The 54,677-nt window shown below is 64.7% G+C and carries 57 protein-coding genes (1 of these 57 running past the window's edge); 29 read left to right on the forward strand and 28 right to left on the reverse strand.

Annotated features, from left to right (window positions below; genetic code table 11):
* Positions 1-91: 91 nt before the first annotated feature.
* Positions 92-592: a hypothetical protein gene (locus PQU96_RS12760; protein ID WP_272772775.1), complete on the forward strand. Its 501-nt coding sequence runs from the start codon at positions 92-94 to the stop codon at positions 590-592.
* Positions 549-1,244, forward strand: a complete 696-nt coding sequence (locus PQU96_RS12765) for a VWA domain-containing protein (protein ID WP_272772776.1) — start codon at positions 549-551, stop codon at positions 1,242-1,244. The genes PQU96_RS12760 and PQU96_RS12765 overlap by 44 nt, the downstream gene beginning before the upstream one ends.
* Here the strand turns inward: PQU96_RS12765 and PQU96_RS12770 are convergent.
* Entirely contained in the window at positions 1,237-1,581 is a 345-nt protein-coding gene (locus PQU96_RS12770) for a hypothetical protein (protein WP_272772777.1), read from the reverse strand. The two genes, PQU96_RS12765 and PQU96_RS12770, sit on opposite strands and share 8 nt — an antisense overlap.
* Before the next feature lie 168 nt (positions 1,582-1,749).
* Between PQU96_RS12770 and PQU96_RS12775 the strand changes: the two genes are divergently transcribed.
* Positions 1,750-2,580 (forward strand): substrate-binding periplasmic protein, encoded by an 831-nt coding sequence (locus PQU96_RS12775; RefSeq protein WP_272772778.1) that lies wholly within the window; start codon positions 1,750-1,752, stop codon positions 2,578-2,580.
* 147 nt (positions 2,581-2,727) lie between these two features.
* Here the strand turns inward: PQU96_RS12775 and acnB are convergent, their stop codons facing one another.
* On the reverse strand, positions 2,728-5,319 hold the full coding sequence (acnB, locus tag PQU96_RS12780; protein ID WP_272772779.1) for a bifunctional aconitate hydratase 2/2-methylisocitrate dehydratase: 2,592 nt from the start codon (positions 5,317-5,319) through the stop codon (positions 2,728-2,730).
* A 184-nt stretch (positions 5,320-5,503) separates the two neighbouring features.
* On the opposite strand from acnB, the gene gcvA reads away from it, so the two are divergent.
* A complete protein-coding gene (gene gcvA, locus PQU96_RS12785) occupies positions 5,504-6,391 on the forward strand; it encodes a transcriptional regulator GcvA (protein WP_272772780.1) in 888 nt (295 codons plus the stop codon).
* Between the two features lie 75 nt (positions 6,392-6,466).
* A complete protein-coding gene (locus tag PQU96_RS12790) occupies positions 6,467-7,267 on the forward strand; it encodes a response regulator (RefSeq protein ID WP_272772781.1) in 801 nt (266 codons plus the stop codon).
* Positions 7,268-7,316: 49 nt separating this feature from the next.
* On the opposite strand, the gene PQU96_RS12795 is transcribed toward PQU96_RS12790, so the two are convergent.
* Positions 7,317-8,075, reverse strand: a complete 759-nt coding sequence (locus PQU96_RS12795; RefSeq protein WP_272772782.1) for a hypothetical protein — start codon at positions 8,073-8,075, stop codon at positions 7,317-7,319.
* Positions 8,076-8,315: 240 nt separating this feature from the next.
* Between PQU96_RS12795 and PQU96_RS12800 the strand changes: the two genes are divergently transcribed.
* The 3 genes from PQU96_RS12800 to PQU96_RS12810 all read left to right on the forward strand — a co-directional run bounded on the left by PQU96_RS12800 (position 8,316) and on the right by PQU96_RS12810 (position 11,600).
* Positions 8,316-9,197 (forward strand): NAD(P)-dependent oxidoreductase, encoded by an 882-nt coding sequence (locus tag PQU96_RS12800; RefSeq protein ID WP_272772783.1) that lies wholly within the window; start codon positions 8,316-8,318, stop codon positions 9,195-9,197.
* 1 nt (position 9,198) lies between these two features.
* The gene (locus PQU96_RS12805) at positions 9,199-9,975 is read left to right on the forward strand and encodes a hydroxypyruvate isomerase family protein (protein WP_272772784.1); all 777 of its coding nucleotides are present in this window, start codon (positions 9,199-9,201) and stop codon (positions 9,973-9,975) included.
* Positions 9,976-10,274: 299 nt separating this feature from the next.
* On the forward strand, positions 10,275-11,600 hold the full coding sequence (locus PQU96_RS12810; protein ID WP_272764819.1) for a DEAD/DEAH box helicase: 1,326 nt from the start codon (positions 10,275-10,277) through the stop codon (positions 11,598-11,600).
* Between the two features lie 86 nt (positions 11,601-11,686).
* On the opposite strand, the gene PQU96_RS12815 is transcribed toward PQU96_RS12810, so the two are convergent.
* The 7 genes from PQU96_RS12815 to PQU96_RS12845 all read right to left on the reverse strand — a co-directional run bounded on the left by PQU96_RS12815 (position 11,687) and on the right by PQU96_RS12845 (position 17,746).
* Positions 11,687-13,375 (reverse strand): sensor domain-containing protein, encoded by a 1,689-nt coding sequence (locus PQU96_RS12815; protein ID WP_272772785.1) that lies wholly within the window; start codon positions 13,373-13,375, stop codon positions 11,687-11,689.
* A gap of 61 nt (positions 13,376-13,436) precedes the next feature.
* Positions 13,437-13,928, reverse strand: coding sequence for a phosphatidylglycerophosphatase A family protein (locus PQU96_RS12820; RefSeq protein ID WP_272772786.1), 492 nt, complete (start codon positions 13,926-13,928; stop codon positions 13,437-13,439).
* Positions 13,912-14,853 (reverse strand): thiamine-phosphate kinase, encoded by a 942-nt coding sequence (gene thiL / locus PQU96_RS12825; protein WP_272772787.1) that lies wholly within the window; start codon positions 14,851-14,853, stop codon positions 13,912-13,914. Before thiL ends, PQU96_RS12820 begins: the two co-directional genes overlap by 17 nt.
* Before the next feature lie 56 nt (positions 14,854-14,909).
* The gene (gene nusB, locus PQU96_RS12830) at positions 14,910-15,359 is read right to left on the reverse strand and encodes a transcription antitermination factor NusB (RefSeq protein WP_272772788.1); all 450 of its coding nucleotides are present in this window, start codon (positions 15,357-15,359) and stop codon (positions 14,910-14,912) included.
* 34 nt (positions 15,360-15,393) lie between these two features.
* Positions 15,394-15,861 (reverse strand): 6,7-dimethyl-8-ribityllumazine synthase, encoded by a 468-nt coding sequence (ribH, locus tag PQU96_RS12835; RefSeq protein WP_272772789.1) that lies wholly within the window; start codon positions 15,859-15,861, stop codon positions 15,394-15,396.
* A 45-nt stretch (positions 15,862-15,906) separates the two neighbouring features.
* On the reverse strand, positions 15,907-17,067 hold the full coding sequence (gene ribBA, locus PQU96_RS12840) for a bifunctional 3,4-dihydroxy-2-butanone-4-phosphate synthase/GTP cyclohydrolase II (protein ID WP_272772790.1): 1,161 nt from the start codon (positions 17,065-17,067) through the stop codon (positions 15,907-15,909).
* A gap of 70 nt (positions 17,068-17,137) precedes the next feature.
* Positions 17,138-17,746, reverse strand: a complete 609-nt coding sequence (locus PQU96_RS12845; protein WP_272772791.1) for a riboflavin synthase subunit alpha — start codon at positions 17,744-17,746, stop codon at positions 17,138-17,140.
* A gap of 170 nt (positions 17,747-17,916) precedes the next feature.
* Between PQU96_RS12845 and PQU96_RS12850 the strand changes: the two genes are divergently transcribed.
* Genes PQU96_RS12850 through PQU96_RS12860 form a run of 3 tightly spaced genes read left to right on the forward strand, consistent with a single transcriptional unit; the run spans position 17,917 to position 21,055 of the window.
* The gene (locus PQU96_RS12850; protein WP_272772793.1) at positions 17,917-19,527 is read left to right on the forward strand and encodes a peptide chain release factor 3; all 1,611 of its coding nucleotides are present in this window, start codon (positions 17,917-17,919) and stop codon (positions 19,525-19,527) included.
* 17 nt (positions 19,528-19,544) lie between these two features.
* Entirely contained in the window at positions 19,545-20,405 is an 861-nt protein-coding gene (locus tag PQU96_RS12855) for a mechanosensitive ion channel family protein (protein WP_272772794.1), read from the forward strand.
* Between the two features lie 2 nt (positions 20,406-20,407).
* Positions 20,408-21,055 (forward strand): TetR/AcrR family transcriptional regulator, encoded by a 648-nt coding sequence (locus PQU96_RS12860; RefSeq protein ID WP_272772795.1) that lies wholly within the window; start codon positions 20,408-20,410, stop codon positions 21,053-21,055.
* Positions 21,056-21,138: 83 nt separating this feature from the next.
* Here the strand turns inward: PQU96_RS12860 and PQU96_RS12865 are convergent, their stop codons facing one another.
* Positions 21,139-22,119, reverse strand: coding sequence for a LacI family DNA-binding transcriptional regulator (locus PQU96_RS12865; RefSeq protein WP_272772796.1), 981 nt, complete (start codon positions 22,117-22,119; stop codon positions 21,139-21,141).
* A 159-nt stretch (positions 22,120-22,278) separates the two neighbouring features.
* Between PQU96_RS12865 and ptsP the strand changes: the two genes are divergently transcribed.
* The 6 genes from ptsP (at position 22,279) to PQU96_RS12895 (ending at position 29,293) form a co-directional block, all read left to right on the forward strand.
* A complete protein-coding gene (gene ptsP, locus PQU96_RS12870) occupies positions 22,279-24,783 on the forward strand; it encodes a phosphoenolpyruvate--protein phosphotransferase (RefSeq protein ID WP_272772798.1) in 2,505 nt (834 codons plus the stop codon).
* Positions 24,780-25,739 carry a 1-phosphofructokinase gene (gene pfkB, locus PQU96_RS12875; RefSeq protein WP_272772799.1) on the forward strand — a complete coding sequence of 320 codons (960 nt, stop codon included), beginning with the start codon at positions 24,780-24,782 and terminating at the stop codon, positions 25,737-25,739. The genes ptsP and pfkB overlap by 4 nt, the downstream gene beginning before the upstream one ends.
* 53 nt (positions 25,740-25,792) lie before the next feature.
* Entirely contained in the window at positions 25,793-27,493 is a 1,701-nt protein-coding gene (locus tag PQU96_RS12880; RefSeq protein WP_272772801.1) for a fructose-specific PTS transporter subunit EIIC, read from the forward strand.
* Between the two features lie 310 nt (positions 27,494-27,803).
* Positions 27,804-28,526 (forward strand): GTP cyclohydrolase I, encoded by a 723-nt coding sequence (gene folE, locus PQU96_RS12885; protein ID WP_272772802.1) that lies wholly within the window; start codon positions 27,804-27,806, stop codon positions 28,524-28,526.
* A 10-nt stretch (positions 28,527-28,536) separates the two neighbouring features.
* Positions 28,537-28,965, forward strand: coding sequence for a BLUF domain-containing protein (locus tag PQU96_RS12890; RefSeq protein ID WP_272772803.1), 429 nt, complete (start codon positions 28,537-28,539; stop codon positions 28,963-28,965).
* Between the two features lie 157 nt (positions 28,966-29,122).
* Entirely contained in the window at positions 29,123-29,293 is a 171-nt protein-coding gene (locus tag PQU96_RS12895) for a hypothetical protein (RefSeq protein WP_272772804.1), read from the forward strand.
* A gap of 60 nt (positions 29,294-29,353) precedes the next feature.
* Here PQU96_RS12895 and PQU96_RS12900 read toward each other — a convergent pair whose 3' ends face one another.
* The 3 genes from PQU96_RS12900 to pmbA form a co-directional block, all read right to left on the reverse strand.
* Positions 29,354-29,848, reverse strand: coding sequence for a disulfide bond formation protein B (locus PQU96_RS12900; RefSeq protein WP_272772805.1), 495 nt, complete (start codon positions 29,846-29,848; stop codon positions 29,354-29,356).
* Between the two features lie 57 nt (positions 29,849-29,905).
* Positions 29,906-31,036 (reverse strand): patatin-like phospholipase family protein, encoded by a 1,131-nt coding sequence (locus PQU96_RS12905; RefSeq protein WP_272772806.1) that lies wholly within the window; start codon positions 31,034-31,036, stop codon positions 29,906-29,908.
* A gap of 95 nt (positions 31,037-31,131) precedes the next feature.
* On the reverse strand, positions 31,132-32,484 hold the full coding sequence (pmbA, locus tag PQU96_RS12910; protein WP_272772807.1) for a metalloprotease PmbA: 1,353 nt from the start codon (positions 32,482-32,484) through the stop codon (positions 31,132-31,134).
* 110 nt (positions 32,485-32,594) lie between these two features.
* Here pmbA and yjgA point away from each other — a divergent pair, with 110 nt between their 5' ends.
* Genes yjgA through trpC form a run of 4 tightly spaced genes read left to right on the forward strand, consistent with a single transcriptional unit; the run spans position 32,595 to position 35,499 of the window.
* A complete protein-coding gene (gene yjgA, locus PQU96_RS12915; RefSeq protein WP_272772809.1) occupies positions 32,595-33,152 on the forward strand; it encodes a ribosome biogenesis factor YjgA in 558 nt (185 codons plus the stop codon).
* A 2-nt stretch (positions 33,153-33,154) separates the two neighbouring features.
* The gene (mog, locus tag PQU96_RS12920) at positions 33,155-33,733 is read left to right on the forward strand and encodes a molybdopterin adenylyltransferase (RefSeq protein ID WP_120809903.1); all 579 of its coding nucleotides are present in this window, start codon (positions 33,155-33,157) and stop codon (positions 33,731-33,733) included.
* Positions 33,730-34,695, forward strand: a complete 966-nt coding sequence (locus PQU96_RS12925; protein WP_272772810.1) for a YheT family hydrolase — start codon at positions 33,730-33,732, stop codon at positions 34,693-34,695. The genes mog and PQU96_RS12925 overlap by 4 nt, the downstream gene beginning before the upstream one ends.
* Before the next feature lie 12 nt (positions 34,696-34,707).
* Entirely contained in the window at positions 34,708-35,499 is a 792-nt protein-coding gene (trpC, locus tag PQU96_RS12930; protein WP_272772811.1) for an indole-3-glycerol phosphate synthase TrpC, read from the forward strand.
* Between the two features lie 179 nt (positions 35,500-35,678).
* On the opposite strand, the gene PQU96_RS12935 is transcribed toward trpC, so the two are convergent.
* Both PQU96_RS12935 and PQU96_RS12940 read right to left on the reverse strand, forming a co-directional pair.
* A complete protein-coding gene (locus PQU96_RS12935; protein ID WP_272772812.1) occupies positions 35,679-36,683 on the reverse strand; it encodes a DNA-binding protein in 1,005 nt (334 codons plus the stop codon).
* A gap of 28 nt (positions 36,684-36,711) precedes the next feature.
* Positions 36,712-37,071, reverse strand: a complete 360-nt coding sequence (locus tag PQU96_RS12940) for a hypothetical protein (RefSeq protein ID WP_272772814.1) — start codon at positions 37,069-37,071, stop codon at positions 36,712-36,714.
* Between PQU96_RS12940 and PQU96_RS12945 the strand changes: the two genes are divergently transcribed.
* The gene (locus PQU96_RS12945) at positions 37,070-38,035 is read left to right on the forward strand and encodes a site-specific integrase (RefSeq protein ID WP_272772815.1); all 966 of its coding nucleotides are present in this window, start codon (positions 37,070-37,072) and stop codon (positions 38,033-38,035) included. The two genes, PQU96_RS12940 and PQU96_RS12945, sit on opposite strands and share 2 nt — an antisense overlap.
* A gap of 67 nt (positions 38,036-38,102) precedes the next feature.
* Here the strand turns inward: PQU96_RS12945 and PQU96_RS12950 are convergent, their stop codons facing one another.
* The 7 genes from PQU96_RS12950 to orn all read right to left on the reverse strand — a co-directional run bounded on the left by PQU96_RS12950 (position 38,103) and on the right by orn (position 45,763).
* Positions 38,103-39,050 carry an ABC transporter permease gene (locus PQU96_RS12950; RefSeq protein ID WP_272772816.1) on the reverse strand — a complete coding sequence of 316 codons (948 nt, stop codon included), beginning with the start codon at positions 39,048-39,050 and terminating at the stop codon, positions 38,103-38,105.
* A 12-nt stretch (positions 39,051-39,062) separates the two neighbouring features.
* Positions 39,063-40,160: an ABC transporter permease gene (locus PQU96_RS12955; RefSeq protein ID WP_272772817.1), complete on the reverse strand. Its 1,098-nt coding sequence runs from the start codon at positions 40,158-40,160 to the stop codon at positions 39,063-39,065.
* Entirely contained in the window at positions 40,157-41,680 is a 1,524-nt protein-coding gene (locus PQU96_RS12960) for an ABC transporter ATP-binding protein (RefSeq protein ID WP_272772818.1), read from the reverse strand. The genes PQU96_RS12955 and PQU96_RS12960 overlap by 4 nt, the downstream gene beginning before the upstream one ends.
* Before the next feature lie 131 nt (positions 41,681-41,811).
* Complete coding sequence (locus PQU96_RS12965; RefSeq protein WP_272772820.1) at positions 41,812-42,810, reverse strand: BMP family lipoprotein; 999 nt, start codon at positions 42,808-42,810, stop codon at positions 41,812-41,814.
* Between the two features lie 245 nt (positions 42,811-43,055).
* Positions 43,056-43,541: a CinA family protein gene (locus tag PQU96_RS12970; protein WP_272772821.1), complete on the reverse strand. Its 486-nt coding sequence runs from the start codon at positions 43,539-43,541 to the stop codon at positions 43,056-43,058.
* On the reverse strand, positions 43,534-45,183 hold the full coding sequence (pgi, locus tag PQU96_RS12975; protein ID WP_272772915.1) for a glucose-6-phosphate isomerase: 1,650 nt from the start codon (positions 45,181-45,183) through the stop codon (positions 43,534-43,536). Before pgi ends, PQU96_RS12970 begins: the two co-directional genes overlap by 8 nt.
* 34 nt (positions 45,184-45,217) lie before the next feature.
* Positions 45,218-45,763 (reverse strand): oligoribonuclease, encoded by a 546-nt coding sequence (gene orn, locus PQU96_RS12980; RefSeq protein ID WP_189373527.1) that lies wholly within the window; start codon positions 45,761-45,763, stop codon positions 45,218-45,220.
* A 68-nt stretch (positions 45,764-45,831) separates the two neighbouring features.
* On the opposite strand from orn, the gene PQU96_RS12985 reads away from it, so the two are divergent.
* From PQU96_RS12985 to msrC, 5 genes are all read left to right on the forward strand, one after another.
* Complete coding sequence (locus tag PQU96_RS12985) at positions 45,832-47,076, forward strand: M48 family metallopeptidase (protein WP_272772822.1); 1,245 nt, start codon at positions 45,832-45,834, stop codon at positions 47,074-47,076.
* On the forward strand, positions 47,073-47,399 hold the full coding sequence (locus PQU96_RS12990) for a 4a-hydroxytetrahydrobiopterin dehydratase (RefSeq protein ID WP_272772823.1): 327 nt from the start codon (positions 47,073-47,075) through the stop codon (positions 47,397-47,399). Before PQU96_RS12985 ends, PQU96_RS12990 begins: the two co-directional genes overlap by 4 nt.
* Positions 47,396-48,262 carry a ribosome small subunit-dependent GTPase A gene (gene rsgA / locus PQU96_RS12995; protein ID WP_272772825.1) on the forward strand — a complete coding sequence of 289 codons (867 nt, stop codon included), beginning with the start codon at positions 47,396-47,398 and terminating at the stop codon, positions 48,260-48,262. The genes PQU96_RS12990 and rsgA overlap by 4 nt, the downstream gene beginning before the upstream one ends.
* A 126-nt stretch (positions 48,263-48,388) precedes the next feature.
* Positions 48,389-49,126, forward strand: a complete 738-nt coding sequence (locus tag PQU96_RS13000) for a beta-ketoacyl-ACP reductase (protein WP_272772826.1) — start codon at positions 48,389-48,391, stop codon at positions 49,124-49,126.
* Positions 49,127-49,226: 100 nt separating this feature from the next.
* Positions 49,227-49,727, forward strand: coding sequence for a free L-methionine (R)-S-oxide reductase MsrC (msrC, locus tag PQU96_RS13005; protein WP_272772827.1), 501 nt, complete (start codon positions 49,227-49,229; stop codon positions 49,725-49,727).
* Here msrC and PQU96_RS13010 read toward each other — a convergent pair.
* On the reverse strand, positions 49,705-50,754 hold the full coding sequence (locus PQU96_RS13010; protein ID WP_272772828.1) for a DNA-binding protein: 1,050 nt from the start codon (positions 50,752-50,754) through the stop codon (positions 49,705-49,707). The genes msrC and PQU96_RS13010 overlap by 23 nt on opposite strands.
* Before the next feature lie 282 nt (positions 50,755-51,036).
* Between PQU96_RS13010 and moaA the strand changes: the two genes are divergently transcribed.
* Together moaA and PQU96_RS13020 are read left to right on the forward strand one after the other, a co-directional pair.
* Entirely contained in the window at positions 51,037-52,011 is a 975-nt protein-coding gene (gene moaA, locus PQU96_RS13015) for a GTP 3',8-cyclase MoaA (RefSeq protein ID WP_272772829.1), read from the forward strand.
* Between the two features lies 1 nt (position 52,012).
* Entirely contained in the window at positions 52,013-52,657 is a 645-nt protein-coding gene (locus PQU96_RS13020) for a carbonic anhydrase (RefSeq protein ID WP_272772830.1), read from the forward strand.
* Between the two features lie 279 nt (positions 52,658-52,936).
* On the opposite strand, the gene mobA is transcribed toward PQU96_RS13020, so the two are convergent.
* The 4 genes in view from mobA to mobB are tightly spaced (at most 1 nt apart) and all read right to left on the reverse strand, a layout consistent with a single transcriptional unit that may run on beyond the window.
* Complete coding sequence (gene mobA, locus PQU96_RS13025) at positions 52,937-53,524, reverse strand: molybdenum cofactor guanylyltransferase MobA (protein WP_272772832.1); 588 nt, start codon at positions 53,522-53,524, stop codon at positions 52,937-52,939.
* Positions 53,517-53,978 (reverse strand): molybdenum cofactor biosynthesis protein MoaE, encoded by a 462-nt coding sequence (locus PQU96_RS13030; protein ID WP_272772833.1) that lies wholly within the window; start codon positions 53,976-53,978, stop codon positions 53,517-53,519. The genes mobA and PQU96_RS13030 overlap by 8 nt, the downstream gene beginning before the upstream one ends.
* Before the next feature lies 1 nt (position 53,979).
* Positions 53,980-54,231 (reverse strand): MoaD/ThiS family protein, encoded by a 252-nt coding sequence (locus PQU96_RS13035; RefSeq protein ID WP_272772835.1) that lies wholly within the window; start codon positions 54,229-54,231, stop codon positions 53,980-53,982.
* A protein-coding gene (gene mobB, locus PQU96_RS13040) for a molybdopterin-guanine dinucleotide biosynthesis protein B (protein WP_272772836.1) crosses the window boundary here: on the reverse strand, positions 54,228-54,677 show its 3' portion. 45 nt of this gene lie beyond the right edge of the window; 450 of the gene's 495 nt are visible here — the last part of the coding sequence; its start codon lies beyond the right edge, outside the window; its stop codon occupies positions 54,228-54,230. Before mobB ends, PQU96_RS13035 begins: the two co-directional genes overlap by 4 nt.

Genomic DNA, 54,677 nt, shown 5'->3' on the forward strand with positions numbered 1-54,677 from the left:
GCTTCGCGCAGGAAACCGATGATCTGTTCTTCGGTGAAACGCTTCTTCATGTCCAATCTCCGTGTCATGGTGAATTGGACTCTAAAGTCACGTGCTACTCAATACCGGGGGGACGTCGCACCTTACCCTGCTGGAGGCGCTGTCGCGGCAATTGGCGTTTGGCAGTGTCGACGAGTTCTACTATCTGGCGCGCACCATCCTGATCAAGGACGAAAAGTATTACGACCGTTTCGACCCGGTGTTCGGCCACTGCTTCAATGGTCTGTCGCTGGAGCTGGAAGATCTGCAGACCGCGATCCCGGAGGACTGGCTACGCAAGCAGGTGGAAAAATTCCTTTCCGATGAAGAAAAGCGGCAGCTACAGGCACTGGGCTGGGACAAGCTGATGCAGACGCTGCGTGAACGCCTTGCTGAACAGAAGGAGCGGCATCAGGGCGGTAACAAGTGGATCGGTACCGGCGGTACCAGTCCGTTTGGCGCCTATGGCTACCATCCGGTAGGGTATCCGCATCGGGCAGCAGGAATCGCGCCACCGGCGTGCGGTCAAGGTGTGGGATCAGCGCGAGTTCCGCAATCTCGACGACCAGATTGAACTGGGTACGCGCAACATCAAGGTCGCCTTGCGTCGGCTGCGCCAGTTCGCGCGCGAAGGCGCCGCCGAGGTGCTGGATCTGGATGCCACCATCGCCGCGACCGCGCGCAAGGCCGGTTTCCTCGATCTGCAAATGGTGCCGGAGCTGCACAATACGGTGAAGCTGCTGGTGCTGTTCGATGTTGGCGGCTCGATGGACGACCACATCCGTGCCTGCGAGGAGCTGTTCTCGGCGGTGCGCAGCGAATTCAAGCATCTGGAGTATTACTACTTCCACAATTGCGTCTACGAAGGGGTGTGGAGAGACAATGCCCGCCGCCACGGCCAGAAATTGTCGACGCTGGAGCTGATCCACACCTTTGGCAGCGACTACAAGCTGATCCTCGTCGGCGATGCCAGCATGAGCCCGTACGAGATCGTCTACCCTGGCGGCAGTGTCGAGCACATGAACGAGGAGTCCGGCGAGGTGTGGCTGCGCCGCCTGCTGGCACAGTTCAGTCGCGCGGTGTGGCTGAATCCGGTGCCACAGGATCACTGGTGCTACACACAGTCCATCGGCCTGATCCGGCAGCTGCTGCAAGAGCGCATGTATCCGTTGACGCTGGAAGGCATCGACAGCGCGATGCGCCAGTTACGCCACGGCGTCAGCTAGCATCGCCGCTTGCGGCCAACGTTTTCTCGATGCGCCGCGCAAACACCGCCATTTCCTTCGCGGCCTGCTTGTCGCCGCGCTGCTCGGCCACCGCGATGCCGTCGCGGTAAGCCTGTAGCGCTTGTTGCGGCTCGCCACCGGCCTGCAAGGCCTTGCCCAGCAATTTCCACGCCGCGGAATAGTCGTGCTGGAAGGCCAGTGCCGCCCTCGCCTCGCGAATCGCCTGTGGCCACTGCTCCAGCCGGGCGTACTCATTGGCCAGGCCAAAGCGCAACAGTGCGCCGTCACGTGGGCCGTCAATCAGTTTTTGCAAGCGTTGCAGGGCTTCGTCATTCATGTGGGGGGACTCCGAATACGTTCCGCCGGCTATCGCGGCGGCTAGGGTTTCATGTTATAAACTGGCGCCATCGTTGATTGTCGACATTTGCAACATAGACCTATTGCTATGTGCCGGCGCCTGTCGCTAGACTGACTAAAAGTCATATTATTGAAAGGAAAGCCATTCATGTTGCGTAATTTCCTTTCGTCATGCCAGTCGCGGCGCTGGCCGGTTCTGTTGCTGGGGGCGCTGCTGGGCTTGCCAACGGCGGTCGATGCGGCGTGCACCCGGTTAGTAGCCTCCGGCAATCCCGAGTATCCTCCCTTTTTGTGGCAAGACCCGAACAACGACAGCAAGCTGATCGGTACCAATGCCGAACTGATGCAAATGGTGTCACGCGAGATCGGTATCCCGATTGAAGTGCGCTATGTCGGGCCGTGGGGCCGGGTGCAGGAAAGTGCACGTAACGGTCGTATCGATCTGATTGCCGGTGCCTTCCTGACGCAGCCGCGGCTGGCCTACCTGCGCTATCTGCAACCGGTGATCCGTGATACGCAGACCCTGATCTGGACCCGTCAGCAACACCCGTTGCAATACCAGCGCTGGGAAGACCTGCAGGGGAAGGAAGGCATCACGGTGGTCAACAACAGTTTTGGCCAGGCTTTCGACCAGTTTGCTGCGGCCAACCTCAAGTTGCAGCAGGTTGGCAGCGTCAAGAATGCACTGCAGATGCTGAGCCTGGGGCGTGCCGACTACCTGATCTACGAGGATGCGCCGGGTCTGGCCTATGCCTCCAGTCTCAACGTCAAGGGTTTGCGTGCGTCCACGGTGCCGGTCAGCCGCGAAAAGCTGTACCTGACGATGGCGCTGGCCTCCGCCTGCAATAACGAGCAGCTGGCGGAACGCCTGTCGCGGGCGATGAAAAAACTCAGCGAGGAGCGGGTGATGGACGCGCTGGTGGAGAAATACCTGCGCGTGTGGCAAGCGCAAAACAGTGCCGCACGCCGGCCTGGCTGAGAGACGCCGGTAAACGGCAGGCGTCAGTGTCGAATTGGCGCCGTTGCGGCCAACCTTTGCGCTCACGTCTCACCCGCTCAAAAAAGAAGCCCCGCTCATGAGCGGGGCTTCTTGCTTTCGGGCAAAGCGGCGGGAGCCGCTTGAGCCTTAGGCTTTTACGGTGTCAGCCACATCCTGATAATCTTGGATCTGGTTGAAGTTGAGGTACTGGTACACCTCGGCGCCACTTTCGTTGATGATGCCGATGTTGGCCTTGTATTCCTCGACGGTCGGGATCTTGCCCAGCTTGGAGCAGATCGCGGCCAGTTCGGCCGAGCCGAGATACACGTTGGTGTTCTTGCCCAGACGGTTCGGGAAGTTACGGGTCGAGGTCGACATCACGGTCGCGCCTTCACGTACCTGTGCTTGGTTACCCATGCACAGAGAGCAGCCCGGCATTTCGGTGCGGGCACCGGCCATGCCGAACACGCCGTAGTGGCCTTCCTTGGTCAGCTGTTGCGCGTCCATCTTGGTCGGCGGGGCAACCCACAGCTTGACCGGCAGGTCGCGCTTGCCTTCCAGCAGCTTGGAGGCGGCACGGAAGTGACCGATGTTGGTCATGCAGGAGCCGATGAACACTTCGTCGATCGGGGTGCCGGCAACTTCGGACATGAACTTCACGTCGTCCGGATCGTTCGGGCAGGCTACGATCGGCTCTTTCACGTCGGCCAGATCGATCTCGATCACGGCGGCGTATTCGGCGTCGGCGTCGGCCTTCAGCAGTTCACCGTTGGCGATCCACTCTTCCATCTTCTTGATGCGACGCTCAAGGGTGTGGGCGTCCTGATAGCCTTCGGCGATCATGTACTTCATCAGGGTGATGTTGGACTGCATGTACTCAACGATCGGTGCCTTGTTCAGGTGCACGGTGCAGCCGGCGGCGGAGCGTTCGGCGGAGGCGTCGGACAACTCGAAAGCCTGTTCCACTTTCAGGTCAGGCAGACCTTCGATTTCCAGTACCTTGCCGGAGAAGATGTTCTTCTTGCCGGCCTTGGCTACGGTCAGCAGGCCTTGCTTGATCGCGTACAGCGGAATGGCATTCACCAGATCGCGCAGGGTCACGCCCGGCTGCAGTTCGCCCTTGAAGCGCACCAGTACCGATTCCGGCATGTCCAGCGGCATCACGCCGGTGGCAGCGGCAAAGGCTACCAGGCCGGAACCTGCCGGGAAGGAAATGCCGATCGGGAAGCGGGTGTGCGAGTCGCCACCGGTACCGACGGTATCCGGCAGCAGTAGGCGGTTCAGCCAGCTGTGGATCACGCCGTCGCCCGGGCGCAGTGCCACGCCGCCACGGGTGGAGATGAAGGCCGGCAGCTCTTTGTGCATCTTCACGTCCACCGGCTTAGGATAAGCGGCGGTGTGGCAGAAGGACTGCATTACCAGATCGGCGGAGAAGCCCAGACAAGCCAGGTCTTTCAGCTCGTCGCGGGTCATCGGGCCGGTGGTGTCCTGCGAGCCAACGGTGGTCATCTTCGGTTCGCAGTAGGTGCCTGGGCGCACGCCCTGGCCCTCCGGCAGGCCACAGGCGCGGCCAACCATTTTCTGTGCCAGCGAGAAGCCCTTGCCGGAGTTGGCCGGGTCTTTCGGCAGGCGGAATTCGGTGGACGCAGGCAGGCCCAGCGCTTCGCGTGCCTTGGCGGTCAGGCCGCGGCCAATGATCAGGTTGATACGGCCGCCGGCGCGCACTTCGTCCAGCAGCACGTCGGATTTCAGGCTGAATTTTTCAACCAGCTGGCCGTCTTTCTCGATCTTGCCTTCGTACGGGTAGATGTCGATCACGTCGCCCATTTCCAGTTTGGAAACGTCAACCTCGATCGGCAGCGAGCCGGAGTCTTCCTGGGTGTTGAAGAAGATCGGGGCGATCTTGCCACCCAGGGTCACGCCGCCGAAACGCTTGTTCGGTACGAACGGGATGTCCTGGCCGGTAGCCCATACCACGGAGTTGGTAGCGGATTTACGGGAAGAACCGGTACCCACTACGTCACCCACGTAGGCCACCAGGTTGCCTTTTTTCTTCAGGTCTTCGATGAACTGCATCGGGCCGCGCTTGCCGTCTTCTTCCGGCTTGAACGCCGCGTCCGGACGGGTGTTTTTCAGCATCGCCAGGTAGTGCATCGGGATGTCGGGGCGGGACCAGGCGTCCGGTGCTGGCGACAGGTCGTCGGTGTTGGTTTCACCTGGTACCTTGAACACGGTCACGGTGATTTTCTGCGCTACTTCCGGACGGCTGGTGAACCACTCGGCGTCGGCCCAGCTTTGCAGCACGGCCTTGGCATTGGCGTTACCGCCTTCGGCCAGCACTTGCACGTCGTGGAAAAAATCAAATACCAGCAGGGTTTTCTTCAGGCCTTCGGCGGCGATGGCACCAACCTGGGCGTCGCCCAGCAGGTCGATCATCGGCTTGACGTTGTAACCGCCCAGCATGGTGCCCAGCAGTTGAGTGGCGGTTTCGCGCGAAACCAGCGGCGACTTCACGCTGCCTTCGGCGACGGCAGCCAGGAACGAAGCTTTCACCTTGGCGGCGTCGTCGACACCCGGTGGTACGCGGTGAGTGATCAGCTCGACCAGGGCCTCTTCTTCGCCTGCCGGCGGGTTTTTCAGCAGTTCAACCAGTTCTTCAACCTGTTTGGCGGTCAGCGGCAGTGGTGGAATGCCCAGTGCGGCGCGTTCTGCGACATGTTGGCGGTAAGCTTCTAGCATGGCTTGGGACCTTTTTGCTGGGGTTATGTGCAAGTTAGTCTGTCGACAGCGGGTGAATGTCTGCCGGCAACCACCCGGCCGCATCGTGACGATGGCAGCCGGTCGGGATGGTGAAAGATTACGCCGTTCCGCAGGTGAGCACAAACGAGTAATCGCAACATTGCCTGTGAGATATAATCACACCATGAATGCCTACCCTCCCCTTAACGGATTGCGTATTTTCGAGACGGCAGCAAGGCTGGAAAGCTTTTCTGCCGCGGCCAACGAGCTGCATGTGACCCACGGTGCTGTGAGCAAGCAGATCAAGCAGCTGGAAGACTGGCTGGGCGTGCAGCTGTTCGAGCGCACCGGCGGCCGCGTCAAGCTGACCGACACCGGCTGGCGCTATCTGGTGCAGGTGCAGGACGGTCTGGACCTGATTGCCAACGCCACCTCGCAGCTGCTGCAGCCGGACCGCCAGCGCCGCCTGTCGATCAACTCGACACCGACCTTCGCCATGTACTGGCTGCTGCCGCGGCTGGCCGATTTCCGTGCCCGCCATCCGGATATCGACCTGCACATCGTCACCTCCGATCGCGACATCAGCCGGCTGGATACGCCGTTCGACATCGCGATCCGCCGTGGCCCCGGCGACTGGCCCGGCCACCTTGCCAAGCCCTTCCTGGAAGAGTGGGAGCTGCCGCTGTGCCATCCCGCGCTGCTGAAAAAGACACCGCTCACCAGCCCGGCCGACCTCGCGCAGCACACCCTGCTGTACGCCGACACGCGGCCAACGGCGTGGCAGCGCTGGCTGACGCTGGCGGCGGTGCCGGAGCTGAAGCCGGCCAGTCGCCTGCACTTCGACCGCTTTTCGCTGGCGCTGCAGGCGGCGCTGGACGGGCTGGGCGTGGTGCTGGGGCCGCTGCCGATGGCGCAGCGCGAGATCGACGCCGGCCGGCTGGTGGCGCCGCTGTCGCTGCCGATTGTGCCGGTGCGGGATTACTGCTGGATTGCGCCGCGCGCCGCGATCGACGATACCGCCATCAATGCCTTCTGCCAGTGGCTGGAGCAGCAGGCTGTCATGCATCAATAAATGTGCGGATTACCGATTGACAGCCACCGGCGGCGGTCGTCTATGCTGGGGCACACTGTGTAACGGGTACCGACTATGCTTTTCGACATGTGTCACCTGACGGTCTGCCTGGTGGAGCCTTCGCGGGCGCAAGGACAGATCATCCAGCATCACCTGCAGGAACTGGGTATCGAACGAATCGATCGCGTCGAGAGCGGCGCCGAGGCGCTGGCACGCATCCACCTGGCGCCCATGCCGGACATCGTGATCAGCGCGATGTACTTGCCGGACATGACCGGCGCCGAGCTGGTGATGGCGATGCGCGGCGACGAGCGGGTGCGCGAGATGCCGTTCGTGCTGGTTTCCAGCGAAACGCGGCCGCAGCAGCTGGATGCGATCCGCCAGGCCGGCGCGATGGCGATCCTGCCCAAGCCGTTTACCCCGGCGCAGCTGGACAAGGCGATCAGCAGTTCGCTCGATTATCTCAATGTCGAAGATACCCGCAGCGAACTGGAGTCGCTGGACCTGTACGCGAAGAAGCTCCTGCTGGTCGACGACAGCACCGTGTCGCGCAGCTTCATGCGCAGCGTGCTGGAGCGCTTCGGCTTTTGCGAGATCACCGAGGCCGACAACGGCCGCAGCGCAGTCGGCCTGCTGGCGGCCGGCAATTATTTCGATCTGATCATTACCGACTACAACATGCCGGAGATGGACGGCCGCGAGCTGATCGAGCACATCCGCACCAGCAGCCAGCTGGTTTCGGTGCCCATCCTGATGGTGTCCGGCGAGCAGGACGAGCAAAGGTTGGCCGCAGTCGAAGAAGCTGGCGTGTCCGCCATTTGTGACAAGCCGTTCGACATCGGCACCCTGAAAAGCCTGATCAGCCAGTTCCTGTAACGGAGACGGCTCACCCGCGCTACCAGCATGCCGGCAGAGGGTGCCGAGCTCAGCGTGGCGGCACCCACACCAGACGTTCAGCGCCGCCGGCTGCCTGGCGGCGCCAGTATCCTTCCTTGCCGTACGCTGCGGACTGTACCAGTTCGCCATCCCATGACAACAGGCGCGCCGGCAGCTCGCCACGGCGCAAGGCGTCGGCCTGCTCCGCCGGGCTGATGGCAGCGGCCAGCTGGCAACGCGGCTGCGTCAGTAGCGCCAGATGGTTGAACAGACTCAGCAGGGCCGCGCGCCACGGCTGCACCGCCGGGATGTCCGGCAATTGCAGGCTGTCACCGCCGCGCAGAGTCAGTGCCAGCACCTCGGCGTTCTGCTGCCACCAAGCGCTGTTTCCCTGTGCAAAGCCGGCGGCCAGCACCAGCACCTGCCAGGCGCCCTCCTCGTCTGTCCGCACATATGCGCCGCAACCATCCGGCAGCGGTATGAAGCACGCCGCCAGCGGCAGGGTCGGCGCTGGTGGCAGCGCCTTGGGCGGGTGCGTTGCCGCCAGTGCGGTGCCCAGTGCCGCATCGCACTGCAGCAACTGGCGGGCGTGGCGCACGAAGTGGCCATAGGCCTGGGCCAGCAGCCCTTCGGCCTCCTGGCGGGCCACATCCTGCCCTGCACCGCCGGGCGCCGCCTGCAAGGTGCGGAGCAGCAAGGCGTCGCAGTCGGCGACGGCAGTCTTGCCGCCATGTTCAAACAGATGCGCCACCCGCTTGGCCCATGGCCGGCTGGCAGCATAACGAACAGGATGGAACGGAACAGTCACGGGGTGGCTCCGGAAAAAGGCGCGATTGTAGCGGAAAGCCGCGCCGCCACGAACCCGCATTGTGATGTCATCTGAAAGCGGGTAAGCTCATCGTTGCGCTGAAAGTTGCTTGCAATGCTAGGCGCGGACGCCTGCGCACTGGCTGTGCAGGTATCCTTCCCTTGTTTTACCAAGTGCTTTGTGGCCGGCCTCGCGCCGGCTTTTTTTCGCGTGGCGGATGCCGGATTCAGGGAGCAAGCGATGACGACTCTGGGCTTTGTCGGACTGGGGCTAATGGGGGTGCCGATGTGCCGGCGCCTGCTGGCGGCCGGGCATCCGCTGACGGTATGGAATCGTTCTGCCGCCAAGGCTGACAGCCTGCGCACCGCGGGTGCCCGCGTTGCGGCCAACCTTGGCGAGCTGGCGCGCGGCAGCGACATCGTCATGCTGTGCCTGGCCAATGACGAGGCGGTGCAGGCGGTGTGGCAGGCGGAAGACGGCATCCGCGCGCAGCTGCGCCCCGGCCAGCTGCTGGTCGATTTCTCCAGTACGTCGCCAGCGCTGACCCGGCAACTCGCACAGCAGGCGGCCGAGCGCGGCGCCGCCTGGGTCGATGCACCGGTGTCCGGTGGCGTGCGCGGCGCGGAAAACGGCACGCTGGTGATCATGGCTGGCGGCGAAGCGCAGGATGTCGCTCGCCTGCAGCCCGTTGCCGCCTGCCTGTCGCAGCGGCTGAGCCATATCGGTGGCCACGGTGCCGGACAAGTCGCCAAGGTCTGCAACCAGCTGATCGTGGCCAGTAACGCGATGCTGATCGCCGAAACGGTGCAGCTGGCGGAGACGGCCGGTATCGACGCCAGCCTGTTGCCGGCGGCGCTGGCCGGCGGCTTCGCCGATTCGCTGCCCTTCCAGATCCTGGCGCCGCGCATGGCGCAACGCCAGTTCCAGCCGCTGCAGTGGAAGGTGGCAACCTTGCTCAAGGACCTTGGCAATGCCCGCCAGCTGGCGGCCGAGCACGGCGCTGCCCTGCCCCTGGCCAGCCTCGCAGCCGGTTTGATGGCGGCCCATGCCGATGCCGGCTACGCCGAGCAGGACCTGAGCACGGTGATTGCCTGCTATCTGCCCGATGGTGAGAATCGCTGAGATGCCGCGTTTTGCCGCCAACCTGTCGCTGCTGTTTACCGAGCTGCCGCTGCCGGCGCGTTTTGCCGCCGCCGCTGCCGCCGGTTTTGACGCGGTCGAAATCCAGTTTCCCTACGACTATCCGGCGCCGCTGCTGCGTGATGCTGCCGACGCGGCCGCGGTCGACATCATCCTGATCAATCTGCCAGCCGGTGACCTGATGACCGGCGGTTACGGCCTGGCCAGTCACCCGGCGCGTACCGAGTCATTCCGTGACGCGCTGGCCGAGGGCGAACACTACGCGCAGGTGCTGGGTGTGCAGATGGTCAATGTGCTGGCCGGGCGTTTCGATCCGCAGCAAGACGCGATGCTGACGCGACAGACCCTTGCGGCCAACCTTGCGCTGGCGGGCGAGCGGCTGGCGGTGCACGGCATTCGCGTCACCTGCGAAGCGATCAACGCCCTGGACATGCCCGGCTTTGTGACAAGCACGCCGGCCGAGTTGGCCGCAGTGCTGGCCGAGGCGGCGCACCCCAATGTCGGCATGCAGCTGGATCTTTACCACTTGGCGCGAATGCGGCTGGATCTTGCCGCCACGCTGACGCACTACCTGCCACAGACCGGACACATCCAGTTTGCCGACTGCCCGGGTCGCCACGAGCCTGGCACCGGCGAGCTGCCGCTGGCGCAAATCTTTGCCTTGCTGGACGAGCTTGGCTATACCGGATGGTGCGCCGCCGAGTACAAACCGGCTACCAGCACGCCGGATAGCCTGAGTTGGCTGGCTTCCTGGCGCTGATTTTTTCGGTTGCTGCAGTGCACCACAATTAAAAATCAGCTACTTGCCGCTGCTCTTCGCAGAAAACGCTTGCCAAGCGTAATTAATTTCCATAGAATGCGCCCTTTCCTGATTTGCTGAGCGGAAACACCCGCGCCGCCAGCTTCCACGATTTCATCGTATCTGACCGTTTTTGGCTTCGTTTCTCGCCTCGTCCTTTCCGTTCGGACTGCAGTTCGCCGCTTTGTCAGGTTGGTTCGATGACCTGTAACCCTTAGCGGGCTAACGCACCGGCCATAAGCCGGACTGAAAGGATCACCATGCATTTCTCCGATCTCGGACTCCCAGAACCTATCGTTCAAGCACTGACCAAATCCGGCTACGAAAGCCCGACCGACGTCCAGGCTGAAGCCATTCCTGCCGCCCTGCTGGGTAAGGATCTGCTGGTATCGGCACAAACCGGTAGCGGCAAGACCGCGGCCTTCCTGCTGCCTGCCCTGACCAAGATGGGCGAGCGCTCCAAAGGCTCCGGCAATGGCCCGCGCGTTCTGGTGCTGACCCCGACCCGCGAACTGGCCTCCCAGGTAGAAAAGAACGCCCAGGTTTACGGCGAACACCTGCGCTGGTTGCGTACCGTGACGCTGGTCGGCGGCGCCTCCTTCGGCTTCCAGACCCGCGCGCTGTCGCGTCCGGTCGACATCATCGTCGCCACCCCGGGCCGCCTGATGGATCACATGCGCTCCGGCCGTGTTGACTTCTCCCGCCTGGAAATGCTGATTCTGGACGAAGCCGACCGCATGCTGGACATGGGCTTCATCGAAGACATCGAAACCATCGTTGCCGCCACCCCGGCCGAGCGCCAGACCCTGCTGTTCTCCGCCACGCTGGACGGTACCGTTGGCCGCATGGCAGAGAAGATGACCCGCTCGCCACAGCGCATCGAGATTGCCCGCAAGGAAGACGGCGGCAGCATCGAAGAACACCTGCTCTACGCCGACGACAATGCCCACAAGGCCCGTCTGCTGGACGCCATCCTGAAAGAATCCGACTTCGAACAGGCGGTTGTATTCAGCGCCACCAAGATCGGTTCCGAAGAAATCGCCGACAAGCTGTCTGACATGGGCTACTCCGCCGCCTGCCTGCATGGCGACATGCCGCAGAACTGGCGTAACCGTACCCTGAACGACCTGCGTCGCGGTCGCATCAAGATCCTTGTTGCCACCGATGTGGCCGCCCGCGGTATCGACGTGCCGGCCATCGGCCTGGTGGTGAACTACGACCTGCCAAAACAGGCGGAAGACTACGTGCACCGTATCGGTCGTACCGGTCGTGCCGGCCGTAGCGGCGTGGCGATCACCATCGCCGAATCGCGCGAATTCCACCGCGTGCGCCGTATCGAGCAGTACATCAAGCGCTCGCTGACCGAAGCCGTGATCCCTGGCCTGGAACCGACCCGTCGTCCGCCAAAAGGCCGTCCGGCTGGTGCCCGCAACAACGGCCCGCGTCGCGGCAATGGCGGCGGCTACGGCGATCGCAAGCCGGGTAGCGGTGGCGGTTACGCCGGTCGCAGCAGCAGCGGCCCACGCCGCAGCGGCAGTGGCGGCGGCAGCAGCTACAGCGGTAGCCGTGCTCCGCGTGCCGAATAAGGCAATATGAAAAAACCCCGATGCCTGCATCGGGGTTTTTTTCATTTGCGGCCAACCTTGGTTACCGCTGGGCTAGCGGTATGGCCTCAGTGGCGCGCAACGACCGACTTGTCGGAGTACATCTTGCGGTCGGCCACGCGCAGCAGCAGCTCCGGCTCGTCGCCATCGTCCGGGTACAGTGCCACTCCGATGCTGGCGGAGACGCGATACAGTGCACCCTCGTCGCGCACCGGCCGGTCGATGGCCATCTCTACCTTGCGCGCCAGCATCGCCAATGCCTGATCGTCGCTGACCTGCGGAATCAGCAGCACGAACTCGTCGCCACCGACCCGCGCCACGGTGTCGGAACGACGCAAGAGCGCCATCAGCCGGTCGGCCACGGTCTGCAACACCTTGTCGCCGGCGGCGTGGCCGTAGCGGTCATTGACCTGCTTGAAGCGGTCCAGATCGACGAACATCACCGCAAAACGCTGACGCAGTCGTTCGGCGCGGCGGATCTCCTGCCCCAGTCGGTCGAACAGCAGGGTACGGTTGATACAGCCGGTCAGCGCATCGTGCGAGGCCTGGTACTGGATCAGCTGCTGCGATTCCTTGGCTTCGGTGACATCCATCAGCACGCCGAACAGCAGCGGCTCGCCGTCGCGCTCCACCACCTGTGCGCGCAGCGCCAGCCAGCCGTAGCCGTGTTCGCCGTGGCGCAGGCGCACCTCCAGCGCCAGCGGCGTGCGATGCTGCATGCTGTGCTGCAAGGCGTCGCGCCAGTGCTGGCGATCCGGTACCAGCATCCGTCGCTCGACCTCCACCAGTGGCAACAGCGGGCTCGGCTCGACATCCAGCAAACGACAGGCCTCTTGCGACAGGCTGACCTGGCCGTCCTGCGGCATGTAACTCCAGTGCCCCAGGCGGGCCACCTGCCCCGCCAGTCGCAGCCAGCCCAGCTGCTCTTCCATCGCCTGCTGGGTCTGCATTGCCTCGTCGGCGGACTGCTTGCGCTCCACCACGACCGCCGTCCAGCGCGCCAGATGCTGCACGAATTCGGTATCGGCACTGGAAAACGGCGTCCGCGGGCTGGCGGCGAAGAAAGCCAGCGTGCCGAAGATGCGACCCTGCACCAGCAGCGGCACGCCGATATAGGCACGGAAGCGGAATTCGCGGTAACAGGCACTGTCGGCCAGTGTCGTTTCCAGCACGTCGGGCAGGCACAGCAGCTGGCCGTTCTGTAGTGTGCGCTCGCAATAGGTAAGGTCCAGCGGCAAGGATTTGCCACGACTCAGGCTCTCGCCGGCGTGGCAGGCAATGATTTCCAGCTGTGTGCCCTTACGCTGTGCGACAAAGGCGACTTCCATGCCCAGCGCGGCCGCACCGGCGGCCAGTGCGCCGTCCAGCCGGTGCAGGCGGTCTCTTTCGCCGGAGGCGGCCAGGTCGGACAGAATTTGCAGGTAGTGTTCGCGCTGGCGGCGCTTCTGCTCCTGTTCGTGCCAGTCCTGTAGCGGCACGAGGCGATAGGCGGTCAGGGTATTTGCCTGCGGACCAGGCAGCAGACCGAACAGGCGCGACTCCAGCAGGCAAGGCAACATGTCCGCCGGTAGTGGCGCACCCTGCCATGCATCTGGCGTGACCACCGGCAGCACCATGTTGATATTCACCGCGCTGCCAAGCAGTTGCCGGGCCGCGGGATTGCAGGCGTGCAGCCGCTGCCGCACGTCAAGAACCAGCCAGGGGGCTGTCGCTGTCCGCAATAGTGCCAGCAGACCATCATCAAGCACGTTCTGCATATCCGTAACCCGGTAAAAAGTTCGGGCATATTACGGATATGTCATATTTATGACAAGCGATCTATGTCAGGGACAGCAGTAGCCGTATCAATAGTGTTGCAAATAGTGCGGCGACGGCGTCGTCCAGCATCACGCCGAAGCCGCCGTGCACGTGACGATCCAGCCAGCGTATCGGCCACGGCTTGACGATGTCGAACAGGCGGAAGGCGGCAAAAGCCAGCGCCCACCACAGCGGCGTGGCCGGCACCCAGGCCAGTACCAGCAGCATCGCCACGATCTCGTCCCACACGATGTGGCCGGAATCGGCCACGCCCAGTGCACGACCGGTGACGTCGCACAGCCAGATACCAAGCAGGAACAGCGGCAGTGTCAGCAGCGCCAGCGCCCCGCCGCTGATACCCAGCCACAGCAAGAGCGCGGCCAGTGGCAAGGCCGCCAGCGTGCCCCAAGTGCCAGGCGCCGGCGTGATCAGGCCGCTGCCAAAGCCCAGTGCCAGAAAGTGCGCCGGTCGCGCGAGCAGGAAGGCACGATCCGGTTTATGCGAAGTGGTCATAGCCCAGCCTTTCCAGGGTCACGGCCGCGCCCTGCCCGTTCAGTAGCCGCAAGCCTGGCTCGGCCACGATGCGGCCAACCTTGGTCACCGCCACGCCGGCCTGTCGCGCCGCCGCCAGTACCGCGTCGGCTCGTGCCGGGCTGGCGGTGAAGCACAGCTCGTAGTCGTCGCCGCCGGCGGCGATGCAGGACAAAAGCTGTGCGCGGGCGCCGTGCAGCGCCGGATGGGTCGGCAAGGCGTCCAGCCAGACCTCGGCACCACAGGCGGAGCGGTCGAGAATATGGTGCAGGTCCGCGGCAAAACCGTCGGAAATATCCAGCGCAGCGTGGGCGATGCCGAGCAAGGCGCGGCCGAGTGCCACCCGTGGCTGTGGCCACTCCAGCTGCCGACGACACTCGGGCGGCAGGGCCAGGTCCAGGCGGCCGAGGCGCTGTTGCAGCGCGGCGGCGGCCAACCCCAGTTCGCCGGATACCCAGATGTCGTCGCCGGCCTGCGCCGCATCGCGTCGCAGCGCCTGACCTTGCGGCGTTTCGCCGAAGATGGTCACCGACAGCGTCAGCGGGCCGCGCGTGGTGTCGCCGCCGATGACGCTGACACCGTGCTGCGCCGCCAGCCCGAAAAAGCCGCGCGCAAAGGCTTCCACCCAGGCGCCGTCCAGTTGCGGCAGCGCCAGTGCCAGCACCGCCCAGCGCGGCGTGGCGCCCATCGCTGCCATGTCGGACAGGTTGACCGCCAGCGTCTTGTGTCCCAGCGCCTCGGGATCGACATCGGGGAAGAAGTGGCGCCCGGCCACCAGCATGTCCACCGACACGTGCAGGTCGTGGCCGGGGCTGGGGCGCACGATGGCGGCGTCGTCGCCGACGCCGAGCACGGCGTTTGGTGTCGCCTGGGTAAAGTGGCGGCGGATCAGTTCGAATTCATTCATGGCGTGACAAATAAAAACACCCGCCGTAGCGGGTGTGATATGGAAGCGGACCGCGCTCAGGCACCCTGGCGGCGGCTGCGGATGGCCTGCACTTCGTCGGCGCGCACGTCGGCGGCAAACTTGTCCAGCACGCCGTTGACGAACTTGTGGCCGTCGGTGCCGCCGAAGGTCTTGGCGATCTCGATGGCTTCGTTGATGATCACCGGGTACGGCGTCTGCGGGTGCGAGCACAGCTCGAAGGCGGCCATCAGCATGATGGCGCGCTCGACCGGGCTGACTTCCTGCTCGTCGCGGTCGTAGTACGGTTGCAGGCGCTTGGACAGGTCGGTCACGTCGCGCAGCACGCCGAACAGGATTTCACGGAACAGCGCTTCGTCGGCCTTGACGAAGTAGTCATTCTCGCGCAGGTGTTTTTCGATTAGCGACGCGGGTCGGTCAGCATTCAGCTGCCACTCGTAGATGCCCTGGACAGCGTATTCGCGGGCACGGCGGCGTGCGGTTTTCATGTACGGCTTCCTTTATTTAAAGAACAGGCGCGGCTCAGCCACGCAGGGTCTTGTGCAGATTGACCATTTCGACCGCCACCTGCGCGGCTTCGCGCCCCTTCACCGTCATGCGTACCTCGGCTTGCTCGTCGGTTTCGGTGGTCAGAATGGCATTGGCGATCGGGATGTCGAAATCGAGACCGACACGGGTAACGCCCGCGCCGGATTCGTTGGATACCAGCTCGAAGTGATAGGTCTCGCCGCGGATCACCGCGCCCAGTGCGATCAGTGCGTCAAAGCGGCCGGACTTGGCCATGGTTTGCAGCACCAGCGGCGCTTCCAGCGCGCCCGGCACCGTGGCCAGGGTGATGTCGGCCGGGTTCACGCCCAGCGCCACCAGCTCGGACAAGCACGCATCGCGCAGACCGTGGCACACCACCTCGTTGAAGCGGCCCATGACGACGCCGATTTTCAGGCCGTTGGCAGACAGGTCGGGGGCAATACGGTTTACTTGGTCCAGCATCCGGTTCTCCTTGCGGCGAAAGCCAATCACGAAAAGGGGCGTATTTTAATCCAAATCGACGTGCACGTGTTCAGGTTGGGCAAAGCCGGTGACTTCCAGCCCGAAACCGGTCATCGACGGCAGGTTGATCGGCGAGGCCATCAGCTTCATCTTGCCCACGCCCAGCGCGCGCAGCATCTGCGCGCCGATGCCGAAGGTCTTGCTGTCCCAGCGCTGGCGGACGGTATTTTCTACCTGTTCCGGCAGCGCGCGCGCCAGGATGTCGGCGCCGGATTCCGGGCGGTGCAGCAGGATCACCACGCCGCAGCCCTTCTCCGCGATTTCTTCCAGCGCGTTAGGGATGGTCCAGCTGTGCTTGCCGCCCATCGGGTCGAGCAGGTCCATCACCGACAGCGGCTCGTGCACGCGCACCAGCGTTTCGGCGTCGGCGGAGGGTTGGCCGCAAACCAGCGCCAGGTGCGTTGCCTTGGTCAGTACGTCCTGGAACACGTGCAGCTGGAAGGCGCCGAACGGTGTTTCCGCCAGACGTTGGCCGACTTCCTCGACAAAGCACTCGGTACGGCTGCGGTAGTGGATCAGGTCGGCGATGGTGCCGACCTTGAGGCCGTGTTCCTTGGCAAACTCCAGCAGCTCCGGCAGGCGCGCCATGGTGCCGTCGTCGTTCATGATCTCGCAGATCACCGACGCCGGTTCCAGCCCGGCCAGGCGCGACAGGTCGCAGCCGGCCTCGGTATGGCCGGCGCGCACCAGCACGCCGCCCTTTTGCGCCTTCAGCGGGAACACGTGGCCGGGCTGCACGATGTCGGTCGGCCGCGCGTCGCGCGCCACCGCCACCAGCGTGGTGTGGGCGCGGTCGGCGGCGGAAATGCCGGTGGTGACGCCCTCGGCGGCCTCGATCGACACGGTGAAATTGGTGCCGAAACTGGTGCCGTTGTTGGTCGCCATCATCGGCAGGTTCAGTTGCTTGCAACGCTCTTCGGTCAGCGTCAGGCAGATCAGGCCACGGCCGAACTTGGCCATGAAATTGATCGCCTCCGGCGTCACGTGTTCGGCGGCCATAACCAGGTCGCCTTCGTTTTCGCGGTCTTCGGCGTCCATCAGAACCACCATCTTGCCGGCCTTGATGTCGGCGATAATTTCTTGAACCGGGGAAATGCTCATGCTGTGTTCTCCCGCACGCCCTGCGTGCCAGACTTGCTGCAACATTCATGCGCGGACGGGGTGCGCCCGCGCGCCTGTAATCTAGTTTATTGCGGCCAACGTTGGCCGCAGCGCGTCATGCGCGTGCCGCCAGTACTCGCTCCACGGTGTCGACAATGGCCTGGGTCTGCGGGTCGATCTCGATGTTGACGATATCGCCGGCCTTGCGCACGCCCATCAGCGTGCGCTGCAGCGTTTCCGGGATCAGGTGCACGCAGAAGGTGTCGCCCTGTACGTCGCCTACGGTCAGGCTGCAGCCGTCAATACCGATATAGCCCTTCTTCAGCACGTACTTCCCCAGTTCCGCCGGCAGACGAAACCACACGGTGCGGTTGTCCGGGCTGCTGATCACCTCGGTCACGGCGGCGGTGGCCATGATGTGGCCGGACATCGCGTGGCCGCCGATGTCGTCGCCGAACTTCGCCGCGCGCTCGACGTTGACCCGGTCGCCGACCTGCAGCGCACCAAGGTTGGTCAGGCGCAGGGTCTCGGCCATCAGATCGAAGCTGACCTCCTCGCCGTCGATGCGGGTGACCGTCAGGCAGCAGCCGTTGTGCGCCACCGAGGCGCCGATCTGCAGGCCGGGCAGCAGCTCGGCCGGCAGTGCCAGCCGGTGGCTGCGGAATGCGGTTTTTTCTTCGATGGCGACGATGCGCGCCATGCCTTGCACAATGCCGGTGAACATGGTTTTGCCTTCATTTCAGGACAAACGATCATCGATTGTACCGCGTTGCAGCGCAAAATCCGACCTCGCTGCCAGCAAGGTTGGCCGCAGGAGCGTATACCGGCGCGCAAAAGCCGGCCGAAATCCAGTACAATCGCCTGTTTTTCCGAATCTTTACCTGACGAGCATCCATGTCCGCCGAACTGACCCGCATTGCCGAAGAAGTTGCCAAACGCCGCACCTTCGCCATCATTTCCCACCCCGACGCCGGTAAAACCACGCTGACCGAAAAGCTGCTGCTGTTCTCGGGCGCGATCCAGATGGCCGGTACCGTCAAGGGCAAGAAAGGCGGCAAGTTCGCCACTTCCGACTGGATGGAAATCGAGAAGCAGCGCGGCATCTCGGTCGCGTCGTCGGTGATGCAGTTCGAGTACCGTGACCACACGGTGAACCTGCTGGACACCCCGGGTCACCAGGACTTCTCCGAGGATACCTACCGCGTGCTGACCGCGGTGGACAGCGCGCTGATGGTGATCGACGCCGCCAAGGGCGTGGAAGAGCAGACCATCAAGCTGCTCAACGTCTGCCGCCTGCGCAACACCCCTATCGTCACCTTCATGAACAAGTACGACCGTGAAGTGCGTGATTCGCTGGAGCTGCTGGACGAAGTCGAAAGCGTGCTGAAGATCCGCTGCGCGCCGATCACCTGGCCGATCGGCATGGGCAAGGCCTTCCGCGGTGTGTACAGCCTGCTGTCCGACGAGGTGATCCTGTTCGAAGCCGGTAGCGAGAAGTTGATCAGCGACATCGAGATCATCAAGGGCATCGACAACCCGCGTCTGGACGAGCTGTTTCCGCTGGAAATGGAACAGCTGCGCATGGAGATCGAACTGGTCAAGGGCGCGTCTAACGAGTGGAACCTGGACGAGTTCCTGGCCGGCGAACTGACGCCGGTGTTCTTCGGCTCTGCGATCAACAACTTCGGCGTGCGCGAGATCCTGGACGCGCTGATCAACTGGGCGCCGGCGCCGCAGCACCGCGACGCCACCGTGCGCGACGTGGCACCGACCGAGGGCAAGTTCTCCGGCTTCGTGTTCAAGATCCAGGCCAATATGGACCCGAAACACCGCGACCGTATCGCCTTCCTGCGTGTGTGCTCCGGCAAGTTCGAACGCGGCATGAAGATGAAGCACCTGCGCCTGAACCGTGACATTGCCGCCTCCAGCGTGGTGACCTTCATGTCGCACGACCGCGAGATCGTGGAAGAGGCGTTCGCCGGCGACATCATCGGCATCCCCAACCACGGCAACATCCAGATCGGCGACAGCTTCTCCTCCGGCGAAGAGCTGACCTTCACCGGCATCCCGTTCTTCGCGCCGGAGATGTTCCGCAGCGTGCGTATCAAGAACCCGCTGAAGCTGAAGCAGCTGCAAAAAGGCCTGCAACAGCTGGGCGAAGAAGGTGCGGTACAGGTGTTCAAGCCGCACAGCGGCGGCGACCTGATCCTGGGCGCGGTGGGCGTGCTGCAGTTCGAGGTGGTGGCTTCAAGGTTGGCCGCAGAGTACGGCGTGGACGCCGTGTTCGAGTCGTCCAATATCTGGTCGGCGCGCTGGTTCAGCTGCGACAACCGCAAGAAGCTGGACGAATTCAGCGACGCGCTGGCGATGAACATCGCCACCGATGCCGGCGGCAACCTCGCCTACCTCGCGCCCAACCGCGTCAACCTGGCGCTGACGCAGGAACGCTGGCCGGACATCGTGTTCCACGAAACGCGTGAACACGCGGTGAAACTGAACGATTGATGACGGGGAGTGCACTGATGCCCGCCTGGCTCGTCTCGCTGTTCAATAGCTACGGTTCGGACTTCTTCCGCTCCGCGGTGCTGGTTGTGGTGCTGCTGCTGGTTTACGGCAGCATCGTGCGCACCATTGCAGCCAACCCGCGGGTGCCGGTGGATACCCGCCGCCGCTGGATGATCAACATCCGCAACGCGATGATCATCATCGGGCTGGCCGGCTTCGTCACCATCTGGGCGCGCGAGCTGCAGACCATCGCACTGTCGATGGTGGCGTTCACCGCGGCGCTGGTGGTGGCCACCAAGGAGCTGCTGATGTGCCTGGGCGGCGGGCTGGTGCGCTCGATGTCGGGCAGCTACGAGCTGGGCGACATCATCGAGATCGGTGCCATTCGCGGCCGGGTGATGGACATCACCATGCTTAGCACCACCGTGATCGAAATCGGCCCGCGCCACGACGCACACCAGGCCACCGGCCGCTCGCTGAACTTCCCCAACAGCCTGCTGCTGAGCCAGCCGGTGGCGCGCGAGAACTTCACCGGCGACTACGTGATGCACATCATCACCATCCCGTTGCCGTACAGCGTGCGTCCGGCCAGGGCAGAGCGTCTGCTGCAGGAGATCGCCAACGAGGCCTGCGCGCCGCACCTGGAAGGCGCCCGCCGCCACATGGCGATGCTGGAAAGCAAGCTGCTGATGGACACGCCGTCGGTGGAACCACGCATTTCGCTGCAGCCGGCCAGCGAGAAGGAGTACCGCCTGATCGCCCGCATCGCGCTGCCGCCGCGTGAACGACAGCGCATCGAGCAGGCCATCCTGCACCGCTTCATGTTCGAGTGCTTCCCGGAAGCCGAACCGCACACGGCGGCATCCGCCGCGGACTGACCATGCAAAAGACCCGCATCAAGACCTACGACCGCATCGTGCAGGAGAGCCTGGCCCTGTTCAACGAGCACGGCGAGCGCAGCATCACCACCAACCACATCGCCGCCCACCTCGGCATCAGCCCCGGCAACCTGTACTACCACTTCCGCAACAAGGAAGAGATCGTCTACCAGATCTTCCTGCTCTACCGCGGCTTCATCACCGAACGGCTGGCCCTGCCGCAGGACCGGGCGATGGACGTCGCCGATCTGGTCAACTATCTGGATACCGCGTTCGAGGCGATGTGGCGCTTCCGCTTCATGTTCTACGACCTGCCGGGGCTGATGGCGCGCAACCCGCAGCTGCAGCGCGACTACCACCAGTTCGTGCACAGCGAGATGAAGGCAATCCTGGAAGGCCACTTCCGCGAGTTCATCCGCCTTGGCCTGCTGCAGATGGCGCTGGAAGACATTGAGGCGGTGTCGGTGAACATCTGGCTGGTGGTGAAGTTCTGGTTCGCCTTCGAGCAGACCGCCCGTCCCAACGAGCCAATCAACGAGGCCTCCGGCCATCGTGGCGTGCGCCAGGTGCTGGCACTGCTGAAGCCCTACGTCAGCCCCGAGTTTCTGCCGCTGTTCCAGCAGCAGCTGGTTCGCAATCTGCAGCCCTGAGCGGCGCGCTGGCTTCGGCAAAAACATTGCGGCCAACCTTGTACAAGGTTGGCCGCAATGTTTTTTGATACAGCGAAGCTGTATTACTGCGGCAGGCTGCTGCCGCGCACCATCAGCTTGCCCTGCAGCACCACGATGCGCTGGCTGCGTTCCGGCTCCTCCAGCCGCTCCAGCAGCATCGCCATCGCGGTGCGGCCGATCTCGTTCACCGGCTGCTCCATCACGGTCAGGCCGTCGCCGAGCAGGTCGGTCCACACCTCGTTGTCGAAACCGACTAGCGCCACATCCTGCGGCCAGTGCAGGCCGGCGGACTTGATCGCGCGCACCGCGCCCAGCAGCAGCACGCCGTTGCTGACCAGCAGCGCCTGCGGTCGCGCCGGCTCGGCCAGCCACTGCAGTACCGCCTGCTCCGCCGCCTCCACGCTGGGTGCGACAAAACGCGCCGGCGCGGCGAGCCCGGCCTGCTGCAAGGCCTCGCTGAAACCCGCGTGGCGCTCCATGCCGGTATTGCTGGTATTGCCGAACAGGCCGCCGATGTCGCGATAGCCCTGCTGCAGCAGGTGGCCGACCAGCTGCGCGGCGGCGCGGCGGTTGTCCAGCACCACCGCATCGGTGGCGGCGTCGGCACTGACGCGGTCGATCATCACCACCGGAAAACCCAGTGCCTGCTGGTCGATGCTGGTCACCAGCTGTCGCGTCGGTGCAAAGATCACGCCGGTGACGCGCTCTTCCTGCATCAGGCGCAGGTACATCGCCTCCTTGTCCGGGTTCTCGTCGGTGTTGCACAGGATCACGCGCATGCCGTTGCGGTAGGCTTCGTCCTCCACCGCGCGGCTGACCGCAGTAAAGAACGGGTTGCGGATATCCGACACGATCAATCCTATAGTGTCGGTGTGCTGGGAGCGTAGACGGCGCGCCGCCAGATTGGGGCGGTAGTCCAGCCTGGTCATCGCCGCCTCGACGCGCTTGCGTACCTTGTCGCTGACCGGGCCGTTACACAGCACCCTGGAGACGGTTGACGCGGAAACGCCTGCCGCTGCTGCCACATCCTTGATCTTTGCCACTCGCCTGCTCCGGAATCGATTTCATCAGGCCACAGATGGCCTGTCTGACAATTTTGTCGAAATGTTACCACCAATCGCGTGACAAATATTGACACAAAAAGTGGTATCGATTTCAATTGCAGCCAGCGATACAGAAAAACACACCGGAGACAGGAAGCCATGACCACCCAGATTATCCGCAACGAGCTGATCCAGCTTGGCGCCACCGTTAGTGAAAAGACCTTTGCAATCAAGGCTGCCGGCGAGTTGCTGGCCAAGGCTGGTCGCATCGCCCCTGCCTATATCGACAGCCTGCTGCGCCGCGAAACCGTTGCCAATACTTTCCTGGGTCATGGCGTCGCCATTCCGCACGGCATGATCGAGGATCGCCACCTGATCAACGAAACCGGCATCGCCATCCTGCAGGTGCCGGAGGGCGTGGAGTGGAATCCTGGCCAACGCGTGCACCTGGTGATCGCCATCGCCGCGCAATCCGACGAACACATCGCGCTGCTGCGCCGCCTGACCCGCCTGCTGCAGGACGAGGCGCGCCTTAGTGAGCTGTTCACCACCGCCGATCCGTACGCGCTGATCAGCGCACTGGACGACAGCGCGGCTGCACCGGCTGCACCGCAAACCGCCGCCATCGACCTAAGCCTGAGCCTCAGCTGGCAGATGAACTACCCGAACGGCCTGCATGCGCGGCCGGCACGGGTGTGGACCGAACAGGCGCGCCGTTTTGCTGCCACGTTGCAGGTCCGCAACGGTAACGAGGTGGCCGACGCCAAGAACCTGATCGGCCTGCTGCAGATCGGTGCCGAGTTCGGCCACGAGCTGCACTTCTCCGCCGATGGCCCCGACGCCGCCGCCGCGCTGGACGCGCTGCTGGCGACCGCCAACCAGCTCACCGCCCAGGAAGTGGCCGATGCCGAAGCGGCGCGCAAGGCTGCCGCCAACGCCAAGCGCCAGCACTGGCAGGCGCCGGGCAAGGTGCTGGCGCTACGTGGCATCAGCGCCAGCCCCGGGCTGGTGATCGGCCAGGCGCGGGTGATGAAGCCGCAGGCGATCCAGGTGCCGGACATCCCGGCCACGCTGGGCTACGACGGTGATCTGCTGGAAAACGCGCTGCAGGCCACCCGCGAACAGCTGCAAATCTTGGCCGCGGACACTTCCCGCCGCCTCGGCAAGACCGAGGGCAACATCTTCCTCGCGCAGGCCGAGCTGCTATCCGATACCGACCTGATCACCCTCACCTGCCAGCTGATGGTCGAAGGCCACGGCGTGGCCTGGGCGTGGCACGAGGCGGTGCAGCGCCTTGCCGACCGTCTGGCCGCGCTGGGCAACCCGCTGTTGGCCGCCCGCGCCACCGACCTGCGCGACGTTGGCCGCCGCGTGCTGGCACGCCTGGCGCCGGACCTGAACCTGCTCGACAACAGCAAGACCCAGAGCAATAACGAAGTGCTGATCGCCAACGACCTGGCCCCGTCCGACACCGCCACGCTGGACCCGAAACAGACGCTGGCGCTGGTTACAGCCCAGGGCGGCCCGACCTCGCACACCGCCATTCTGGCGCGCACGCTGGACCTGCCGGCCGTGGTCGCCGCCGGCGCCGCGGTGCTGGACATCCAGGACGGCGCCACGCTGATCGTCGATGGTGACAGCGGCACCATCTACCTCAACGCCAGCGACGAGGACCTCGCCAGCGCGAAGCAGTGGCAACAGGCGCAGCGCGACAAGCAGCAGCAGGCCGCCAGCGCCGCGCAGCAGCCGGCCGTCACCGCCGACGGCGCACGCCGGATCGAGGTTGCGGCCAACGTCAACCGTCCGGAGCAGGTCGCCGCCGCGCTGCAGGCCGGGGCCGAGGGTGTCGGCCTGATGCGTACCGAGTTCCTGTTCCTGGAGCGCGACGACGCGCCGGACGAGGAAGAGCAGTACCAGACCTACCGCGGCATGCTCAGTGCCCTGGACGGCAAGCCACTGGTGATCCGCACGCTGGACATCGGCGGCGACAAGCAGGTGCCCTACCTCAACCTGCCGCACGAGGAAAACCCCTTCCTCGGTGTGCGCGGCGTGCGCCTGCTGCTGCGCCGTCCGGACCTGCTGCTGCCGCAACTGCGCGCGCTGTACCGCGCCGCCAGCCATGGCCCGCTGTCCATCATGTTCCCGATGGTCAGCACCCTCGCAGAGGTCAAGGCGCTGCGCGCGCAGTGCGAACAGGTACGCGCCGCCCTGAATGCGCCGGTGGTGCCACTTGGCATCATGGTGGAAGTGCCGGCCGCGGCGACGATGGCCGACCGGCTCGCCGAGCATGTCGACTTCTTCTCGGTCGGCACCAACGACCTGACGCAGTACGTGCTGGCGATCGACCGTCAGCACCCGGAGCTGGCGGCGGAAGCCGACAGCCTGCACCCGGCGGTGCTGCGCCTGATCGCACAGACCGTGGCCGGTGCCGATGCCCACGGCCGCTGGGTGGGCGTCTGCGGCGGCATGGCCGGCGATCCGCTGGGCGCGGCCATCCTCACCGGCCTCGGTGTGACCGAGCTGTCGATGAGCCCGCGCGACATCCCGGGCGCCAAGGCCAGCATCCGTGCGGCCAACCTTGCCGAGCTGCAGCAGCTGGCGCAGCGTGCCCTCAATTGCGACAGCGCCGCTGAAGTGCGCGCGCTGACCGGAGCCACAGCATGAGCACAACGGTCATCACCGTGACACTGAATCCGGCCATCGACCAGACCGTCACGCTGGACGCGCTGCGCCCCGGCGCGGTCAATATCGCCGGCATGGTGCACGTCAACGCCGGCGGCAAGGGCGTCAACGTCGCCAGCTGCCTCGCCGACTGGGGCGTGCCGGTAATCGCCAGCGGTCTGCTCGGTCGCGACAACGCCGCGCCGTTCGAGAACCTGTTTGCCGACAAGGGCATCCGTGACGCCTTCATCCGCGTCGCCGGCAGCACCCGCACCAACATCAAGCTGGTCGACCGCAGCACGCTGGACACCACCGACATCAACCTGCCGGGCATGACCGCCAACGAAGAAGCGCTCGACCGCCTGCAATTGCTGCTGGACGAGCAGGCCGACGCCGACCGCTACGTGGTGCTGGCCGGCAGCCTGCCCGCCGGCATCGCCGACGACAGCTGGGCGCAATTCTGCCGCCAGCTGCGCAGCCTCGGCGCCCGCGTGCTGCTCGACAGCAGCGGCACCGCGCTGCAGCAGGCGCTGGCACTGCCGGCCGACGAGCTGCCGTGGCTGATCAAACCCAACCAGCACGAACTGGAACAGTATCTTGGCCGCACGCTGGCCAGCCGTGACGAGCTGGTCGCCGCCGCCCGCGAGTTGCAACAGCGCGGCATCGCCGTGGTGGTGGTGTCGCTGGGCAGCGACGGCGCCCTGCTCTGCTGCGACGAGGGCTGCTGGTTTGCAGAGCCGCTGACGCTCAGCGGCATCCATAGCAGTGTCGGCGCCGGCGACGCACTGGTCGCCGGCCTGGTGGCGGCGCTCACGGCCCAGCTGGCATGGCCTGAAGTGCTGCGTACCGGCATGGCCTTTGCCGCCGCCAAGCTGGGACAGTTCGGCCCCAACCTGCCGCCGCGACAGGAGGTCTGCCAGCTGGCGGAGCGTATCCAGGTCAACCGCATCACCGATTAAGCAGCGCGTACGTCACATAAGCCGATCCGGCACACACAAAGAGGAGATCCACCATGTCCACCATTCTGGCCATCATTGCCTGCCCGCAGCGGGTGGCGCAGGGCCAACTCGCCGCCGAGGCGCTACGCAAGGCCGCCACCCAGGCCGGCCACCAGATCAGCATCGAAATCCGTAATGCGCAGGGCGTGCAGGGGCTGCTGGACGGCAACCGCATCGCCAGCGCCGACGCGGCAGTGGTCATTGCCGAGGGCGACGCCGATCTGGCCCGCCTGGGCGGCAAGCCGGCCCATCAGGCGAGCCTGGAAGCGGTACTGGCCGACGCCGCTGCGGTGATCGGCAAGGCGCTGGGCGCGCACGCGCCGGCAACCACGCTGCGCATCGTCGCCATCACTTCCTGCCCGACCGGTATCGCGCACACCTTCATGGCGGCCGAAGGCCTGACCCAGAGTGCGCAGCAGCTGGGCCACCAGATCAAGGTCGAGACCCAGGGCTCGGTCGGCTCGCAGAATGCGCTGACCGCCGAGGACATCGCCGCAGCCGACCTGGTGGTCATCGCCGCCGATACCCAGGTCGACCTGTCGCGTTTCGACGGCAAGCGCGTGTTCAGTAGCGGCACCAAGGCCGCCATCAATGACGGCCAGGCGCTGATCAAGCGCGCGCAGGTCGAGGCCAAGACGCACGCCGCCAACGGCAAGGCCGCCGCCAGCGCTGCTGCCAACGTTGCCACCACGTCGGAACGCAGCGGCGCCTACAAGCACCTGATGACCGGCGTGTCCTTCATGCTGCCTTTCGTGGTGACCGGCGGCCTGCTGATCGCGCTCGGCTTCGCGCTGGGCGGCATCTACGTTTACGAGGACGCGTTCAAGGGCACGCTGGGCTGGACGCTGTTCACCATCGGCGCCAAGGCTTCCTTCGCCCTGATGGTGCCGATCCTGGCCGGCTACATCGCCTACTCCATCGCCGACCGCCCCGGCATCGCACCGGGCATGGCCGGCGGCATGATCGCCGGCTCCATCGGTTCCGGCTTCCTCGGCGGCATCGTCGCCGGCTTCATCGCCGGCTACGCGGTGAAATACCTGAACGAGAAGATCCAGCTCGGCCGCAACTTCGACGGCCTGAAGCCGGTGCTGATCCTGCCGCTGTTGGGCACCACCATCGTCGGCCTGCTGATGTACTACGTGCTGGGCCAGCCGGTGGCGGTGGCGCTGGGCGTGGTCACCGACTGGCTGAAGGGCTTGCAGGGCTCCAGCGCGCTGGCGCTGGGCATGATCCTGGGCGGCATGATGGCGTTCGACATGGGCGGCCCGATCAACAAGGCGGCCTACACCTTCTCTACCGGCCTGCTCGCAAGCCAGGTGTACGGCCCGATGGCCGCGGTGATGGCGGCCGGTATGACCCCGCCGCTGGGCATCGCGCTGGCCGCGCTGCTGTTCAAGAACCGTTTCTCCGCCGACGAGCGCGAAGGCGCCAAGGCTGCCGGCGTGCTGGGTATCTCCTTCATCACCGAAGGCGCGATCCCGTTTGCCGCCAAGGACCCGCTGCGCGTGATCCCGGCGCTGGTGGCCGGCTCGGCGCTGGCCGGTGCGATCTCGATGGCATCGGGTTGCGAACTGCGCGTGCCGCACGGTGGCGTGTTCGTGCTGCCGATCCCGAACGCGGTGACCAACCTCGGCATGTACCTGGTGGCGCTGGCGGCCGGTACCGCGCTGACCGCCGTGCTGCTGGGCGTGCTCAAGAAGGCCCGCGCCGACTGAGCATCCTGTAACGATTACTCTCCCTTGCTTGCGTGTTGCAGCCGGGCTGACCGCCATAGCGGTCAGCCCGTTATTTTTTGGCTATGCTCCAGACAGAACCCGCCCTGCCGGCACGGTCAGCGCTGGCGGCAGCAAGACCGGCACAACAGAAAACTATGACCTGCCTGTTTAAGAACGCATAATTGGCACCATATGGCATGGATTGCCATCCCAGATCCGGCTGCAGACCCACCTGTTCATGCCTGCAGCAGCCACCCACCACTGGTGCGCACTACCCCGCGTGCCGTAACCACGCCACAGGAGATCCTGCGTGAGTAACGACAGCCAAAAAAACGATGCCGTAACCCAGTACAAAGCGCCGGCATCGACCCGCATCCGCGAACGCATCCGCCAGTCGCGGCAGCGCTTCCACGCCAATGACAATATCGCCGCCTTCATCGAACCGGGCGAGATGGAAGAGCTGCTGGACGAAGTGCAGGACAAGATGAAGGCGGTACTGGAAAGCCTGGTCATCGACACCGACAGCGATCACAACACCCAGGACACCGCGCGCCGCGTCGCCAAGATGTATCTCAACGAGGTGTTCAAGGGCCGCTACATCGCCGAGCCGCCGGTCACCGAGTTCCCCAACGCCGAGCATCTCAACGAGCTGATGATCGTCGGCCCGATCACCGTGCGCAGCGCCTGCTCGCATCACTTCTGCCCCATCCTTGGCAAACTGTGGATCGGCGTGATGCCGAACGAGCACTCCAACCTGATCGGCCTTTCCAAGTATGCGCGGCTGGCGGAATGGGTGATGGGTCGGCCGCAGATCCAGGAAGAAGCCGTGATCCAGCTGGCCGATCTGCTACAAAACAAAATGAATCCGGACGGTCTCGCCATCGTGATGGAGGCCGATCACTTCTGCATGAGCTGGCGCGGGGTGAAGGACATGGACTCGAAGATGATCAACAGCGTGATGCGCGGCTCCTTCCTGAAGAACCCGGATCTGCGCCGTGAGTTCCTGGCGCTGCTGCCCAACAAGAAAGCCTGAGGAAACCGTCATGCTCGTTCGTCTGCTTTACGCCAGCCGCGCCGCCCAACCCTACAGCGCGGAAGTGCTCGACAGCATCCTGGCCCAGTCCCACAAGCACAACCCGGAGCGTGGCCTGACCGGCATCCTGTGCTATAGCGGCGACATCTTCATCCAGGTGCTGGAAGGCGGCCGCGCCGAGGTGTCCTCGCTGTACAACAGCATCGTGCGCGACCCGCGCCACCAGGATGTCGAGCTGCTGCACTTCGAGGAAATCCGCGAGCGCCGCTTCGCCAACTGGACCATGGGGCAGGTCAACCTGGCCAAGGTCAACCCGTCGCTGCTGCTGCGTTTTTCCGAGAAGCCGCAGCTCGATCCGTTCAGCGTGCGCGGCTCGGCGTCGATGGCGCTGCTGGAGGAGCTGATCGCTACCGCCGCCATTGTCGGACGATGCCACTGATACAGCAGGCCTGCCCCACGGAGCAGGCCTTTTTTGCGCACCGGCAACAGTGCAGTGCAGCACCAATTGCCAAAATTCTGTCAAACGTGTAATACAGTAGCAATGTGCAGCCGTTTAAATCGGTGGCACCGTCCAGTAGACAATTCGGAGAAATGCCATGGCACGCTTTCATCCCAGATCCGATTTCGTACAGGTCCGCGCCGAGATGCGCAGCAATGAACTGACCGGCAAGCCGATGCCGCGCACCAGCCCCAGCGACATCCGCAATGCCAACGCCCGGCGCGAGATAGAACGCCGCCGCATGGAGCGCGAGTCGCGCGAGCAATAGCCAGCAAAAAGGCGCCTGAATCGATCAGGCGCCTTGTTTTTTGGGGGGTGTAGTGTCGGCTTAGCGGGCCTGGCGCCAGCCGTTGTACAGCGCCAGCAGTAAGGTCAGCAGCAGGAAGGCGCCAACCCAGAACGGCATCGACTGGCCGAGGAAAGTCCAGTCGATTGCTGCGCACTCGCCGCTACCCTTGAACACCTTCTCCAGCACCTGGGTCATCGGCAACGTTTCCAGCATGAAGTCCAGCCCCGGCCCGCACGCCGGCACTTGCTCCGGCGGCAGATGCTGCAGGTACACCTGCCACGCTGACACGCTGCCCCCGGCCACCGCGGCCACGGCGATCAGCAGCGACCACACCTTTGCGGCCAACCTTTGCGGGTTGAAGATGGCGGCCAGCAGCGCCAGGCTGCCGACGGCGATCACGCCCACGCGCTGGAAAATGCACAGCGGGCACGGCTCCAGCTCCAGCACATACTGCGCATACAGGGCGTAGCCCATCGCGGCGGCGCACATTGCCGCAATCACGCCGTACAGCTGGCGTCGCGTCAGAAAATTCATTGATGACCCCTTGGTAGTAGCCCTGCCGCCACGACGGCGGCACGGGAGTGAATCGGACTAGCGTCCGGACAAAAAATTCACGATCTCGTTTTTTTTGGCAAACGCATCCTTGTAGCCCAGCTCGACCAGCTCTTTGCCGTAGGCCGGATGGAACAGCAAGTAACTGGCCAGCGCCGAGCCGCGATGACGCATGGCGCCGGCGCCGCGCAGCAGGAAGCGCATCGTCGCCGGGAAGCCGTCGAAATGGCGGTGGGCAATGCTGTCCAGCGAGACACTGGGCGAGATGTGGAACACCTCGACCCGCTTCAGCGCGGTGCTGTGGTTGCGCACGTGCTCGTCCAGCAGCGACACGGTGTGGTTGACGCGCGCCAGCCGCTCCATGTCCGCCGACATGCTGTCCATGAAGATGCTGTCCAGCAGGTGGCCGAAAATCTGCGCCAGACTGGGCACGGCCGTCTGCTGGACATGACGCCGTTCCTGATGACTGACCAGGTTGATCACGAACAGCCGTTGCGCGCCGAGGTGCAGCGCTGGCGACAGCGGCGCCATCTGGCGGATGGCGCCATCGCAGTAGTGGCGGGTGCCCACGCGAGCGGAGGGGAACAGCAGCGGAATCGCCGAGGTCGCCATCAGATGCTCGATGCTGAGGCGCTCACGTTGGCCGCAACGCTGGTGGCGATGCCACGGTTCCACCTGCTCGCTGCCCTCGAAGAAACTCACCGACTGGCCAGTGCTGTAACAGGAGGCAGTCAGAGACAGTGCGCGCAGCGCGCCGCTCTGGATGGCGGTCTCGATACCGTCCAGCTGCACCGTGCGCGTCAGGTAGTGATACAGCGGGCTGCTGTCGAGAAAGCTCGGCGGCGTGTGCACCAGCCGGCCACCGGTCAGCAGCGAGCCGCCCCACTGCAGGAAGGCCTTGATGAAGTATGGCGCGTCAACGCGGTAGATATCTTCAACCCGCACTGACTGCCACATCCGCACCAGGTGTGCGGTGGTACGGCGGAAATGCTGCGCGCCGGCGCCGAGGGCGACGGCATTGATGGCGCCGGCAGAAGTACCGCTGACGACCTGGAACGGGCTGGCCGCATGGCGCGGCAGCATGCGCGCCACCGCCATCAGTACCCCGACCTGATAGGCTGCCCGCGCACCACCGCCGGCCAGTACCAGACCCACGACAGGTTTTGTCATGTCCTGCCCCCTTGTCGAAACACGCCCGCCTGCGGGCGCCAAAACGGGTGCCGCGCCGGGCGCGGCACCATTGGTTTGCGCTTCTTGGTTCGCGCTTAACCCTCGCCTGCCACCATCATCGACGACAGCAATACCGAGCCGATATGACGGCTGCCACGGCGGTCGATGTCGTCGCCAACGGCGTCTATCTGCTGCAGCATGTCGCGCAGGTTGCCGGCGATGGTCAGCTCTTCCACCGGGTAGGCGATCACGCCGTTTTCGACCCAGAAACCGCTGGCGCCGCGCGAATAGTCGCCGGTCACCATATTGATGCCCTGCCCCATCAGCTCCGTCACCAGCAGGCCGCTGCCCATGCGTTGCAGCACCGCGTCCAGGCCGCCGGTCAGCGTCGGCTTCACCGACAGATTGTGCGGGCCGCCGGCGTGGCCGGTGCTTTGCATGCCCAACTTGCGCGCCGAGTAGCTGCCGAGGAAATAGCCTTGCAGCACACCGTTGTCCACCAGCCGTCGCTCGCGGGTGGCGACGCCCTCGTCGTCGCAGCAGCCGCTGGCGAGGCCGCGCAGCACGAACGGGTCTTCGTCGATGGTGATGATGTCGGCGCAGACTTTGGTTCCGAGCGAATCCAGCAGGAAGCTGGACTTGCGGTACAGGCTGCCGCCGCTGACCGCCTGCACCAGATGGCCGAGCAAGGAGCCGGCAATCGGTGCCTCGAACACCACCGGATACTGACCGGTCTTGATGCGGCGGCCGTCGAGGCGGCGCACGGTGCGCTCGCCGGCGATGCGGCCAACGTTGGCCGCAGACAGCAGATCGTCTGCGCAGCGCGCAGCGCTGTACCAGTAGTCGCGCTGCATCGCGTCGGCGCTCTCGGCGATCACCGCCGCCGACAGGCTGTGGCGCGAGGTGGTCTGGCTGCCGATGAAACCGTGGCTATTGGCGTAGCAGTGGCGGGTCGCGTGGGTGGACACGGTGCCGCCTTCGGAGTTGCGGATGCGGGCGTCCACCGCGCGCGCGGCGGCCTCGCACTCGCGCGCCAGCTCGATCGCGGTTTCTACCGGCAGATTCCACGGGTGGTACAGGTCGAGGTCGCGATCCTGCTCCGCCTTCATCAGCAGTGCTGGGTCGGCCAGCCCGGCGCAATCGTCGGCGGCGGTATAGCGCGCGATGTTCAGCGCGGCATTGACGGTGTCCTGCAAGGCGACGTCGGAAAAATCGGACGTGCTGGCGTGACCCTTCTTCTGGCCCAGGTACAGCGTGACCGACACACCCTTGTCGCGGTTGTACTCGATGGTCTCCACTTCCGCCAGGCGCACCGACACGCTGTGGCCGCAGCCTTCGGAAATATCGGCTTCTGCGGCGGTGGCACCGCCGGCGCGCGCCAGCTCCAGTATCCGGCTGGCGATGGACTCCAGCTCGGGTGAGCTGTAGGAAAAAATCTGTTCTGACATAGCAGCCTTCTTCATCTGTCAACGATAGCGCCACGGAAAGGCACGGTGATCGGCCGTGGCTTGTGCTTTTCCGGTATCATACCAGCTTGAAACCGTAACCAAGCCTTACCATGCCTGAATACCATAATGATGGCGCTGATGCGCTCCCTGCCAGCAAATCGCAACGCAAACGCGACATGGACGCGCTGCAGGACATCGGCCGCGCGCTGACCGAGCTGCCGGCCGCCAAACTGAAGAAAATGAACCTGGACGACGGCCTGCTGGTCGCCGTGCTCGACTTCCAGAAAATCACCGCCAACGGCGCCAAGCGCCGCCAGTTGCAGTACATCGGCAAGCTGATGCGCGTGATCGACCCGGAGCCTATCGAGCAGCAACTGGCCGCGCTACGCGGCGACTCCAGCGCCCACACCCGCTGGCTGCACCTGCTGGAGCGCTGGCGCGAGCGGCTGATTGAAGACGACAGCCACGTGCAGCAACTGATCAACGACTTCCCGCAGCTGGACGTGCAGCAGCTGCGCACCATGGTGCGCAACGCCCGCAAAGAGCGCGAGGAAAGCAAGCCACCGAAGGCCAACCGCCAATTGTTCCAGCTGCTGAAAGAGCTGATTCCGGAACAGGGCAAGCCGGCCAATAGCGGCGACGAGCAAGACGACACGCAGGACGAGTGAACATGAGCATCAAGATCGGTCTGGTTTCCATCTCTGATCGTGCCAGCCAGGGCATTTATGAAGACAAGGGCATTCCGGCGCTGCTGGACTGGCTGAGTCTGGCCATCGCCACGCCGTTCAGCACCGAAACCCGGCTGATCGCCGACGAGCAGGCGCTGATCGAGGCCACGCTGCGCGAGCTGGTCGACGACGTCGGCTGCCACCTGGTGCTCACCACCGGCGGCACCGGCCCGGCGCCGCGCGATGTCACCCCGGAAGCCACGCTGGCGGTCGCCGACCGGGTGATGCCCGGCTTTGGCGAGCAGATGCGCCAGATCAGCCTCAAGTTCGTGCCGACCGCCATCTTGTCGCGGCAGGTGGGCGTAATCCGCAAGCAGAGCCTGATCCTGAACCTGCCCGGCCAGCCCAAGGCCATCCGCGAGACGCTGGAAGGCCTGCGCGACGGCGAGCAGGTGGTGGTGCCCGGCATCTTTGCCGCGGTGCCCTACTGCCTGGACCTGATTGGCGCGCCCTGGTTGGACACCCGCGAGGCCGTGGTCAAGGCCTTCCGCCCGAAATCCGCGGTCAAGCCCGGCGCATGAGTTATTGCCCGCCGCGCTGGCTGCTCGGCAGTCACCTGCAGACCATCTGGCCGGCGCTGTTTCTCAAATCGCAACCACCAGCCTATCGCCGTGAAATCTGGCCGACGCCGGACGGCGGCGAGATCGCCGTCGATTACGTCGATGGCGACGCCGGTGCCCCGCTGGTGGTGCTGTTCCACGGCCTCGAAGGCAGCAGCCACAGCCACTACGCCAGCGCGCTGATGCACGCAGTCAAGGCGCGCGGCTGGCGCGGCGTGGTGCCACACTTTCGTGGCTGCGGCGGTCAGCCCAACTTGCTGCGCCGCGCCTATCACGCCGGCGACGCCGCCGAGATCGACTGGATCCTGCAGCGACTGGCGGTCGGCAATACGGTGCTGTTTGTCGCCGGCGTATCGCTGGGCGGCAACATGCTGCTGCGCTACCTGGGCGAGCACGGCGCCCGCGCGCTGCCACAGGCAGCGGCGGCGATCTCTGCGCCGCTGGATCTGGCGGCGGCCAGCACCTGTCTCGATCGCGGCTTCGGGCGCCACGTCTACACCCGCATGTTCCTCAATACACTGAAGCCGAAGTCGCTGGCCCAGCTGGCACAGCACCCGGACCTGTTCGACGGCGAGGCGGTGCGCAACAGCAAGACCTTTGTCGAGTTCGACAACCTGGTCACCGCGCCGCTGCACGGTTATCGCGACGTGCAGGACTACTGGCGCCGCGCCAGCAGCAAGCCGCTGCTGAAGGACATTGTGCGGCCAACCCTGGTGCTGAATGCGCGCAACGATCCGTTTCTGCCGGTGTCGGCGCTGCCCGGCAACGGCGAGGTCAGCCCGGCGGTGACGCTGGAGCAGCCGGAACACGGCGGCCACGTCGGTTTTGTCAGTGGCCGCTTTCCCGGCCACCTGCACTGGCTGCCGCAACGGCTACTGACTTTTTTCGATCATCACCTGCCGGGCAGTACCGGCACCGACTGAAAGACAATCCGCATGTCCGACATTCTCAATAAAATCTGCGCCACCAAATTCGAGGAAGTAGCCGCCCGCTCGGTGCAGCAATCGCTGGCCGCGGTACGTGCCGCCGCCGAGGCCAAGCGCGGCGACCATCGCGATTTCGTAGCTGCCATCCGCAGCAAGCACCAGCAACAGCTGGCCGCGGTGATTGCCGAAGTGAAAAAGGCCAGTCCCAGCAAGGGCGTCATCCGTGCCGATTTCGATCCGGCCGCGATTGCCCGTAGCTACGAGGCGGCCGGGGCCACCTGTCTGTCGGTGCTGACCGACGCGCCCTACTTCCAGGGGCACGAGGATTACCTGATCGCCGCGCGTGCCGCCTGCAAGCTGCCGGTGCTGCGCAAGGATTTCATGGTCGATCCGTACCAGATCTACGAGGCACGCGCCATCGGTGCCGACTGCATCCTGCTGATCGCGGCGGCGCTGAGCCTGTCGCAGATGCAGGATTTTGAGGCGCTGGCCCACGAGCTGGGCATGGCGGTGCTGGTGGAAGTGCACGATGCAGTCGAACTTGAGGCGGCGCTGCAGCTGAGCACGCCGCTGGTGGGTGTCAACAACCGCAACCTGCGCACCTTCGAGGTCAACCTCGACACCACACTGCAACTGCTGCCGATGATCGGCAAGGACCGCATCGCCGTCACCGAAAGCGGCATCGTCACCCGTGACGACGTGCAGCGCATGCGCGACCACGACGTACACACCTTTCTGGTTGGCGAGGCCTTCATGCGTGAAGGCGACCCTGGTGCCGCATTGCAGCAGCTGTTTGCCTGAGACGAAGCGCAATACCGAAAACCGGCTCCACGAGAGCCGGTTTTTTTATGCCGCCGGCGGCCGCCATGTATGGTCCACCAGTTGACCATGACGAGAACCGGGCGCACAGCCGGGCGGCGCTGTCGTGCAGCACTTCGATCGGCACATGCCGTGACTTGCGGCCAACGTTGGCCGCAGGCTCATGAGTTGCCGGATGGCGCGACAGCCTCGACCGTGTCGGCCGCCGCCCCGCCATCGCTCGTCGTGTCCGCTGCCGCCTCGTCGCCCGTCGTGGCCGCCGGTGCCGTGCTGGCTTGCTGCAATAGCTGCCACACCTCCTCGCGGCTGCTGACCGCCTGCTCCAGGCGTTCGTTCAGCACCGCCAGCAAGCGCTCCTGCTCCACGATCCTTGCCTGCAATCCCGTCATGGCCTGCGCCTGTCGTGCGTTTTCCTGCTCCTGCTGCCGCAGGGCGCGACTGGCGGCCAGCAGCTCGGCACCGGTGCGGGCGCTGTCCTGATACAGCCGCGTCAGCTCGTCCTGCTTGACAATCAGCGTCTGGCCGAGGGTGCGCAGCTCGGCCTGCAATTGCTGCACCTGCTGCTCGTGGCGGCGCTGCTCCTGGTCGCGCTGCTCTTTCACCGACTGGCGATAGTGTTCCAGCGCTTCGCGCGCGTGCTGGTGCTTTTCCTCCAGCGACGCGCGGTGCACCTGGTTTTCTGCCAGCCGTTCCTGCAGACCGATGATCTGCTGTTGCTGCTGGCCGTCACGCAATTGCACTGCCTGCAGTGCCTCGCGGGCGGCGGCGTGCGCTTGCTGTTCGGCCGCCAGTGCCTGGCTTGCCTGCTGCAGCTGCTGCTGGCTGTTCTGTGCTTCCAAGGTGATCTGTGCCAGCTGCTCGCGACAGTGTGCCAGCTGTGCAGCCGACTCCGCCGCTATCGTCGCAATGCGCTCGTCGGCCTCTTCGTGCAGGCGGGCGGCCAGCCGGCCGACCAGCTCCTGGATCGCCTCGCTGACGGCGATCTTGGCGCCACTGCCGGCGCCCTCTTCCTCTTCCAGCTCCTTCAGGTAGCGATGAATGGTGGTCTTGGAGCCGGTGTTGCCGAGCTCGGCTCGGATGGCGTCAATCGACGGATTGCGCCCCTGCGCCAGCAGATTGTCCCTGGCGCGCAGGACTTCCGATTTGTAGATGCCGCTTCTGGCCATGCTGTGCTCCGCTGAAATTTGATACGTATTACGTACTATGATAATACATGCTAATGTACAAATTAAATTTTTTAAGATTTTTAAAATAAAAAGCGTGATAATCACGAATTATCACGCCTTGAAGCAGCATGACCACCAGAATCGGCCAGAACACGTACGTTTCGCCCCAGGGTTGCCGGGCATCGCCAAAAATGACCCAAAAAAATGCGCGACACCTACGGCGCTCCGCCCGCCTCCTTGCTGCCACCGTTGCGGCAAACCATGGCGCATAACCGTTGCCGGCAACGGCGAAGCGCACTGCTATAATTCGCCGCCGGCCATGCCGGCTACGGCACCAGGCCCGCGCCACAAGCCCCCGTCCGTCACCGCCCGAAATCATCGCTACCATGGAAAAAATCGCCCGCTATCTCGCCGCCGCCACCCGTGACAACACGCGGCGCAGCTACGCAGCAGCCATTCGTCATTTCGAGGTGGAATGGGGTGGTTTTCTGCCGGCCACCGCCGACAGCATCGCGCGCTATCTGGCGGAGCACGCCGAGACGCAATCGGTGAACACGCTAAAGCAAAGGTTGGCCGCATTGGCGCAGTGGCACCAGCAGCAGGGTTTTCCCGACCCGACCAAGGCGCCGGTGGTGCGCCAGGTGCTGAAAGGCATCCGCGCGCTGCATCCGGCGCAGCAGAAACAGGCGCTGCCGCTGCAGATCCGGCAGCTGGAACAACTGCTCGTCTGGCTGGATGACGCCATCGAACAGGCAATACAGCAGCAGGATCACGCCACCCGCCTGCGCTGCCGCCGTGACAAGGCCTTGCTGTTGCTGGGTTTCTGGCGCGGTTTTCGCGGAGACGAATTGTTGCGGCTTCAGATCGAGAACATCGAGGTCGTCGCCGGTGAGGGGATGAACTGCTATCTGGCGCAATCGAAGGGCGACCGCCAGCTGCAGGGCCGCGTGTTCCGCGTGCCGCAACTATCGCGACTCTGCCCGGTCAGCGCCTACGGCGAGTGGCTGGCCGACAGCGGGCTGCGCGAGGGCGCGGTGTTTCGCGGCATCAGCCGCTGGGGCGTGATCGGTGAGGACGGCCTGCACATCAACAGCCTGATCCCGCTGCTGCGCCGCCTGTTTGCCGCCGCCGGGCTGGCGGAGGCGGCGCGTTTCAGTGGCCACTCCTTCCGCCGCGGATTTGCCAACTGGGCCAGCGCCAACGGCTGGGATATCAAGACGCTGATGAGCTACGTCGGCTGGAAGGACATCCAGTCGGCGATGCGCTATATCGACGCCGCCGATCCGTTTGCGCGGCAGCGCATCGAAAACAGCCTACCGCCGGCGCCGCCCTTGCCGCCAGTGGCGGACTGAGCCGGCGCGCGGGCAACAAAAAAGCGGACACCGATGGTGTCCGCTTTTTGCTGTGGCGGTCGTACGCTCAGCGCGACTTGACGAAGGGTACGCCGATCGCCTTCGGCGCCACCGCACGGCCCATGAAGCCGGCCAGCAGCACCACGGTCAGCACGTACGGAATCGCCTGGATGAAGGCGTCCGGAATGCTGCCGATCAGCGGCAGTTCCGAGCCTTGCAGCCGGATCTGGATCGCATCGGTAAAGGCAAACAGCAGGCAGCCGGACACCGCCGCCCACGGCCGCCACTTGCCGAAGATCAGCGCCGCCAGTGCGAGGTAGCCCTTGCCGGCGGTCATGTCCTGGATGAAGGCGCCAGTCTGCGCCAGCACCAGATAGGCCCCGGCCACGCCGCACAGGGCGCCGCTGATGACCTGTGCCAGATAGCGCACCAGCTTGACGTTGATGCCGGCGGCGTCGGCGGCGTGCGGATTTTCACCCGCCGCACGCAGACGCAGACCGAAACGGCTCTTGTACACCACCCAGCTCACCACCACGATCACCAGCACGGCCAGATAGACCAGGATGTTGTGGCCGAACAGCGCCTTCAACGGTGCCGAGGCGGCAATGGTGTCGGCAAACGGCAGCTCGATACTGCGAAAGCGCGCCGCGTCGTCCAGCGTCGGCGTGCGGCCGCCCTGCTGGAACCAGGCCAGCGCCAGCACCGGCGTCAGGCCGGATACCATCATGTTGAGCGCGACGCCGGAAATCAGCTGGTTGCCGTTATAGCCGATCGACACGATGCCGTGCAGCAAGGCCACCATCACCCCGGCGGCCATGCCGGCGGCGAGGCCGGCCCACGGCGACTGCATCATGTAGGCGACGCAGGCGGCGGCAAACGCGGCGGCCAGCATCTTGCCTTCCAGTGCCAGGTCGACGATGCCGGAGCGCTCGGAAAACAGGCCGGCCAGCGCCGCCAGCACCAGCGGGGTGGCGACGCGAATGGTGGCGTCCAACACACTGAAAAAGCTGTCCATGTCAGTGTCTCCTTATCGTTTCGTCATCTGTTTGAACGCCAGCGCCAGCGGCGTCTGGAACAGGTTTTCCAGCGCGCCGCAGAACAGGATGATCAGGCCCTGGGTCAGGATGATCATCTCGTGGGTGATCGCCGGCTTTTCGAAGGACAGGTCCAGGCCGCCCTGGGTCAGCGCGCCGAACAGCAGCGCCGACAGCAGGATGCCGAACGGGTGGTTGCGTCCCATCAGTGCCACCGCAATGCCGACAAAACCGATGCCATTGGTGAACGCCAGGTTCATGCGGTGGGTGGAGCCGAGCAGTTCGTTGACCGCCGCAAGGCCGGCCAGTGCGCCGGAGAAGCACATCGCCACGATGATCACCTTCGATACCGGCATGCCGGCGTAGCGCGCCGCCTTCTCGTTAAGGCCGACAGTGCGCAGCGTGTAGCCCCAGCGGCTGCGCCACACCATCAGGTAAAACACCACCAGCGAAATCAGCGCGAGGAAGAAGGTCGCGTTCAGCGGTGTCTGCGGCAATTCGACGCCAAGGTTGGCCGCAAGCTCGTGCAACATCGGGATCCACGCCGATTCGGCGAACAGCCTTGTTGCCGGTGTCTGCGAGCCGGGCATGATCAGCTTGTCCACCAGCAGCCAGGTCATCAACGCGCTGGCGATGAAGTTGAACATGATGGTGGTGACCACGATGTGGCTGCCACGCTTGGCCTGCAGGTAGCCGGGAATGAACGCCCACGCCGCGCCGAACATCATCGACGCCAGCAGCGCGAGCGGAATCACCACCCAGCCGGGCAGGAAATCCAGCCCCAGGCAGACCAGCGTTACGCCGAGGCCAGCGAGATACATCTGTCCCTCGCCGCCGATGTTGAACAGGCCGGCGTGGAACGCCGCCGCCACCGCGAGGCCGGTAAAGATGAAGCTGGTGGTGTAGAACAGCGTGTAGCCGATGCCTTCCGGATAGCCGAAGGCACCGTTGATCATCAATTGCAGACACTCGACCGGATCTTCGCCGATCAGCGTGATCACCAGCCCGGACACCAACAGTGCCGCGAACAGGTTGAGTGCCGGCATCAGCCACAAGGTGGCCCAGCGCGGCAGGTTACTTGGCTGGCTCATTTATGCCCCCCCATCAACAGGCCCAGTTCGGTGGCCGTGGCTTGCGCCACCGGCAGCTCGCCGCTGACGCGACCGGCGTTCATCACGATGATGCGGTCGCTCAGCGCCAGAATCTCGTCCAGCTCTACCGAAACCAGCAGCAGCGCCTTGCCGGCATTGCGCAGGGCCATGAGTCGTTTGTGTATGAATTCGATGGCGCCGATATCGACGCCCCGTGTCGGCTGGCCGATCAGCATTAGCTGCGGATCGCTGTCGATCTCGCGCGCCAGGATCACCTTCTGCTGGTTGCCACCGGAGAACAGGCCGCTGCGGCGGAAGGCGTTGGCCGGGCGCACATCGAACTCGCTGATGAAACGGCGGCAGCGCTCGATGATGGCCTTGCGGTTGAACAACAGGCCGTGCTGGATCGCCGGCTGGTCGTGATAGCCGAGGATCGCGTTCTCGAAGGTGGAAAAATCCTTGACCAACCCTTCGCGCGAGCGGTCTTCCGGCACATGGGCGATGCCGAGGCGACGATAGGCGGCCGCCTTCGGCTCGCGCGTTGGCAGCGTGGTCAGCTCGGTGCCGTTGTAGCACACCGAGCCGGCGCTGGCCTCGCGCATGCCGGACAGGATTTCCAGCAGCTCGGACTGGCCGTTGCCGGAAACGCCAGCGATGCCGACGATCTCGCCCGCGCGCAGCTCGAAGCTGACGTCGTCCAGCAGCTTCACGCCACGCGCGTCGGTCAGAGACAGGCTGCTCACCTGCAGCACGGTCTTGCCGGGTTTGGCCGGCGTCTTGTCCAGCTGCAGGTTAACCTTGCGGCCAACCATCAGGTCGGCGAGGTCTTCCTTGCCCACGTCGGCGGTGACGACATTGCCGACGATCTCGCCGGCGCGCATCACGGTGACGGCGTCGGTGATATCCAGCACCTCGCGCAGCTTGTGGGTGATCAGCAGCACCGTTTTGCCCTGCGCCTTGAGCAGGCGCAGGATGCGGAACAGGTCGTCCGCCTCCTGCGGCGTCAGCACCGCGGTTGGCTCGTCCAGGATCAGCACGTCGGCGCCGCGATACAGCGCCTTCAGGATCTCGACGCGCTGCTGCTCGCCCACGCCCAGCTCGCCGACGATGGCGTCCGGATCGACCTGCAGGCCGTAGTCGCGGTTCAGCGTGGCCAGATGATCACGCGCGGCCAGCAGGCTCTGCTTCAGCGCCACACCCTGCTCGGCACCGAGCACGATGTTTTCCAGCACGGTAAAGGTGTCCACCAGCATGAAGTGCTGGTGCACCATGCCGATGCCGCGGGCGATGGCGTCGTGGCTGTTGCGGATGCGCACCTCCTGTCCGTTCAGGCGGATGCTGCCGGAGTCGGCCTGGTAGTAGCCGTACAGGATGCTCATCAGCGTCGACTTGCCTGCCCCGTTTTCGCCGATGATGCCGTGGATGCTGCCCTTGGCGACGGCGAAGGAGATGTTCTTGTTGGCGTGGACTTCGCCGAAATACTTGTTGACGCCCGTCAGCTCGATAGCGAGTTCGGCCATATTGATTCAGCTCTCGATCAACACTCATCCCGGTATGGCCTGCCAAACGGCAGGATACGAAAGCGCGCGGCAAGCAGGAAACCTGCTTGCCGCGCGCGCCGTCCGGGATTCAGACGATTAATAAAGAAGGATTACTGTACCGGGCAGCGGTTGCCGGCACGGTAGTCGACCACCTTGATCTTGCCGGCCACGATATCTTTCTTGGCCTGGGTGATCTTGGCTTCCATGTCCTTGGAGATCAGCTTGCGGTTGTTGGCATCTACAGCCCAATCCACGCCGCCTTCCTTCAGGCCCATGGTCACGAGGCCCGGTTTCCAGCTGTTGTCCTTGCCGGACATCATGATGCTGTAGACGGCATTGTCGACGCGTTTGAGCATCGAGGTCAGCACGAAGCCCGGGAACAGGTGGTTTTGGTTGGAATCCACGCCGATGCCCAGCTTGTTCTTGTCCTTGGCTGCCTGCAGCACGCCCATGCCGGTGCCACCAGCGGCGTGGAAGACCACGTCCACGCCACGGTCAAACTGGCTGCGCGCCAGCTCGCCGCCGCGGGCTGGATCGTTGAACGCCTGCGGTGTGGTGCCGGTCATGTTGGAAATCACTTCCACCTTCTTATCCGCCGCCTTGGCACCCTGGGCGTAGCCGCAGCCGAAGGCGCGGATCAGCGGCACGTCCATGCCGCCGATGAAGCCGACCTTCTTCGACTTGGAGGCCATGCCGGCCGCCATGCCGACGAGGTAGGAGCCTTCCTGTTCCTTGAACACGATCGACTGCACGTTGGCGCCCTTGGCCACGTCGTCAACGATGGTGAACTTCACTTTCGGGAATTCGGCGGCAACGGTCTGCACCGCTTGGGTGAAGGAGAAACCCACGGCCACGATCAGGTCGACGTTGCGACGTGCCAGGTTGCGCAGCACCTGTTCCTTTTGCGCTTCGTTGGCGATCTGGGCTTCGCGGTAGGCGATGCCGGTGGCCTTCTTGAAGCGTTCGGCGCCGGTGTAGGCTGCCTCGTTGAAGCTCTTGTCAAACTTGCCGGCCTGGTCGTACACCACGGCCGGTACGAATGCCCAGCTTGCGGATGCCGTCATCAGCATGACAGCAGCGGCAATACCTCGTGTTTTGGAAATGTGCATGAGATGTTTCCCTCAATGTGCGTGTAGTTACAACGAACGGGTCATGGTAACCGTAATCGGTTTGGCATGGACGTGCCATTCGTTGTGCATGTCAGCAGCTGCAACAGCCGGCGCCAGTCAGCGGGCGGCTGCTTTGCGACAGGGGCGAGATTATAAGCACAGCGACAAAAAGTTATTAGCAAAAAAACGGCCGCACCGGACAGATTACGCGCAATGCGTAAAACGGCGCGGCCGCCACGCCACATTCATAGCGCCAATTGCGTGCAAAGTGCAGACAGCGCGCTGCACACCGACTGCTGGCGGATGGCGGCGCGATCGCCGGCAAAGTGTTGCGTGTATGTCAGTGGTTGCGGTAGCGAAAGCCCGGCCAGCGCGAAACAAACGGTGCCGACCGGCTTGTCGGCACTGCCGCCGCCGGGGCCGGCGATGCCGCTGACCGCCAGCGCCCAGTGGCAATCGGCCAGACGTAGCGCACCGCTGGCCATCGCCGCCGCCACCGGCTCGCTGACCGCGCCATGCTGCAGCAACAGCTGTGGCGGCACTCCCAACAGGCGCTGCTTGGCGTCATTGCTGTAGCTGACGATGGCCATGTCGAACCAGCCGGAACTGCCGGCAACGGCGGTAATCGCCTGTGCGACGCCGCCGCCGGTACAGGACTCGGCGGTGGTCACCCTTTCGTCGCGCGCCAGCAGCAATTCGCCCAGGCGGGTCGCTAGCTGAAATTCATCCATGAAAGCGCTCCTGGAAATGTCGCATCAGGCCGCAGGTGGAGGCGTCGTGGGCGGCAGAGGCCTTGCCATCCATCTCCGCCAGCAGCTGTGCGGCCAACTGTTTGCCGTACTCCACGCCCCACTGGTCGAAGGAGTTGACCCCCCAGATCACGCCCTGCACGAACACCTTGTGCTCGTACAGCGCCAGCAGCATGCCTAGTGTATAGGGCGTCAGCCGGTCGAGGGCCAGGGTGTTGGACGGTTGGTTGCCGGGGAACAGCTTCTGCGGCAGCAGCATGTCCAGCTCGTCGCCCGGCAGGTGGGCAAGCTCGCGCAGCACCTCGGCCTCGCTCTTGCCGCGCATCAGCGCCTCGGTCTGTGCCAGGCAATTGGCGACCAGCACGCGATGCTGGTCGCCCTGCGGGTAGTGCGTGTTCAGCGGCAGGATGAAGTCGCAGGGCACCAGGCGCGTGCCCTGGTGCAAGAGCTGGAAGAAGGCATGCTGGCTGTTGACGCCCTCCTCGCCCCAGATCACCGGGCCGGTGTCGAAATCCAGCCGCTCGCCGCAACGCCCGACGCGCTTGCCGTTGGACTCCATGTCCAGCTGCTGCAGGTGCGCCGGCAGCCGGCGCAGGCCGTGGTCGTAGGGCATGATGGCGTGGGTGTGCGCACCATAGAAGGTGTTGTACCAGATGCCGAGCAGCGCCAGGAGTACCGGCATGTTGCGCGCGAAAGGCGCACTGAAGAAGTGTTCGTCCATCGCCGCGCCGCCGGCCAGGAACTGGCGGAACTGCTCCGGCCCGATCGCCAGCATCACCGGCAGCCCGATCGCCGACCACACCGAGTAGCGGCCGCCGACCCAGTCCCAGAAGCCAAACATGTTGGCCACATCGATGCCGAAAGCCTGTACCGCCGGACGATTTGTCGAGATCGCGACGAAGTGCCGCGCCACCGCCGCGTCGCCGGCGGCCGCCACCAGCCAGCGACGGGCGGCGTGGGCGTTGAGCAGCGTTTCCGGGGTGGTGAACGACTTGGAGGCGACGATGAACAGCGTGGTCGCCGGCTGGCACTGTTCCAGCGTTTGTGCCAGATGCTGGCCGTCGACATTGGACACGAAGTGGACATTCAGCCCCGGCTTGCAGTACGGACGCAGCGCCTCGTGCACCATCAGCGGCCCCAGGTCGGAGCCGCCGATGCCGATATTGACCACGTCACGGATGGCTTGGCCGTCATGACCGCGCCAGTCGCCGCCGCGCACCGCTTCTGCAAAGCGGCTGCACGCAGCCAGCACGTCCTGCACCTCGTCCACCACGTTGACACCGTCCAGCAGCACGCGGCTGCCGGCCGGCTGGCGCAGCGCGGTGTGCAGCACCGCACGCTGTTCGCTGACATTGATGCGTTCGCCATCGCGCATCCACTGCAGCCACTGCCCAAGGTTGGCCGCATCGGCCAGTTCCAGCAGCAGTTCAAGGGTGCGGTCGGTGATGCGGTTCTTGGAGTAGTCCAAGAGCAGGCCGTCCAGCTCCAGCGAATAGCGGTCAAAGCGCTGCGGGTCCTGCTCGAACAGCTCGCGCATGTGCACGTGGCGGGTGGCGCGCTGGTGCTGGTGCAGGCGCGCCCACACCGGCGTGCTGTTGATCGCGGCGTGGCGCTGGCGCGCCATCTGCTCGAGGAAACTGCTCATCCCGGGCATCGCCTTACACTTTGAGGAAGTGTTCGCGGTAATAGCGCAGCTCCTCGATCGATTCGAGGATGTCCGCCAGCGCCTCGTGCTTGCCCTTCTTCACCACGCCCTTGGCGATGTCCGGGCGCCAGCGCTTGCACAGCTCCTTCAGCGTGGACACGTCGAGGTTGCGGTAGTGGAAGTAGCGCTCCAGCTCCGGCATCCAGCGCGCCATGAAGCGGCGATCCTGGCCGATGGAGTTGCCGCACATCGGCGACACGCCCTTGGCGATGTGCTCCTGCAGGAAGGCCAGCAGCTGCTGTTCGGCCTCAGCCTCGCTCAGCGTCGAGGCCTTGACGCGAGCGGTGAGCCCGGTCTTGCCGTGGGTATTGGTGTTCCACTCGTCCATTGCGGCCAACGTTTCGTCGCTCTGGTGCACGACCAGCACTGGCGACTCGGCGACCACGTTCAGTTCGCTGTCGGTGACCACCATCGCGATTTCGATGATGCGGTCGGTGTCCGGTTCCAGCCCGGTCATTTCCATGTCCAGCCAGATGAGATGCTTGGGATCTTGCGGCATAATGCTTGTCTCTAACGAAATGCAGGCATTTTCCTTTAATAACCGCCCTTGGGCAAACCCGGCTCGCCATGAATTTATTCACCTGGTCTTTCCTGTTCGCCGTACTGCTGTCGCTGACGCTGCGGCTCTACCTGTCGCAACGGCAGATCCGCCATGTGCAGCAACATGCGGACAAGGTGCCGCCAGCCTTCCGTGACCGCATCACGCTACAGCAGCACCAGCTGGCCGCCGACTACTGCGTGGCACGACAGCGCCCCGGTCAGTGGCAGGCGCTCGCCGACAGCGCGCTGCTGCTGGCGCTGACGCTGGGCGGCGGCCTGCAGTGGCTGTGGCAGCAGCTGGCCGGCATCGGGCTCGCCGGCCTGTGGCAGGGTGTGGCGCTGATCGGCGTGCTGGCCCTGCTCAGCAGCGTGCTCGGCCTGCCGTTCAGCCTCTATCGCACCTTCGCCATCGAGAAACGCTTCGGCTTCAACCGCACCAGCTGGCCGCTCTACCTCGTCGACCTGGCCAAGGGCGGCGTGCTGGCCGTCATCGTCGGCGCGCCGCTGGTTACGCTGATCCTGTGGCTGCTACAGGCCGCCGGCGACTGGGCATGGCTGTGGGTGTGGTGCAGCTGGACGCTATTCAGCCTGGCGATGCTTTGGGCGTACCCGACACTAATCGCGCCGCGCTTCAACCGTTTCACGCCGCTGGCCGATCCGGCGCTGCGCCAGCGCATCGACGACCTGCTGGCACGCACCGGCTTTCACAGCGACGGCGTGTTCGTGATGGACGGCTCGCGCCGCTCCAGCCACGGCAACGCCTACTTCACCGGCTTTGGCAAAACCAAGCGCATCGTGTTCTTCGATACCCTGCTCACCCAGCTGGACGAAGGCGAGATGGAGGCAGTACTGGCGCACGAGCTGGGCCACTTCAAGCACGGCCACATCCGCCAGCGCATCGCCACCACCTTTCTGCTGTCCTTCCTTAGCCTGGCCTTGCTCGGCTGGCTGCTGACACTGCCGGCGTTCTACAGCGGCCTGGGCGTTGTTGATGCGGTGCCAGCGCTGGGACTGGTGCTGTTCATGCTGGCAGCGCCGGCCTACACCTTCCCGCTGACGCCGCTGTTCAGTCAGCTGTCGCGGCGCCACGAATACCAGGCAGACGACTTCGCTGCCCGCCACAGCAGCGCCCGCGAGCTCGTCAGCGCACTGGTCAAACTGTACCGTGACAATGCCAGCACACTGACGCCAGACCCGCTACACTCGCGCTTTTACGACTCCCATCCACCGGCGAGCCTGCGCATCGCCCACCTGGAAAGACAAGCACAATGAATCTGCAACACATGCACTGCGAGGCCCAGCACGGCCTGCACGCCCTCAGCGAACAGGCCCGTACCGAGCTGCTGACCCACCTCGACGGCTGGGCAGTAGAAGGCATCGAATTGGTCAAGACCTTCCGCTTCGACGACTACTACCGCACCATGGCCTTCGTCAACGCGCTGGCCTTCATCGCCCACCAGCAGGATCACCACCCCGACCTGTCGGTGCACTACAACCGCACCGTGGTCCGCTTCAGCACCCACGACGCCGGTGGTCTGACCCTCAACGACTTCATCTGTGCCGCCAAGACCGAAGCACTGGCGGCCGGCAAATGAAGCAGCAAGGTCAGATCATCCGCAGTTACGGCCGCCGCTTCATCGTCGAATGTGACGGCCGCCAGTACGATTGCACCACCCGCGGCAAGCGCGTCGACTACGCCTGCGGCGACCACGTCGAGCTGTCGGTCATCAACGGCGAACAAGCGGTGATCGAGCAGGCCTGCGAGCGCAAGAGCCTGCTCTACCGCCAGGATGACTGGCGCACCAAGCTGATTGCGGCCAACGTGACGCGCATCGTGTTCGTCACTGCCGCCGTCCCCACGCCCAGCGAAGAGCTGCTCAACCGCTGCCTGCTGGCCGCCGAGGCCGCCGACATCGAGCCCATCATCCTTGTCAACAAGTGCGACCTGCCGGAAACCGCCGACTGGCTGGCCAAGCTGCAGCCCTACCGCGAACTGGGCTACACCCTGGTCACGGTCAGCGCCCTGCACGACATCAACGAGCTGCTGCCGCTGGTCAAGGGCCAGACCTCGGTTTTTGTCGGACAGTCCGGCATGGGCAAGTCGACGCTGACCAATGCGTTGCTGCCTGCCGCCGAGGCGCGCGTCGGCGATATTTCCATCGCACTGGACGCCGGCCGCCACACCACCACCCACGCCGCGCTCTACCATCTGGACGACGACAGCCACCTGATCGATTCGCCCGGCTTGCAGGAGTTTGGCCTCAGCCACCTTGCCGCCACCGAGCTGGCCGGCCTGTTCCCGGAAATGCGTCCCTATATCGGCCACTGCCGCTTTCACAATTGCACCCACCGCGCCGAGCCCAATTGCGCGATCAAGGGCGCCTGCGATGAAGGCCGCATCCGCCCGGCCCGGCTGGCCTTATTGCAGAAGCTGACTAATCAGCTTGTTAATGCCTAATGAATAAAACTTTTGCGTCACAATCCGTTTACATTTGCTGGCGATAACCCTAATCTGTCATGAAATGACAACAAGGGGGCGTTAGCATCCCCCTCATTCCGACAATAAAGACTAGGAGTCAGCATCATGAGCAAGCGAATCGCATTGGTTACCGGGGGCATGGGTGGCATCGGCACCGCCATCTGCAAGGCACTGGCCGACAGCGGCCATATCGTGGCCACCACCTACAGCAAACCGGGCAAGGAACAGGCTTGGCTTGCGGACATGAAAGAACAGGGTTACGACTTCCACGCCTTCCAGTGTGACGTCAGCGACTTCGACTCGTGCCAGCAGGCTGTTGCCGCCATCACCGAAAAGCTCGGTCCGGTCGACGTGCTGGTCAACAATGCCGGTATCACCCGCGACGCCACCTTCCGCAAGCTGGGCAAGGCTGACTGGGACGCCGTCATCGGCACCAACCTCGACTCCGTGTTCAACGTGTGCAAACCGGTCGTGGAATCGATGCTGGAGCGCGGTTTCGGTCGCGTGATCAACATCTCGTCGATCAACGGCCAGAAAGGCCAGTTCGGCCAGACCAACTACTCCGCCGCCAAGGCCGGCATGCACGGCTTCACCATGGCACTGGCGCAGGAAGTGGCCCGCAAGGGCGTGACGGTCAACACCATCAGCCCGGGTTACATCGGCACCGACATGGTGATGGCCGTGCCGGAGGACGTGCGTAACAAGATCATCGCGCAGATCCCGGTCGGTCGTCTGGGTCAGCCGCAAGAGATCGCCGGCCTGGTCAACTACCTGGCCTCCGATCTGGCCGGTTTCATGACCGGTGCCGACTTCGCCATCAACGGCGGTCAGCACATGATGTAAGCGCGACCGCCGCAAGGTTGGCCGCACGCAAAAAGCCGGGATGCATTCCCGGCTTTTTTGCTATGCTGCGTTCCCCTTTTTACACTGATGGAGTCCTGTCATGGCAGAACAGCTGCTGATCGCCGAAGGCTCGCGCGAGGCGCAATACCAGGCCCTGTTACCGCAGGTGCTGGCACTGATCGAATCCGAGAGCGACATCGTCGCCGCCATGGCCAACTGCAGCGCCGCGATCCAGCAGACCTTCAACTGGCTGTGGACCGGCTTCTACCTGGTCAAGGGCGAGCAACTGGTGCTGGGGCCGTTCCAGGGGCCGATCGCCTGCACCCGCATCCCGAAAGGCCGCGGCGTGTGCGGCAGTGCGTGGGCGCAGGCTAAGACGCTGATCGTACCGGATGTGGACGCCTTCCCCGGCCATATCGCCTGCTCGTCGGCGGCGCGCTCCGAGATCGTGCTGCCAGTGTGCGATGCCGCCGGCACGGTGGTGGCGGTGCTGGACATCGACGCCAGCGAACTGGCGCAGTTCAGCGAGCTGGATCAGCGCTACCTGGAGCCGGTGTGTGCGGCGCTGGGCAAGCTGTTCAACCCGCCAGCAATCGCCTGACCTGTTCCGCCAGCTGCGCCGCCGGCATCGCCCCCAGCTGCGCCTGCTCGGCCTGCAGCCACAACAGCAGGTGCGGCAGGCGATGCTGCAGCAGTAGCGCCTGCTCCTGCTGCAGCTGCTGCAGGGTTGCACCTTGCTGCTGCGCCGTCGCTGCCAGCTCGGCGTGACGTTGCTGCCACTGCTGCCGTGCCGCCTCGCTTTCCGTCAGCCGTTCCTGCAGCGCCGCCAGCTCTGCGGCCAACCTGCCATTCTCCTGCGCGCGTTGCGCCAGCTGCTGCTGGCTGTTGTCGCGCAGCACTGCCAGCTGCTGCGCCTGCTGTTGCCGTTCTGCCTGCCACTGCTGTTCGCGCTGACGCAGCAGCGTGCGCTCGTCCTCCACCTGCTGGTACAGCTGGAGTCGCACACCTTCCAGTCGCTCGTAGGCCAGCGCCTCGCGCCGCTCGCCATCCTGCTGCAATTGCTGCAATTGCTCTGCATGACGTGCTTCCAGCGCCTCGACGCGCTGGTCGGCGGCCTGCTGGGTGGCGACGATCTGGCTGCGCGCCTCCTGCAATGCCGCTTCGCTGGCGAGGGCACGTGCCTCCTGTACCGCCAGCGCCTGCTGCAACTGCGTCAGGCTGGCGGCCAGCTGCTGCCGCGCCTGCTCGGCGTTGTCGCAGCGCCGGCTTAACACCTGTTGCTGCTCGATGGCGGTAACCAGTTCGCGCTGTGCCTGGGCCAGCTCGGAAACCAGTCGCGCCACCTCCTGTTGCGCCTCTTCGCGCAAGCCGGCCAGATTCTGCTCCGCCTCGCCGCAGGCCTGCTGCCAGATCTGGGCAAAGGCCTGCGCCAACGCTGGAGACCAGTCCGGGTGGCGGGCACTGGTCGCCATCTTGCCGAGGAATTCCTGACGCCACTGGCGTAGGGTATTGTTGATGGTGGTGTTGGAGCCGGTGCCCAGCCGCGTGCGCACCTCCTGCACCGTCGGCCACACGCCGGCGCCAACCAGTTCCAGCGCCACGTCGCGCACTCGTGTATGAATATCCATGATTGTTTTCCTGCTGGCTGTCTGCCTTGTTTCGCGTCGGCACGACACGCCGATTTCCGTAGCGGAGCTTATAACACTGCCAGCCCTGCTGCGGCCAGTGCCGCCAGCCGGCAAGCACACCGTTTCACCGCGCACTGTAAGCGGCGGCGCCCTGCCACGACCAAGTGTCAGGGCGCCGCCCTAGTTCTTACGATCTAGCCGCAATAATGCTTTGTGTGGCTGGCAGGCTGTTTGCTAGTGAGTAGAATGAGTCATACCCCCCACTTCACGGAAGGACGCGGCATGTTGTCAGACCGTTTCGGCCGCACCATCGACTACCTGCGCATTTCAGTCACCGATCGCTGCGACCTGCGCTGTACCTATTGCATCCCCAAAGGCTTCAAGGGCTTTGAGGAACCGAGCAACTGGCTGACCTTCGACGAGATCACCCGCGTGGTCGCCGCGTTCAGCCGCCTGGGCACCCGCCGCTTCCGCCTCACCGGCGGCGAGCCGCTGCTGCGCCGTAACCTGCCCGCGCTAGCCGCCAGCCTGTCGGCGCTGGAAGGCGTCGACGACCTGTCGCTGACCACCAACGCCACCCAGCTCAGCCTGCAGGCGCAGGCGCTGCGCGACGCCGGCGTCAACCGCATCAATGTCAGCCTCGATTCGCTGCGCGACGACTGCGTCAGCCGCATCACCGGCAGCGACTGCCTGGACAAGGTGCTGTCCGGCCTCGCCAGCGCCAGCCAGGTCGGTTTCGACAGCATCAAGATCAACATGGTGCCGATGCAGGGCGTCAACGATGGCGACATCGAGGCCATGGTGGCGTTCTGTATCGAGCACGGCTTCATCCTGCGCCTGATCGAGGCGATGCCGATGGGTAGCACCGGCCAGCACACCGCCGGCCTCGACCTGCAGAAGCTGCTGGCACAGCTGCAGCCGCGCTTCGGCCTGCTGCCATCGGACCAGCCGCTGGGCGGCGGCCCGGCCCGCTACTGGCGCACGCCGGACGGCCGCTTCACCCTCGGCCTGATCACCCCGATCTCGCAGCACTTCTGTGCCAGCTGCAACCGCGTGCGGTTGTCGGTGGATGGCACGCTGTACATGTGCCTGGGGCAGGAAGAACGCTTCGAGTTGCGCCCGCTGCTGCGTGCCGGCTGTAGCGATGCCGAGCTGGAGGCCGCGATCCGCGACGCCATCGAGCTGAAGCCGGAAAAGCACGAATTCCTCGAGCAACCGACGCGCATCGTGCGCTTCATGTCGATGACCGGAGGCTGACATGCCACTGGCCGACCCGCTGCTGGAAGGTTTCCGCCGTTTCCAGCAGCAGTATTTCTCTCCCGACAACGACCTGTTTGCCGCGCTGCGCCACGGCCAGCACCCGGTCACGCTGGTGATCGCCTGTTGCGATTCGCGCGTGCATCCGCCGGCGCTGATGGGCAGCCAGCCCGGCGAGATGTTCGTGATCCGCAACGTGGCCAACCTGGTGCCGCCCTGTTCGCCGGACAACCAGCACGCCAGCGTCGCCGCGGCGCTGGAGTTCGCGGTGCTCAACCTGCAGGTGGCCCGCATCATCGTGATGGGCCATGCCGGTTGCGGGGGCATTCGTGCACTAATGCAGCGCAGCACGCCCCAGGACAGTGCATTGACGCGCTGGCTGGACATCGCCGCCCCAGCGCGCGAGCTGGTCTACCGCCACCACGCGGCCGAGGACGAGGCCACCCGCCTGCGTCGTTGCGAGCAGGCCGGCATCCTGGTGTCACTCAACAACCTGCTGACCTATCCGTGGCTGGCCGACAAGGTGAAAGTCGGCGAAGTCGCCCTCGACGGCTGGTATTTCGATCTTAACGACGGCACGCTGTGGGGGCTGGACGCACCGTCCAACCAGTTCATGCCGCTGGTCTGCCCGCTCGGCCAGCAATAAGCCCCGTTCCTTGCATGCGACATGGCGCCCTCGTGGCGCCTTTTTTGCGTCTGCCACAAACAAATCCGGCTTGAAAGAAAAATACCTCGTTCACCGTCAGTCCTTGCCTTGATCGCCACGCGATAGTGATCGGCGCGATACGATCAGGCTCACGCGACGATTTCAGCAGAAAATCACCGCGGCGCCCGATTCCGAGACAAGCGGCAAACCGATGCCGGTAATACATTGCGGCCAACCTTGTGCAAGGTTGGCCACAATGTATTACCGGAGCGTGCAAGATTACTGGCCAAGGCTCGCCAGCGACTGTGGATCGTTGAGATTGCTGAAGGCGCGGGTGTCGTCGAAATTGACGATGCGGCAATCCAGCAGCGCGAGAAAACCGCGCAGGCTGCGGCCGCCGCCGGCAAGATAGTCCGGCAGTCGCGCCAGCGCGCTGCGGCGCAGCAGCGCACACACCGGCTGCGGGCCGTTGATGGTGTAGGGACAGCAGGCGTCGGCGCGACGCTCCGCCTGCAGAACGGCCAGTTGACGCGCCACCAGATCGGCCGGCAGCAAAGGCGCGTCGCACGGCACCAGCTGCACGTAGTCGATGCCGTCCGGCAGCTTGTCCGCCAGGGTGGCGACCCCAGCCAGCGGCCCCATGCCCTGCCAGGCCGCCTCGTCGGCGAATACGGCGTGGCCGCTGACGGCGTAGTCGTCCAGATGGCGGTTGGCGCTGATCGCCAGCCAGCCGGCCTGCGGCGCCAGCCGTGTCAGCACGTGGCGGTATAAAGGTTGGCCGCACCACGGCAGCAAGCCCTTGTCCTGTCCGCCCATGCGCCGACCTTCACCCCCGGCCAGCAGCAGCACTGCCACCTGTTCAGTCATGCCAGCGCCCGCATGCCGCGTCGTCGCTGGCCTTGGCTTCGACCCAGCGGCTGCTGCCGTCGACAAAATCCTCGCGCTTCCAGAACGGCGCCTGCGTCTTCAGGTAGTCCATCAGGTATTCGGCGGCGGCAAAGGCGCCAGCGCGGTGGCCGGCGGCGATGAGCACCAGCACGATGGGCTCGCCCGGCGCCAGCGCCCCGACGCGATGGATGACGCGACAGGCGCTCACTGGCCAACGCGCGGCGGCCTGCTCGGCGATGCGGCGGATTTCGGCCTCGGTCACGCCGGGATAGTGTTCGAGAAACAGCGCCGCGAGCGGCACGGCTTCGTCGTGGGCGCGCACCATGCCCTGGAAGGCCACCAGCGCCCCGGCGTCGCCGGCTTGCGCGCGCAGCGCCAGCTCTTCGGCGCCAAGGTCGAAGGTGGCGGTTTGTACGGTGATGTCGCAGTACATGTCAGCCCCCGGTCACGGGCGGCAGGATGCCGACTTCGGCACCCTCCGGGATCGCCGCGTCGCCGCGCACGATCTGCTGGTTGACCACCAGGCGGAACACCTTGCCCGGTGCCAGCGCCAGCGCCCAGTCCTCGCCGCGGCCGCGCAGCAGGTCTAGCAAGGTGGCGGTGGTGCCGCCGTCCCAGGCCAGCGTTTCCGTGCTGCAGCCCAGCGTGTCCTTGAGAACACCAAAATACAGTAGCGTGATGCTCATGCAGAATCCTTCAGCCAGTTGGCAATAAAATCGGCAATCGCGGCGTGGTCGTCCAGCGGCAATTGCGGCAAATCGGTTTCGGTGGCGCAGTCGCTGGCCAGCGCGATCACGAACGGGTCGTCCGGGTACAGCCACGGCTTGGCGCAGGCACTTCGGTGCACCTCGATGCGCGGCACCGGCAGCGTTTTCTGGCCTTCCAGCAGCACGAGGTCGACTGCGGCCAACCTTGACAGCTGCTGTTCTAGCGTCAGCGGCTGCGGCGTCTCGGCAAACAGGCCGAAGCGGTAGGGCGACACCACCATCACCTCGTGCGCGCCGCTGGCGCGGTGGCGCTGGCTGTCCTTGCCGGCCACGTCCAGCTCGATGTCGTGATGGCTGTGCTTGATCACCGACACCGTCAGTCCGCGCGCGGCCAGCAGCGGCAACATCGCGCCGATCAGCGTGGT

Origin of the sequence: Vogesella margarita (assembly GCF_028548475.1) — a bacterium.
Lineage (GTDB): Bacteria > Pseudomonadota > Gammaproteobacteria > Burkholderiales > Chromobacteriaceae > Vogesella > Vogesella margarita.

Excerpts from the sequence above, each read along its gene's own strand:
- PQU96_RS12770 (WP_272772777.1), bottom strand. The coding sequence starts at position 1,581 with ATGAATGACGAAGCCCTGCAACGCTTGCAAAAACTGATTGACGGCCCA.
- PQU96_RS12775 (WP_272772778.1), top strand. The coding sequence starts at position 1,750 with ATGTTGCGTAATTTCCTTTCGTCATGCCAGTCGCGGCGCTGGCCGGTT.
- acnB (WP_272772779.1), bottom strand. The coding sequence starts at position 5,319 with ATGCTAGAAGCTTACCGCCAACATGTCGCAGAACGCGCCGCACTGGGC.
- gcvA (WP_272772780.1), top strand. The coding sequence starts at position 5,504 with ATGAATGCCTACCCTCCCCTTAACGGATTGCGTATTTTCGAGACGGCA.
- PQU96_RS12790 (WP_272772781.1), top strand. The coding sequence starts at position 6,467 with ATGCTTTTCGACATGTGTCACCTGACGGTCTGCCTGGTGGAGCCTTCG.
- PQU96_RS12800 (WP_272772783.1), top strand. The coding sequence starts at position 8,316 with ATGACGACTCTGGGCTTTGTCGGACTGGGGCTAATGGGGGTGCCGATG.
- PQU96_RS12805 (WP_272772784.1), top strand. The coding sequence starts at position 9,199 with ATGCCGCGTTTTGCCGCCAACCTGTCGCTGCTGTTTACCGAGCTGCCG.
- PQU96_RS12810 (WP_272764819.1), top strand. The coding sequence starts at position 10,275 with ATGCATTTCTCCGATCTCGGACTCCCAGAACCTATCGTTCAAGCACTG.
- PQU96_RS12815 (WP_272772785.1), bottom strand. The coding sequence starts at position 13,375 with ATGCAGAACGTGCTTGATGATGGTCTGCTGGCACTATTGCGGACAGCG.
- PQU96_RS12820 (WP_272772786.1), bottom strand. The coding sequence starts at position 13,928 with ATGACCACTTCGCATAAACCGGATCGTGCCTTCCTGCTCGCGCGACCG.
- thiL (WP_272772787.1), bottom strand. The coding sequence starts at position 14,853 with ATGAATGAATTCGAACTGATCCGCCGCCACTTTACCCAGGCGACACCA.
- nusB (WP_272772788.1), bottom strand. The coding sequence starts at position 15,359 with ATGAAAACCGCACGCCGCCGTGCCCGCGAATACGCTGTCCAGGGCATC.
- ribH (WP_272772789.1), bottom strand. The coding sequence starts at position 15,861 with ATGCTGGACCAAGTAAACCGTATTGCCCCCGACCTGTCTGCCAACGGC.
- ribBA (WP_272772790.1), bottom strand. The coding sequence starts at position 17,067 with ATGTTGCAGCAAGTCTGGCACGCAGGGCGTGCGGGAGAACACAGCATG.
- PQU96_RS12845 (WP_272772791.1), bottom strand. The coding sequence starts at position 17,746 with ATGTTCACCGGCATTGTGCAAGGCATGGCGCGCATCGTCGCCATCGAA.
- PQU96_RS12850 (WP_272772793.1), top strand. The coding sequence starts at position 17,917 with ATGTCCGCCGAACTGACCCGCATTGCCGAAGAAGTTGCCAAACGCCGC.
- PQU96_RS12855 (WP_272772794.1), top strand. The coding sequence starts at position 19,545 with ATGCCCGCCTGGCTCGTCTCGCTGTTCAATAGCTACGGTTCGGACTTC.
- PQU96_RS12860 (WP_272772795.1), top strand. The coding sequence starts at position 20,408 with ATGCAAAAGACCCGCATCAAGACCTACGACCGCATCGTGCAGGAGAGC.
- ptsP (WP_272772798.1), top strand. The coding sequence starts at position 22,279 with ATGACCACCCAGATTATCCGCAACGAGCTGATCCAGCTTGGCGCCACC.
- pfkB (WP_272772799.1), top strand. The coding sequence starts at position 24,780 with ATGAGCACAACGGTCATCACCGTGACACTGAATCCGGCCATCGACCAG.
- PQU96_RS12880 (WP_272772801.1), top strand. The coding sequence starts at position 25,793 with ATGTCCACCATTCTGGCCATCATTGCCTGCCCGCAGCGGGTGGCGCAG.
- PQU96_RS12890 (WP_272772803.1), top strand. The coding sequence starts at position 28,537 with ATGCTCGTTCGTCTGCTTTACGCCAGCCGCGCCGCCCAACCCTACAGC.
- PQU96_RS12895 (WP_272772804.1), top strand. The coding sequence starts at position 29,123 with ATGGCACGCTTTCATCCCAGATCCGATTTCGTACAGGTCCGCGCCGAG.
- PQU96_RS12900 (WP_272772805.1), bottom strand. The coding sequence starts at position 29,848 with ATGAATTTTCTGACGCGACGCCAGCTGTACGGCGTGATTGCGGCAATG.
- PQU96_RS12905 (WP_272772806.1), bottom strand. The coding sequence starts at position 31,036 with ATGACAAAACCTGTCGTGGGTCTGGTACTGGCCGGCGGTGGTGCGCGG.
- pmbA (WP_272772807.1), bottom strand. The coding sequence starts at position 32,484 with ATGTCAGAACAGATTTTTTCCTACAGCTCACCCGAGCTGGAGTCCATC.
- yjgA (WP_272772809.1), top strand. The coding sequence starts at position 32,595 with ATGCCTGAATACCATAATGATGGCGCTGATGCGCTCCCTGCCAGCAAA.
- mog (WP_120809903.1), top strand. The coding sequence starts at position 33,155 with ATGAGCATCAAGATCGGTCTGGTTTCCATCTCTGATCGTGCCAGCCAG.
- PQU96_RS12925 (WP_272772810.1), top strand. The coding sequence starts at position 33,730 with ATGAGTTATTGCCCGCCGCGCTGGCTGCTCGGCAGTCACCTGCAGACC.
- trpC (WP_272772811.1), top strand. The coding sequence starts at position 34,708 with ATGTCCGACATTCTCAATAAAATCTGCGCCACCAAATTCGAGGAAGTA.
- PQU96_RS12935 (WP_272772812.1), bottom strand. The coding sequence starts at position 36,683 with ATGGCCAGAAGCGGCATCTACAAATCGGAAGTCCTGCGCGCCAGGGAC.
- PQU96_RS12945 (WP_272772815.1), top strand. The coding sequence starts at position 37,070 with ATGGAAAAAATCGCCCGCTATCTCGCCGCCGCCACCCGTGACAACACG.
- PQU96_RS12940 (WP_272772814.1), bottom strand. The coding sequence starts at position 37,071 with ATGGTAGCGATGATTTCGGGCGGTGACGGACGGGGGCTTGTGGCGCGG.
- PQU96_RS12950 (WP_272772816.1), bottom strand. The coding sequence starts at position 39,050 with ATGGACAGCTTTTTCAGTGTGTTGGACGCCACCATTCGCGTCGCCACC.
- PQU96_RS12955 (WP_272772817.1), bottom strand. The coding sequence starts at position 40,160 with ATGAGCCAGCCAAGTAACCTGCCGCGCTGGGCCACCTTGTGGCTGATG.
- PQU96_RS12960 (WP_272772818.1), bottom strand. The coding sequence starts at position 41,680 with ATGGCCGAACTCGCTATCGAGCTGACGGGCGTCAACAAGTATTTCGGC.
- PQU96_RS12965 (WP_272772820.1), bottom strand. The coding sequence starts at position 42,810 with ATGCACATTTCCAAAACACGAGGTATTGCCGCTGCTGTCATGCTGATG.
- PQU96_RS12970 (WP_272772821.1), bottom strand. The coding sequence starts at position 43,541 with ATGGATGAATTTCAGCTAGCGACCCGCCTGGGCGAATTGCTGCTGGCG.
- pgi (WP_272772915.1), bottom strand. The coding sequence starts at position 45,183 with ATGGCGCGCCAGCGCCACGCCGCGATCAACAGCACGCCGGTGTGGGCG.
- orn (WP_189373527.1), bottom strand. The coding sequence starts at position 45,763 with ATGCCGCAAGATCCCAAGCATCTCATCTGGCTGGACATGGAAATGACC.
- PQU96_RS12985 (WP_272772822.1), top strand. The coding sequence starts at position 45,832 with ATGAATTTATTCACCTGGTCTTTCCTGTTCGCCGTACTGCTGTCGCTG.
- PQU96_RS12990 (WP_272772823.1), top strand. The coding sequence starts at position 47,073 with ATGAATCTGCAACACATGCACTGCGAGGCCCAGCACGGCCTGCACGCC.
- rsgA (WP_272772825.1), top strand. The coding sequence starts at position 47,396 with ATGAAGCAGCAAGGTCAGATCATCCGCAGTTACGGCCGCCGCTTCATC.
- PQU96_RS13000 (WP_272772826.1), top strand. The coding sequence starts at position 48,389 with ATGAGCAAGCGAATCGCATTGGTTACCGGGGGCATGGGTGGCATCGGC.
- msrC (WP_272772827.1), top strand. The coding sequence starts at position 49,227 with ATGGCAGAACAGCTGCTGATCGCCGAAGGCTCGCGCGAGGCGCAATAC.
- PQU96_RS13010 (WP_272772828.1), bottom strand. The coding sequence starts at position 50,754 with ATGGATATTCATACACGAGTGCGCGACGTGGCGCTGGAACTGGTTGGC.
- moaA (WP_272772829.1), top strand. The coding sequence starts at position 51,037 with ATGTTGTCAGACCGTTTCGGCCGCACCATCGACTACCTGCGCATTTCA.
- PQU96_RS13020 (WP_272772830.1), top strand. The coding sequence starts at position 52,013 with ATGCCACTGGCCGACCCGCTGCTGGAAGGTTTCCGCCGTTTCCAGCAG.
- mobA (WP_272772832.1), bottom strand. The coding sequence starts at position 53,524 with ATGACTGAACAGGTGGCAGTGCTGCTGCTGGCCGGGGGTGAAGGTCGG.
- PQU96_RS13030 (WP_272772833.1), bottom strand. The coding sequence starts at position 53,978 with ATGTACTGCGACATCACCGTACAAACCGCCACCTTCGACCTTGGCGCC.
- PQU96_RS13035 (WP_272772835.1), bottom strand. The coding sequence starts at position 54,231 with ATGAGCATCACGCTACTGTATTTTGGTGTTCTCAAGGACACGCTGGGC.